51 protein-coding genes and 3 CRISPR repeat arrays (2 of these 54 only partly in view) are annotated in these 56,167 nt (G+C 71.1%); of the genes, 16 read left to right on the forward strand and 35 right to left on the reverse strand.

Annotation, left to right across the window (positions count from 1 at the left end):
- On the reverse strand, positions 1-448 hold the beginning of the coding sequence (locus AB0M95_RS13955) for a DMT family transporter (RefSeq protein ID WP_363763651.1). The gene continues 563 nt to the left of window position 1, outside the view; the window shows 448 of its 1,011 coding nt (coding positions 1-448); its start codon is at positions 446-448; the stop codon falls past the left edge of the window.
- 182 nt (positions 449-630) lie between these two features.
- Between AB0M95_RS13955 and AB0M95_RS13960 the strand changes: the two genes are divergently transcribed.
- A complete protein-coding gene (locus AB0M95_RS13960; RefSeq protein WP_363763654.1) occupies positions 631-1,905 on the forward strand; it encodes a CBS domain-containing protein in 1,275 nt (424 codons plus the stop codon).
- Positions 1,895-2,401: a DUF1003 domain-containing protein gene (locus tag AB0M95_RS13965; RefSeq protein ID WP_358519600.1), complete on the forward strand. Its 507-nt coding sequence runs from the start codon at positions 1,895-1,897 to the stop codon at positions 2,399-2,401. Before AB0M95_RS13960 ends, AB0M95_RS13965 begins: the two co-directional genes overlap by 11 nt.
- 13 nt (positions 2,402-2,414) lie before the next feature.
- Here the strand turns inward: AB0M95_RS13965 and AB0M95_RS13970 are convergent, their stop codons facing one another.
- The gene (locus AB0M95_RS13970) at positions 2,415-2,873 is read right to left on the reverse strand and encodes a MarR family transcriptional regulator (RefSeq protein WP_363763440.1); all 459 of its coding nucleotides are present in this window, start codon (positions 2,871-2,873) and stop codon (positions 2,415-2,417) included.
- Between the two features lie 112 nt (positions 2,874-2,985).
- Here AB0M95_RS13970 and AB0M95_RS13975 point away from each other — a divergent pair, with 112 nt between their 5' ends.
- The gene (locus tag AB0M95_RS13975; protein ID WP_363763443.1) at positions 2,986-4,125 is read left to right on the forward strand and encodes an Mrp/NBP35 family ATP-binding protein; all 1,140 of its coding nucleotides are present in this window, start codon (positions 2,986-2,988) and stop codon (positions 4,123-4,125) included.
- Between the two features lie 141 nt (positions 4,126-4,266).
- On the opposite strand, the gene AB0M95_RS13980 is transcribed toward AB0M95_RS13975, so the two are convergent.
- The 4 genes from AB0M95_RS13980 to sigE form a co-directional block, all read right to left on the reverse strand.
- Positions 4,267-4,641 (reverse strand): sec-independent translocase, encoded by a 375-nt coding sequence (locus AB0M95_RS13980; protein WP_363763446.1) that lies wholly within the window; start codon positions 4,639-4,641, stop codon positions 4,267-4,269.
- A gap of 123 nt (positions 4,642-4,764) precedes the next feature.
- A complete protein-coding gene (locus AB0M95_RS13985; protein ID WP_363763448.1) occupies positions 4,765-6,417 on the reverse strand; it encodes a trypsin-like peptidase domain-containing protein in 1,653 nt (550 codons plus the stop codon).
- A gap of 190 nt (positions 6,418-6,607) precedes the next feature.
- A complete protein-coding gene (locus AB0M95_RS13990; RefSeq protein WP_363763451.1) occupies positions 6,608-7,138 on the reverse strand; it encodes a zf-HC2 domain-containing protein in 531 nt (176 codons plus the stop codon).
- Positions 7,135-7,794, reverse strand: coding sequence for an RNA polymerase sigma factor SigE (sigE, locus tag AB0M95_RS13995; RefSeq protein ID WP_363763454.1), 660 nt, complete (start codon positions 7,792-7,794; stop codon positions 7,135-7,137). Before sigE ends, AB0M95_RS13990 begins: the two co-directional genes overlap by 4 nt.
- Positions 7,795-8,062: 268 nt before the next feature.
- On the opposite strand from sigE, the gene AB0M95_RS14000 reads away from it, so the two are divergent.
- Positions 8,063-8,713, forward strand: coding sequence for an O-methyltransferase (locus AB0M95_RS14000; RefSeq protein WP_363763457.1), 651 nt, complete (start codon positions 8,063-8,065; stop codon positions 8,711-8,713).
- 37 nt (positions 8,714-8,750) lie between these two features.
- Here AB0M95_RS14000 and AB0M95_RS14005 read toward each other — a convergent pair whose 3' ends face one another.
- Both AB0M95_RS14005 and AB0M95_RS14010 read right to left on the reverse strand, forming a co-directional pair.
- A complete protein-coding gene (locus tag AB0M95_RS14005) occupies positions 8,751-10,226 on the reverse strand; it encodes a leucyl aminopeptidase (protein WP_358519581.1) in 1,476 nt (491 codons plus the stop codon).
- A 125-nt stretch (positions 10,227-10,351) separates the two neighbouring features.
- Positions 10,352-10,519, reverse strand: coding sequence for a DUF3117 domain-containing protein (locus AB0M95_RS14010; RefSeq protein WP_114033903.1), 168 nt, complete (start codon positions 10,517-10,519; stop codon positions 10,352-10,354).
- A 179-nt stretch (positions 10,520-10,698) separates the two neighbouring features.
- Here AB0M95_RS14010 and AB0M95_RS14015 point away from each other — a divergent pair, with 179 nt between their 5' ends.
- Together AB0M95_RS14015 and AB0M95_RS14020 are read left to right on the forward strand one after the other, a co-directional pair.
- Complete coding sequence (locus AB0M95_RS14015) at positions 10,699-11,487, forward strand: PaaX family transcriptional regulator C-terminal domain-containing protein (RefSeq protein ID WP_363763462.1); 789 nt, start codon at positions 10,699-10,701, stop codon at positions 11,485-11,487.
- Positions 11,487-12,362 (forward strand): enoyl-CoA hydratase-related protein, encoded by an 876-nt coding sequence (locus AB0M95_RS14020; RefSeq protein ID WP_363763465.1) that lies wholly within the window; start codon positions 11,487-11,489, stop codon positions 12,360-12,362. The genes AB0M95_RS14015 and AB0M95_RS14020 overlap by 1 nt, the downstream gene beginning before the upstream one ends.
- 2 nt (positions 12,363-12,364) lie before the next feature.
- Here the strand turns inward: AB0M95_RS14020 and AB0M95_RS14025 are convergent, their stop codons facing one another.
- Complete coding sequence (locus AB0M95_RS14025; RefSeq protein WP_363763468.1) at positions 12,365-12,922, reverse strand: DNA-3-methyladenine glycosylase I; 558 nt, start codon at positions 12,920-12,922, stop codon at positions 12,365-12,367.
- A gap of 103 nt (positions 12,923-13,025) precedes the next feature.
- Positions 13,026-13,733 (reverse strand): hypothetical protein, encoded by a 708-nt coding sequence (locus AB0M95_RS14030; RefSeq protein WP_363763471.1) that lies wholly within the window; start codon positions 13,731-13,733, stop codon positions 13,026-13,028.
- A gap of 90 nt (positions 13,734-13,823) precedes the next feature.
- On the opposite strand from AB0M95_RS14030, the gene AB0M95_RS14035 reads away from it, so the two are divergent.
- A complete protein-coding gene (locus AB0M95_RS14035) occupies positions 13,824-14,108 on the forward strand; it encodes a hypothetical protein (protein WP_363763474.1) in 285 nt (94 codons plus the stop codon).
- A 1,000-nt stretch (positions 14,109-15,108) separates the two neighbouring features.
- On the opposite strand, the gene AB0M95_RS14040 is transcribed toward AB0M95_RS14035, so the two are convergent.
- The 3 genes from AB0M95_RS14040 to AB0M95_RS14050 form a co-directional block, all read right to left on the reverse strand.
- Complete coding sequence (locus tag AB0M95_RS14040; protein WP_363763477.1) at positions 15,109-15,906, reverse strand: TIGR00730 family Rossman fold protein; 798 nt, start codon at positions 15,904-15,906, stop codon at positions 15,109-15,111.
- A 261-nt stretch (positions 15,907-16,167) separates the two neighbouring features.
- Positions 16,168-17,247, reverse strand: coding sequence for a succinyl-diaminopimelate desuccinylase (gene dapE, locus AB0M95_RS14045; protein WP_363763480.1), 1,080 nt, complete (start codon positions 17,245-17,247; stop codon positions 16,168-16,170).
- Positions 17,248-17,263: 16 nt separating this feature from the next.
- Positions 17,264-18,100: a 2,3,4,5-tetrahydropyridine-2,6-dicarboxylate N-succinyltransferase gene (locus AB0M95_RS14050; RefSeq protein ID WP_363763483.1), complete on the reverse strand. Its 837-nt coding sequence runs from the start codon at positions 18,098-18,100 to the stop codon at positions 17,264-17,266.
- Positions 18,101-18,155: 55 nt separating this feature from the next.
- On the opposite strand from AB0M95_RS14050, the gene AB0M95_RS14055 reads away from it, so the two are divergent.
- Positions 18,156-19,004 carry a hypothetical protein gene (locus AB0M95_RS14055; RefSeq protein WP_363763486.1) on the forward strand — a complete coding sequence of 283 codons (849 nt, stop codon included), beginning with the start codon at positions 18,156-18,158 and terminating at the stop codon, positions 19,002-19,004.
- Between the two features lie 19 nt (positions 19,005-19,023).
- Here the strand turns inward: AB0M95_RS14055 and AB0M95_RS14060 are convergent, their stop codons facing one another.
- The 3 genes from AB0M95_RS14060 to fdxA all read right to left on the reverse strand — a co-directional run bounded on the left by AB0M95_RS14060 (position 19,024) and on the right by fdxA (position 21,214).
- Positions 19,024-19,686, reverse strand: a complete 663-nt coding sequence (locus tag AB0M95_RS14060) for a DUF4178 domain-containing protein (protein WP_363763488.1) — start codon at positions 19,684-19,686, stop codon at positions 19,024-19,026.
- A gap of 11 nt (positions 19,687-19,697) precedes the next feature.
- Complete coding sequence (gene dapC / locus AB0M95_RS14065) at positions 19,698-20,777, reverse strand: succinyldiaminopimelate transaminase (protein ID WP_363763491.1); 1,080 nt, start codon at positions 20,775-20,777, stop codon at positions 19,698-19,700.
- Positions 20,778-20,887: 110 nt separating this feature from the next.
- Positions 20,888-21,214 (reverse strand): ferredoxin, encoded by a 327-nt coding sequence (gene fdxA, locus AB0M95_RS14070; protein WP_114028798.1) that lies wholly within the window; start codon positions 21,212-21,214, stop codon positions 20,888-20,890.
- Between the two features lie 105 nt (positions 21,215-21,319).
- On the opposite strand from fdxA, the gene AB0M95_RS14075 reads away from it, so the two are divergent.
- The 6 genes from AB0M95_RS14075 (at position 21,320) to AB0M95_RS14100 (ending at position 30,239) form a co-directional block, all read left to right on the forward strand.
- Positions 21,320-21,571, forward strand: coding sequence for a hypothetical protein (locus tag AB0M95_RS14075; protein ID WP_358519524.1), 252 nt, complete (start codon positions 21,320-21,322; stop codon positions 21,569-21,571).
- 175 nt (positions 21,572-21,746) lie between these two features.
- Positions 21,747-22,829: an extracellular solute-binding protein gene (locus AB0M95_RS14080; RefSeq protein ID WP_363763496.1), complete on the forward strand. Its 1,083-nt coding sequence runs from the start codon at positions 21,747-21,749 to the stop codon at positions 22,827-22,829.
- A 170-nt stretch (positions 22,830-22,999) separates the two neighbouring features.
- Positions 23,000-23,752 carry a class I SAM-dependent methyltransferase gene (locus AB0M95_RS14085; RefSeq protein ID WP_363763499.1) on the forward strand — a complete coding sequence of 251 codons (753 nt, stop codon included), beginning with the start codon at positions 23,000-23,002 and terminating at the stop codon, positions 23,750-23,752.
- Between the two features lie 69 nt (positions 23,753-23,821).
- Complete coding sequence (locus AB0M95_RS14090) at positions 23,822-26,230, forward strand: hypothetical protein (protein ID WP_363763502.1); 2,409 nt, start codon at positions 23,822-23,824, stop codon at positions 26,228-26,230.
- An 11-nt stretch (positions 26,231-26,241) separates the two neighbouring features.
- Positions 26,242-28,311 carry a UvrD-helicase domain-containing protein gene (locus tag AB0M95_RS14095; RefSeq protein WP_363763505.1) on the forward strand — a complete coding sequence of 690 codons (2,070 nt, stop codon included), beginning with the start codon at positions 26,242-26,244 and terminating at the stop codon, positions 28,309-28,311.
- A 68-nt stretch (positions 28,312-28,379) separates the two neighbouring features.
- The gene (locus tag AB0M95_RS14100) at positions 28,380-30,239 is read left to right on the forward strand and encodes a sigma factor-like helix-turn-helix DNA-binding protein (RefSeq protein ID WP_363763508.1); all 1,860 of its coding nucleotides are present in this window, start codon (positions 28,380-28,382) and stop codon (positions 30,237-30,239) included.
- A gap of 30 nt (positions 30,240-30,269) precedes the next feature.
- Positions 30,270-31,214: a CRISPR direct-repeat array (repeat unit 28 nt; unit sequence GGAACATCCCCGCGGGCGCGGGGGCGAC).
- An 18-nt stretch (positions 31,215-31,232) separates the two neighbouring features.
- On the opposite strand, the gene cas2e (AB0M95_RS14105) is transcribed toward AB0M95_RS14100, so the two are convergent.
- The 9 genes from cas2e (AB0M95_RS14105) to cas3 form a co-directional block, all read right to left on the reverse strand.
- Positions 31,233-31,628, reverse strand: coding sequence for a type I-E CRISPR-associated endoribonuclease Cas2e (gene cas2e / locus AB0M95_RS14105; RefSeq protein WP_363763511.1), 396 nt, complete (start codon positions 31,626-31,628; stop codon positions 31,233-31,235).
- A gap of 160 nt (positions 31,629-31,788) precedes the next feature.
- Positions 31,789-32,240: a CRISPR direct-repeat array (repeat unit 28 nt; unit sequence GGAACATCCCCACGGGCGCGGGGGCGAC).
- Between the two features lie 18 nt (positions 32,241-32,258).
- Positions 32,259-32,567, reverse strand: coding sequence for a type I-E CRISPR-associated endoribonuclease Cas2e (gene cas2e, locus AB0M95_RS14110; protein ID WP_363763514.1), 309 nt, complete (start codon positions 32,565-32,567; stop codon positions 32,259-32,261).
- Entirely contained in the window at positions 32,564-33,595 is a 1,032-nt protein-coding gene (cas1e, locus tag AB0M95_RS14115; protein ID WP_363763517.1) for a type I-E CRISPR-associated endonuclease Cas1e, read from the reverse strand. The genes cas2e (AB0M95_RS14110) and cas1e overlap by 4 nt, the downstream gene beginning before the upstream one ends.
- An 8-nt stretch (positions 33,596-33,603) precedes the next feature.
- The gene (gene cas6e, locus AB0M95_RS14120; RefSeq protein WP_363763520.1) at positions 33,604-34,362 is read right to left on the reverse strand and encodes a type I-E CRISPR-associated protein Cas6/Cse3/CasE; all 759 of its coding nucleotides are present in this window, start codon (positions 34,360-34,362) and stop codon (positions 33,604-33,606) included.
- A 5-nt stretch (positions 34,363-34,367) separates the two neighbouring features.
- Positions 34,368-35,150 (reverse strand): type I-E CRISPR-associated protein Cas5/CasD, encoded by a 783-nt coding sequence (gene cas5e, locus AB0M95_RS14125; protein ID WP_363763523.1) that lies wholly within the window; start codon positions 35,148-35,150, stop codon positions 34,368-34,370.
- Positions 35,147-36,298 carry a type I-E CRISPR-associated protein Cas7/Cse4/CasC gene (gene cas7e / locus AB0M95_RS14130; protein ID WP_363763526.1) on the reverse strand — a complete coding sequence of 384 codons (1,152 nt, stop codon included), beginning with the start codon at positions 36,296-36,298 and terminating at the stop codon, positions 35,147-35,149. The genes cas5e and cas7e overlap by 4 nt, the downstream gene beginning before the upstream one ends.
- Positions 36,299-36,352: 54 nt before the next feature.
- Positions 36,353-36,967 carry a type I-E CRISPR-associated protein Cse2/CasB gene (gene casB, locus AB0M95_RS14135; protein WP_363763529.1) on the reverse strand — a complete coding sequence of 205 codons (615 nt, stop codon included), beginning with the start codon at positions 36,965-36,967 and terminating at the stop codon, positions 36,353-36,355.
- A gap of 21 nt (positions 36,968-36,988) precedes the next feature.
- Positions 36,989-38,650, reverse strand: a complete 1,662-nt coding sequence (casA, locus tag AB0M95_RS14140; RefSeq protein ID WP_363763532.1) for a type I-E CRISPR-associated protein Cse1/CasA — start codon at positions 38,648-38,650, stop codon at positions 36,989-36,991.
- Positions 38,651-38,909: 259 nt separating this feature from the next.
- Positions 38,910-41,792 carry a CRISPR-associated helicase Cas3' gene (cas3, locus tag AB0M95_RS14145; RefSeq protein WP_363763535.1) on the reverse strand — a complete coding sequence of 961 codons (2,883 nt, stop codon included), beginning with the start codon at positions 41,790-41,792 and terminating at the stop codon, positions 38,910-38,912.
- 195 nt (positions 41,793-41,987) lie between these two features.
- Positions 41,988-43,175: direct repeats of the CRISPR family, unit length 28 nt; unit sequence GTCGGCCCCGCGCCCGCGGGGATGGTCC.
- A gap of 80 nt (positions 43,176-43,255) precedes the next feature.
- Between cas3 and cysS the strand changes: the two genes are divergently transcribed.
- On the forward strand, positions 43,256-44,644 hold the full coding sequence (gene cysS, locus AB0M95_RS14150; RefSeq protein ID WP_363763538.1) for a cysteine--tRNA ligase: 1,389 nt from the start codon (positions 43,256-43,258) through the stop codon (positions 44,642-44,644).
- A 63-nt stretch (positions 44,645-44,707) separates the two neighbouring features.
- On the opposite strand, the gene AB0M95_RS14155 is transcribed toward cysS, so the two are convergent.
- From AB0M95_RS14155 to mshB, 8 genes are all read right to left on the reverse strand, one after another.
- Complete coding sequence (locus tag AB0M95_RS14155; protein WP_363763540.1) at positions 44,708-45,106, reverse strand: PIN domain-containing protein; 399 nt, start codon at positions 45,104-45,106, stop codon at positions 44,708-44,710.
- Positions 45,091-45,339 carry a type II toxin-antitoxin system prevent-host-death family antitoxin gene (locus AB0M95_RS14160; protein ID WP_363763543.1) on the reverse strand — a complete coding sequence of 83 codons (249 nt, stop codon included), beginning with the start codon at positions 45,337-45,339 and terminating at the stop codon, positions 45,091-45,093. Before AB0M95_RS14160 ends, AB0M95_RS14155 begins: the two co-directional genes overlap by 16 nt.
- A 29-nt stretch (positions 45,340-45,368) precedes the next feature.
- A complete protein-coding gene (locus AB0M95_RS14165) occupies positions 45,369-45,689 on the reverse strand; it encodes a hypothetical protein (protein WP_363763546.1) in 321 nt (106 codons plus the stop codon).
- A gap of 289 nt (positions 45,690-45,978) precedes the next feature.
- Entirely contained in the window at positions 45,979-47,253 is a 1,275-nt protein-coding gene (locus AB0M95_RS14170; RefSeq protein ID WP_363763549.1) for a hypothetical protein, read from the reverse strand.
- A gap of 475 nt (positions 47,254-47,728) precedes the next feature.
- On the reverse strand, positions 47,729-48,703 hold the full coding sequence (locus AB0M95_RS14175; RefSeq protein WP_363763552.1) for an MBL fold metallo-hydrolase: 975 nt from the start codon (positions 48,701-48,703) through the stop codon (positions 47,729-47,731).
- Positions 48,704-48,976: 273 nt separating this feature from the next.
- On the reverse strand, positions 48,977-49,399 hold the full coding sequence (locus AB0M95_RS14180; RefSeq protein ID WP_358519479.1) for a hypothetical protein: 423 nt from the start codon (positions 49,397-49,399) through the stop codon (positions 48,977-48,979).
- Between the two features lie 75 nt (positions 49,400-49,474).
- Positions 49,475-49,942, reverse strand: coding sequence for a DUF6113 family protein (locus tag AB0M95_RS14185; RefSeq protein WP_363763556.1), 468 nt, complete (start codon positions 49,940-49,942; stop codon positions 49,475-49,477).
- An 11-nt stretch (positions 49,943-49,953) separates the two neighbouring features.
- Complete coding sequence (mshB, locus tag AB0M95_RS14190; RefSeq protein WP_363763559.1) at positions 49,954-50,862, reverse strand: N-acetyl-1-D-myo-inositol-2-amino-2-deoxy-alpha-D-glucopyranoside deacetylase; 909 nt, start codon at positions 50,860-50,862, stop codon at positions 49,954-49,956.
- Between the two features lie 70 nt (positions 50,863-50,932).
- On the opposite strand from mshB, the gene AB0M95_RS14195 reads away from it, so the two are divergent.
- Positions 50,933-53,011, forward strand: coding sequence for a prolyl oligopeptidase family serine peptidase (locus tag AB0M95_RS14195; RefSeq protein WP_363763562.1), 2,079 nt, complete (start codon positions 50,933-50,935; stop codon positions 53,009-53,011).
- 7 nt (positions 53,012-53,018) lie between these two features.
- On the opposite strand, the gene AB0M95_RS14200 is transcribed toward AB0M95_RS14195, so the two are convergent.
- Together AB0M95_RS14200 and AB0M95_RS14205 are read right to left on the reverse strand one after the other, a co-directional pair.
- A complete protein-coding gene (locus AB0M95_RS14200; RefSeq protein ID WP_363763565.1) occupies positions 53,019-54,779 on the reverse strand; it encodes an ABC transporter ATP-binding protein in 1,761 nt (586 codons plus the stop codon).
- Between the two features lie 8 nt (positions 54,780-54,787).
- Positions 54,788-56,167 carry the 3' portion of an ABC transporter ATP-binding protein gene (locus tag AB0M95_RS14205; protein ID WP_363763568.1) on the reverse strand. The gene runs 315 nt beyond the window's last position, so 1,380 of the gene's 1,695 nt are visible here — the last part of the coding sequence; its start codon lies off the right edge, out of view; its stop codon occupies positions 54,788-54,790.

Below are 56,167 nucleotides of genomic sequence, written 5' to 3' on the forward strand. Positions count from 1 at the left end.
CGAGCCCGAGGCCGTCCAGCGCCATCCCGTGCCAGACCTCCACGACCACGCACAGGCCCAGCAGGACGATCAACGACCCCGCGTACGCCGAGCGCGGCAGCCGCACCCCGCGGACGAACCGCACCCAGAGCACGACCAGCACCGGCGCGGTGTACTCCAGCAGCAGCGCCACGCCGACCGGCAGCCGCGTGAGGATCACGAAGAACAGCGCCTGCACCCCGGCCACGGCGACCAGCGCGTACGCGGCGTAGAAGCCGATCCTGCCCCGGGGGACGCGCAGGGACCCGCGCCGGAACACGGCGAGGATCGCGAAAAGCAGGATCGCGGCGCCCACCATGCGCACCCAGACGGCCTGCATCGGGGTGAGACCGGCCGCGCCGACGAACTTGGCCATGGGGCCGGAGAATCCGAAACACCAGGCGGACAGGACCGCAACTCCCAGCGCCATGCCCTTCACGACCCGCTCCGTCTCTGTAATGAGTGTTAAACGGTTTTGATCCTGTCATGTGGTCTTTGGCGGGATCAAGCGGGATCAAGGAGGTGTCCCGCATGCCGAGACCGGTTGAGAGGGCTTTTACGGGGGCCCGGCGTGGAACATCCCCTCTGACCTCGTACGCTGCGGTAGTGAGGATCTTCGTCGCCCGGCTCGCCGGAACCCCGGTGTTCGACCCGGCGGGTGACCAGATCGGGCGGATACGCGACGTCGTGGTCGCCATGCGGCCCAACGATCCTCCGCGCGTGCACGGGCTCGTCGTCGAGGTCCAGCCGCGCCGGCGGGTGTTCCTGCCGATCACGCGCGTCCGCAGCATCGAGGCCAACGCCGTGATCTTCACCGGCGCCATCAACCTGCGGCGCTTCGAGAAGCACGCGACCGAGTCCCTGGTGATCGGCGAGCTGCTCGACCTGGCCGTGGAGGTGAACGGCGAGCCGGCGACCGTCCTCGACCTCGCCATGGAGCAGGCCAGGGGCGGCGAGTGGCTGGTCACCAAGGTGGCCGTCCTGCGCGGGGCCGGGCGCGGCCTGCGCCGCCGCCGCGGCGAGACGCTGATCGTGAACTGGGCGGACGTCGCCGGGGTCGGCGCCGTGCAGACCGACCAGGCCGCGGCAGGCCTGCTCGCCGCCTTCGAGGAGACCCGCCCCGCCGACCTCGCCAACGCCCTGCGCGACCTGCCCGACAAGCGCCGCGCCGAAGTGGCCGCCGCGCTGGACGACGATCGCCTCGCCGACGTCCTGGAGGAACTGCCCGAACGCGACCAGATCGGCATCCTCGGCCGGCTCGACGCCGAGCGGGCCTCCGACGTGCTCGCGGCCATGGACCCCGACGACGCCGCCGACCTGCTCCAGGACCTGCCCCCCGCGCAGGCCGAGGCGCTGATCGCCCGCATGGAGCCCCGCGAGGCGGCGCCCGTCCTGCGCCTGCTGCCGTACGAGGAGAACACCGCGGGCGGCATGATGACCAGCCGGCCCATCGTCCTGCCGCCACACGCCACGGTCGCGGAGGCGCTGGCCGAGATCCGCCGCCAGGACATCACCCCGGCGGTCGCCGCCCAGGCGTACGTCGCGCGGCCGCCCGTCGAGACGCCCACCGGCAAGTACCTGGGCGTGGCGCACTTCCAGCGACTGCTGCGCGAGCCGCCGTCCTCGCTGCTCGGCGCGGCGATCGACAACAGCGTCGACCCGATCCGGCCCGACCTGCCGCTGCGCGAGGTGACGTCCTACCTGGCCATCTACAACCTGGTGGCCGTCGCGGTGGTGGACGAGCTCGGGCGGCTCGTCGGCGCCGTGACCGTGGACGACGTGCTGGACCACCTGCTGCCCGCCGACTGGCGCGAGCGGGACGGGCACGCCGCGGGCACGCCGCCGCTCGGCACCGCCGGGCCACCGGAGGTCAGCGGTGGCGACTGACCGGCTCGACCAGCCGCGCGAGCTCCGGCGCACCTTTCGCCCGCACTACGACCCCGAGGCGTTTGGACGGCTTTCCGAGCGGTTCGCCCGGTTCCTGGGCACGGCCTGGTTCCTGGTGTACATGACGGGGTTCATCGCCGTCTGGGTGCTCTGGAATGCCCTCGCCCCGGAAGGCCTGGTCTTCGACCCCTACCCGTTCATCTTCCTGACCCTGATGCTCTCGCTCCAGGCCTCCTACGCCGCGCCGCTGATCCTGCTCGCACAGAACCGCCAGGCCGACCGCGACCGCGTCCAGGGCGAGCAGGACCGGATGGCGGGCGAGCGCAACCAGGCCGAGGTCGAGTACCTCACCCGCGAGCTGGCCGGGCTCCGGCTGGCCATCGGCGAGCTCGCCACCCGCGACTACCTCAGGGGCGAGCTGGAGCGCCTGCTGGAGGAGGTCCAGGCCTCGCCGGACGGCCGGGGACGGCCCGGGATCGAGGCCCGGGACACCTGAGCGCGCCCGGGGCTCAGTCGGAGGCCGGGGGGAAGAGCTTGACCAGCGTGGCGGCGCACTGCCGCAGTTCCTCGTCGTCCAGCGGACCGAGGAAGCGCCCGTGGACGGCGCGCAGGTAGGTGGGGGTGGCCTCCGACAGTCGCGCCTCGCCCGCCGCGGTGAGCACCGCGTACAGCCCGCGCGCGTCGCTCGGGCAGGCCTCGCGCTCCACCAGCCCGTCCCGCTGGAGGCGGTCGATCAGCCGCGTCAGCCCGCTGCGCGACAGCAGCACGCGGTCGGCGAGGTCGTTCATGCGCAGCCGCCGCCCAGGACTTTCGGAGAGCCGGGCGAGCACGTCGTAGGCGGCGGGCGCCAGATCGTGCCGGCTGATCAGCGCGACCTCCAGGCTCCGGGTGATCTGGACCTGGGCCCGCTGCAGAATGCGCCAGACGATGAGCTGCTGGGGGGTGATCTCCGCCGTCGTGGACGTCACGCGGTCATCCTAGAAGGTCGCATGACGACACACACCTCACTGTGGCCGTCTCTTGCCCTTACGGCAAGGGGCGTGATTCGTAGGATCGGCGCTGGGTTCGTAGCATGGATCCATGGCACCAACCCCAGAAGTGGTGACGGCTGCGCTCGCCACGGTCAACGACCCGGAGATCCGCAGGCCGATCACCGACCTTGACATGGTCAAGAGCGTCGATATCTCCCCGGACGGGGTGGTGCGGGTCGGCGTCTACCTCACGGTCGCGGGCTGCCCGTTGCGTGACACGATCACGCGGGACGTCACCGCCGCCGTCTCCAAGCTCGACGGCGTCACCCGCGTCCACGTCGACCTGGACGTCATGAGCACCGACCAGCGCAAGGCGCTCCAGACCAAGCTGCGCGGTCACCGCGGCCCCGAGAAGGAGATCCCCTTCGCCAAGCCCGGCTCGCTGACCCGCGTGTTCGCCGTCGCGAGCGGCAAGGGCGGTGTGGGCAAGTCGTCCGTCACCGTCAACCTGGCCGCGGCGATGGCCGCCTCGGGGCTGAAGGTCGGCGTGCTCGACGCCGACATCTACGGCCACTCCGTGCCGCGCATGCTGGGCGTGAGCGACCGCCCCACCAAGGTCGAGGACATGATCATGCCGCCGGTGGCGCATGACATCAAGGTCATCTCGGTCGGCATGTTCAAGCCGCCGGGCAACTCCCCCGTCGTGTGGCGCGGGCCGATGCTCGACCGCGCGCTCCACCAGTTCCTCGCCGACGTCTACTGGGGCGACCTGGACGTCCTGCTCATGGACCTGCCCCCGGGCACCGGCGACATCGCGATCTCGGTGGCCCAGCGCATGCCCGGCGCCGAGATCCTCGTCGTGACCACCCCGCAGCAGGCCGCCGCCGAGGTCGCCGAGCGCGCCGGGTCGATCGCCACCCAGACCCACCAGCAGATCGCCGGCGTCATCGAGAACATGGCCTGGCTGCCCTGCCCGCACTGCGACGAGCGCATCGCGGTGTTCGGCGAGGGCGGCGGGCAGAGCGTCGCCGACGGCCTCACCCGCACCCTCGGCGCCCGCGTCCCCCTGCTCGGCCAGGTCCCGATCGACCTGCGCCTGCGCGAGGGCGGCGACAACGGCAAGCCGCTGGTGCTCACCGACCCCGACAGCCCCGCCGCCACCGAGCTGCGGCGCATCGCCGAGGGCCTCGGAAAGAGGTCGAGCAGCCTGAAGGGCCTCCAGCTCGGGCTGTCGCCCGCGGGGCGCTGAGACACCGCTCCAGGCCCGCCTGGAGCCCTGTACACGAGAGAAGGGGACCCGCCCTCGCGGCAGGTCCCCTTCTACGCGTCTTCGGTGGCGTACGACCGGCGTGCCCGATTGCGTATGGCGGCCCCGGTTGCGCACGGCCCGTCAGGTGGCCTCGGAGTCGTACGGCGGGATCTCGCCGAACTTGAGCTCGCCGCCGGCCCCCGCCATCGCGTACGGCTCGTCGTAGAGGGACGAAGGGTCGTCGACCTTCGCGGCCGGCCGGTTCCAGTCGTCCTCGAGATCCGACAGGAGGTGCTTCCTGACGAAGTTCTTCGGGTGCAGGTCGGCCGGGTCGAAGTTCTTGAACTCCGGACCCAGGTTGTCCTGCAGGTCGTTCCTCGCGTTGTTCGCCATCTGCCGGACCTGCCGCAGCATGCGGCCCGCCTGGGCAGCCGCGCCGGGAAGCTTGTCAGGCCCGAAGACCAGCAGGGCGATCACCACGAGCGCCAACATCTCCGGCCACCCGAGTCCGAACACTGTGATCTCCTAGGCTCTCCCACGCCGCTGCCTGCCGCCCGGCCCGGAGCAGCCGACGGCGACCTCGGCTAACCCCAGACTAATGCCACGGTCCGGCAAGAGGCACCATACGGGAGGCGTATATCACGACGGCTGGGGGGTCGGCACCGGAATGGCGTCGATCGTCACACTGGCGGTCATGTCCCGTCCATCGCGGCGGAACTTGAGCGTCACCGTGGTGCCGGGCGCCTTGCTGCGGATCGCGACGATCAGCTCGGACTGGTCGCTCACCGGGTTGCCGTCGATCGCCAGGATCACGTCCCCGGGCTTCATCCCCGCCTTGTCCGCCGGGCCGCCCGGGACCACCGGCGGCTGGCCCTGCTCGGCGGTCGTGGCGATGCGCACGCCCTCGCCCTGGTAGTCCGGGTCGAGCTGGACGCCGATGCGGGACTTCTTGGCCGAGCCGGTGGTGATCAGCTCTTCCGCCACCCGCCGCACATGGTTGATCGGGATCGAGAAGCCGAGCCCGATGCTGCCGCTCTGCGAGCCGAAGGAGCTGTTGCCGAGCGTGGCGATGGCCGAGTTGACGCCGATGACCTCGCCGGCCCCGTTGACCAGCGGGCCGCCCGAGTTGCCGGGGTTGATCGCCGCGTCGGTCTGGATCGCGTTGATGAACGACGACTCGGAGCCGCTCTCGCCGCCGGCCGTCACCGGGCGGTTGAGCGAGCTGACGATGCCCGTGGTGACCGTGCCGGTGAGCCCGAGCGGCGAGCCGATCGCGATGACCGGGTCGCCGACGACCACGCGGTCGGAGTTGCCGATGGTGATCTCCGGGGCTCCGAAGGTGTCGTCGGGCTTGACCACCGCGATGTCGGAGCTCGGGTCCCGCCCGACGATCTTCGCCGCGGTGGACTTCTTGTCGTTGAAGGTGATCTTGATGTTGCCGGTCAGCGCCGCCGCGGCCACGACGTGGTTGTTCGTGACGACGTACCCGCCCTTGATCACGAAGCCCGAGCCCGTGCCGGCCTCGCTGTTGCCCCGGACCTCCAGCGACACCACGCTCGGCAGGACCTTGGAGGCCACGCCCGCCACGGAGTCCGGGGCGCGGTTGACGATCGCCCCCGTGGGCGTGCCGAGGCTGTACGACGGGTCGACGCCGCCGTTCGAGCGGGTGAGCAGGTAAGTGCCGACGCTGCCCGCGGTCGAGGCCACCAGGGCGATCACGACGGCGAGCGTGGCCAGCACGCCCGTCCTCGGCCCGCGCGAACCGGCGGCGCCGGTCTCGACGCGCGGCGCGCCGGGCGGCGGCGCCCAGCCTGGGCCCATGCCGTACGGGTTGCGCGGCGGGGGCGGGCCGTACGGACCGCCGAGGCCGCCGGGGCCGCCGGAGTACGCGGACGGGCCGGCGTACGGGCCCTGCGGCGACGGCGGGACCGGGCCGGACGGATTGCCCCAGCCGGCCGACGCCTCGCCCCCCTGCCGCCGCCCGGCGTCGTCGCCGGACTCGGAGGCGAAGGGCACCAGCGTGTCGGTCATGGCGTCGCGCGGCGCGTAGGGGTCGGGGGCGAACGGGTCGGCGCCCTCGGGACCCGGCCGGCTCGCGGCGAACGGGTTCGGGCCGGTGAAGGCGTCCGGGCCCGACACGGGCGCGGACCCCGGGAAACCGTCGGAGGCGGGGAGGAACTCGGGGCGGACTCGCATCACGCCGCCCGGCTCCGCCGGCGACGAGCCCTCACCGGAGCGCTGGGATGAAGCGGCCACGTCCCCTGCGTCGTAGGCACGTGTCTCGTCGGTCATCGAACGCTCATCTCCCAGGCTGTCGGCGTCGGCTACGTCAGATTGTCCCTCCGACCGCATACGAACGCCGTAAACGCCGCCCGTCAAGGGTCCACCCGATCGTATGCCCGCCCGCGCGTGAACGGCACGGACGGGCGCCGGCCCGTCCGGCCTGCGGCCCTGTTCCCGAAGGTCCCGAAGTTTCCGAAGGTCAGGGCTGCCGCGAGATGGTGCCCCCGCGCCCCGGCACGAGCCCGCCGACCGGCGGGGACGTGGACGTGCGGTGCTGGTTGGCGAACATCTCGACCGGCGGGGACGCCGGCCGGTCGCCGGTGCCGCCCACCATGAACAGCGTGCCGAGCGCCACGGCCGCCGAGGCGACGCCGACGGCGACGTAACCCGCCCGGCGGCCTCCCTGCGCGCGCCCGGGGCCCGAGAAGCCGCCGCCGCGCCTCGGCCTGTTGTCCGACGGCGAAGTCATCGCATAGGTCGTACTGGGAAAGGGGCGCACCCGCGGCGGGATCGGCCCGCCCGGCTCGGCCATGCGCAGCAGCGACATCGTGAGGTCCGCCGGGACCGCCGGCGGGTCGAGCGACCGCAGGCGGCTCTTCAGCGCCCGGATCGAGTCGAGCTCCGCGCGGCAGTCCGCGCAGAAGGTCAGATGCGCCAGGGCCCGTTCACGCTCGGCGTGACCGAGCTCACCGTCCATGAGCGCTGAGGCGCGCTCTCCGAGATGGCTCATGCTCCCTCCCTGGTTACGGTCGGGGGGAGTTCGTCGCGGCGGGGCGCCCGGTGCTCGAGGGCCTCACGCAACTGGCTGCGACCGCGGTGGATACGGCTGCGGACGGTGCCCAGCTTCACGCCGAGCGTCGCCGCGATCTCCTCGTACGACAGCCCCTCGATGTCGCACAGCACGACGGCCGCGCGGAACTCCGGCTGGAGCGAGTCGAGCGCCGCCTGGATGTCAGGTTCGAGCTGGGCATCGTCGAGCACCTGGGCCGGCGACGGCTCGCGCCCGCGCAGGCGCTCGGCGGCGTCGTCACCGAGCCCTTCGAACCGGATGCGCTGGCGACGCCGCGCCATGTCCAGGAAGAGGTTGGTCGTGATGCGGTGCAGCCAGCCCTCGAAGGTGCCCGGGGTGTAGCTGGACAACGACCGGAACACCCGGACGAAGACCTCCTGCGTGAGGTCCTCGGCGTCGTGAACGTTTCCGGTCAGTCTGTAGGCCAGCCGATAGACGCGCGCGGAATGCGCGCGGACGACTTCCTCCCAGGTGGGAGGCGTCCATGCTCCGTCGGCCGACCGGGGGTCGCCCCCCGCCAACGCGTCATCTGGAGTTTCAGCCTGGTGGTAGTCGTCCACCAGCACTCCTCTCTCCGGGACCACCGCTACAGCCATAGTGCCTGCTTTCGTCCCTTCCTGCGTACCCGCGGCCCAACCTGGTCGCGCCGTGGGCTCCCCGCGTGCGCGTCGCACACGACCTTCATAACGTTCATGAGCGTTCGCGAACTTCCCCGAACTCGAGTGAACCTGCTTCAACAAAGGTCGTTCAAAGCGTGCAACGTACCCGTTGTGGCGTGAGTTCCCGTTCGGCCCCGACTCCCCTAGGCTGCGACCAATACGTGGACCAATACGTGCGTCCGGCGAAAGCGGGGAGGAGAGGCCGATGGCCCCGACGCCGACGAGTCCGGTGGAGGCCACCCTGGCCTACGCGGAGGAGTTCCATTACGAGGACGAGGTGCTACAGGCCGCGAGACGGCGCGGGCTGGAGGTCGGGGCCGTCCCGATCCTGCCCGGCGGCGGCGCGGCGCTGAGCTTCCTCGCCACGGCGATCAACGCCAGGGCCGTGGTCGAGGTCGGCACGGGCTGCGGCGTCTCCGGCCTGTGGCTGCTGCGCGGCATGCGCGCGGACGGCACGCTGACCAGCGTCGACGTCGAGCCGGAGCACCAGCGGCTGGCCCGCCAGACCTTCGCCGAGGCCGGGTTCTCGGGCAGCAGGGTGCGCCTCATCGCGGGCCGCGCCCTCGACGTCCTGCCCCGCCTGGCCGACGGAGGGTACGACCTGGTCTTCTGCGACGCGGCCAAGCAGGAGTACGGCGACTACCTCGCCGAGGCGATCCGCCTGCTGCGACCCGGCGGCATCGTCGCCTTCGACAACGCGCTCTGGCGCAACCGGGTGGCCGACCCTGCCCAGCGCGACCCGGAGACCGTCGCGATCCGCGAGCTGGGCAGGCTGGTGAGGGGCGACGAGCGGCTGCGCGCGCTGATGATGCCGCTCGGCGACGGCCTGCTGGCCGCGGTGAAGACCGCCAACTGACCCGGCGGGGCCCCGCGGCTACGCGGTCAGCAGCAGGCTACGCGGTCAGCCACTCCAGCAGCAGCCGGGTGCCGAAGCCGGTGGCGCCCTTGCTGAAGATGCCGTCGTCGGCCGCGCTGCGGGCGACCCCGGCGATGTCCAGGTGGGCCCAGCGGCGGTCGCCGGTGAACTCGCGCAGGAACAGCGCCGCCGTGATCGCGCCGCCGCCGTAGGTGCCGTCGGCGTCGATGTTCGTCAGGTCGGCCACGGGCGAGTCGAGCGCCGGGCGGTATTCGTCGATGAGGGGCATCCGCCACAGGGGATCACCGGAGGAGGTGCCGGCCTCCACGAGCTCCTTGACCAGGTCGTCGCTCGGGGAGAACACCGCGCCGATGTCGCGCCCGAGGGCGATGCCGATGGCCCCGGTGAGGGTGGCGATGTCGATCACGGTGTCGGGCCGCAGGACGTCATCGGCGTACGCGAGGGCGTCGGCCAGCACCAGCCTGCCCTCGGCGTCGGTGTTGAGCACCTCCACCGTGCGGCCGCCGTAGTGGGTGATCACGTCGCCCGGGCGCTGCGCCGAGCCGGACGGCATGTTCTCGGCCGCGGCGACCAGGCCCGTCACGCGGGTGCGCGCGCCGAGCGCACCCAGCGACGCCAGCACGGAGATCACCACCGCGCCGCCCGCCATGTCGGTCTTCATGAACTTCATGCCGTCGGTGGGCTTGAGGGACAGACCGCCGCTGTCGAAGGTGATGCCCTTGCCGACCAGCACGACGTGCGTGCCGTCCGGGTCGGCGGGCTCGTAGGCGAGCTGGATCAGCCGGGGCGGGCTGACCGAGCCCTGCCCCACCGCGAGGATGCCCCCGAAGCCGCCGGCGGCCAGATCGTCCGGCTCCCACACCTTGGCCTGGAGGCCGGAGCGCCCGGCGATCTCCTCGGCGCGAGCGGCGAGCCAGGCGGGGTTCTTCTCCGAGGACGGCGTGTTGGCGAGATCGCGGGTGAGGGCCACGGCGCGGGCGATGACCTCGCCGCGCTCCACCGCCGGGCGGGCCTCCCCGGGCCCGGTCAGGACGATCTCCTGGACGGCCTTGCCGCGGCTCGCACCGATGCGCAGGCCGTAGCAGGCCAGAAGGGCGCCCTCGGCCAGCGCCGACCACGCGCGCTCGCCGGCGTGCTCCGGCAGGCGGACCTCCAGCGACCCGCGTCCCTTGGCCTTGCGCGCCAGGACGGCTCCGGCCCTGCGCAGCGCGGACGGCGAGGCGTCCCCCACGCCGTACAGCAGCACGCGCCGCACACCCTGCGCGCCCGCGTCGCCGTCCTCGCCGCCTTCGGCGCGGTAGGCGACCGGCGCCTCGACGACCTCGCCGGCCTCGCCCTTGACCTCGTGGTGGGCGAGCAGGGCGTGGACGGGCACGGGAAGCTCGACGTCGGCGGTGAGATCACTGCCGAAGGGCACCGCGAGCAGGTCGGCGTCGCCGCCGGGAGACATGGCGCGGGCCTCGGTGAATCGCAGCGAGGTCTCGATTGGCATGGTGGTCCTCCCCGGGCCTGGGCGGAATGGCCGGCCTGGATGTGCGACAGCCCCGGCGTGGGGCGCGCGGCCCGGCCGCCGGGGCCGTCAAGTCGCCTGTGTCGATGGGTCGGGTCAGGGGTATGTCAGCCGACGACGTTCTTCAGAGCGTCGCCAAGGGCTCTGGCCTCGTCCGGTGAGAGTTCGACGACAAGCCGGCCGCCACCCTCCAGAGGGACCCGCATGACAATGCCCCGTCCTTCCTTGGTGACCTCCAGCGGACCGTCGCCGGTCCGCGGCTTCATCGCCGCCATGCGTGTATCCCTTCCTGCCTCGGCCTGCGCGATTCCGGGGCACGCGCTCCGCGCCCGGCCGCCCGCCGCTTTCACGTCTTCTGTGACGTCCCATTATCCCGCCTCGCGAGCGCACATGGGTAACGATCTCCTCCCAGAATGCGTTGTCCGGGGCCCTTGCGCCGACCAAACTGGTCTCTGTGAACGCCCGTGCCGCGCTTTTCGATCTCTACGGAGATCACTTGCGCATTCGTGCCGGACGCGCGTCCGTGGCCGCGTTGGTCCGGCTGGTGGCCCCGCTCGACATCGCCGCGCCGGCCGTACGGACCGCGATTTCACGGATGGTCCGGCAGGAGTGGCTCAGGCCCGTCCGGCTCCCGCAGGGCCCGGGGTACGCGCTGACGCCGAAGAGCGTCCTGCGCATGGACGAGAGCGCCGCGCGCATCTACCGCACCGGCGCCACCGCCTGGTCCGGCCGCTGGCACGTCCTGGTCTTCGAGCCAGTCCGCGACCGCGCGAGGCGCGAGCGGCTGCGCGCCGACCTGACCTTTCTCGGGTACGCCTGCCTGTCGGAGACCACGTGGATCGGCCCGCGGGCCTCCCCGGAGCTCGCCGGGCTGCTGGAGGAGCAGCAGGTGCGCGCCGACCGGTTCGAGAGCACCCTGGACGGCGACCCGCAGGAACTGGTCGCCCGCGCCTGGGACCTGGGCGCGCTGGCGAGGGCCTATGACGCGTGGACGATCCAGGCCGTCGACCTGGTCGGGGCGCTGCCGTGCGACGCCCCCGACGACCGCGTCTTCGCCGCGCGTAGCAGACTGGTCCACGGATGGCGCAACTTCCTGTTCCGGGATCCTGGCCTCCCGCCGGAGCTGCTGCCACCGGCCTGGCCGGGCGAGAAGGCCCGCGCCTACTTCGAGCAGGAGGCCGCGCGGCTGCTGCCGGCGGCGGCCGCCTTCGTCGATCGCAATCTGGACAAGGGGGTCCACTGATGGATCAGCCGGACAAGCAGCCGGACGCAAAGGCGGGCACCGCCTCCTCCGCCGCCGCGCCGCAGGCGTCCCCGACGGCCGACGCGCACGGCCACGACCACGTCCTCTACGCGGTGGAGGACGGCGTCGCCGTCGTGACGCTCAACCGGCCGGAGGCGATGAACGCGCTGACCGTCCAGATGAAGGCCAGCCTGCTGGAGGCCCTCGAACGGGCGCGGGACGACGCCGCGGCGCGGGCCGTGCTGCTCACCGGGGCCGGGCGCGCCTTCTGCGCCGGGCAGGACCTGCAGGAGCACACGGCGAACCTCGCGGCGGGCGTCGGCCTCGACAACACCGTGCGGGCGCACTACAACCCGATCATCCTCACCGTCACCGGCATGGGAAAGCCGGTCGTCGCGGCCGTCAACGGCGTCGCCGCGGGCGCGGGCGCCTCGCTGGCCTTCGCCTGCGACTTCCGGGTCGCCGCGGACACCGCGAAGTTCGCGATGGCCTTCGGCGCCATCGGCCTCGCACCCGACTCCGGCGCGTCCTGGACGCTGCCGCGGCTGGTCGGCCCCGCCAAGGCGCGCGAGTTGCTGCTGCTCGGCGACACCGTCGGCGCCAAGGATGCGCTGGAACTGGGGCTGGTCACCTCGGTCGTTCCGGGCGCCGAACTGGGCGAGCGGGCCCGTGAGCTGGCCGTACGGCTCGCGCAGGGCCCCACCCTGGCCTACGGCGCGATCAAGCAGGCCCTGGACTTCTCGGCGGCGCACACCTTGGAGGACTCCCTGGAGGTCGAGGCCGACCTGCAGGACTTCTGCGCCAAGACCGAGGACCACGCCTCCGCGACCCGCGCGTTCCTGGCCAAGCGGAAGCCGACCTTCGAAGGACGCTGAGCTCAGACCTGCCGGGCGCGCACCCAGCAGTCGGCGACGTGGTCGTTCACCAGGCCGATCGCCTGCATCAGCGCGTACGCCGTGGTCGGGCCGACGAACCGGAAGCCGTGACGCTTGAGCTCCTTGGCCAGCGCCTTGGAGCCGGGCGTCACCGCGGGCACGTCCGCAAGCGTCTTCGGCGTCGGCGCGGCGGGCTCGGCGTACCGCCAGACCAGGTCCGACACCCCGCCCGGGATCTCGGCCGCGACGCGGGCGTTGGCGATGGCCGCCTCGATCTTCGCGCGGTTGCGGATGATGCCCGCGTCGGCGAGCAGGCGCTCGACGTCCGCCTCGCCGAACGCGGCCACCGCGCCGATGGAGAACCCGGCGAAGGCCACGCGGAAGTTCTCGCGCTTGCGCAGGATGGTCAGCCAGGACAGGCCGGACTGGAAGGCCTCCAGGGTCAGCCGCTCGAACACCAGGTCGTCGCCCCGGACGGGACGGCCCCACTCTTCGTCGTGGTACCGGATGTAGTCGGGCGCGGAGGTCACCCAGCCGCAGCGCACAAGCTCAGGGGTCACGAAGTCCGAGGTTACAAGCTTTCCGCCGCCGCCCGGACCCGCGGCGGACTCCCTACCCGGGCGCCGCTCCGGCCGGTCCGCTCCGGCCGGTCCGAGCCGGCCGTCACGCGTCCTCGGGATCGGGACGCTCACCCGCCGTACCACCGCCTCCGGCCGCGTGCCTGCCGGAGGCCCCGCCGGGCGTCTCGAACGCGCCGCGCTCCTTGGGCTGCTCCTTGGGCTCGAACGCGTCGCGGTCGCCGACGGGAGCGGCGGACAGGGCGCGCTTCGGGGGAGGCTCGGTGGCGGGCTCGAACGGGCCGCGCTCCTCGGCCGGAGGGTCGGCCGAGAGCCCCCGGCCGCCGGTCCCGGGCTCGGCAGGAGACGTCGTGGACACGCCGTGCACCGGCGTGACCTGGCCGATCGCGCCGAACAGGGCCTCGGCCGACTCGTGCTCGGCGATCGGCGGCCCGGGCTCGGGGGTGGCGATCGGCGCCCAGGACGGCCGCGCGTACGACTCCTGGCGCGCCTGGATGCGCCCGGCGAGCAACTCTTCGAGGCGCTGCTCCAGCACGGCGATGTGCGTGTCACGCCGGCCGATGGCCGCCGCGGCGCGCTGCAGGGTCTCGTCCACCGTCTGGGTGTGGTAGCCGACCAGGCTCACCGGCAGGTGCAGATCCATGAAGTCGGCGGCGGTGAGCTGCCCGGACGCGGGAAGCTCCACCGGCGGCACATCGGGCGCGAACTCCACGAGCTCCCCGCCACGCCCCTGCGAGACCATCACCACGCAGTAGAGAACGGCGAGCGCGGCGACGGCGAGTAGGACCAGCACATACGAATCGTGCCACATGGGCGCCTTTGAGCGCTCATGGTTGCGGGGGACGATGGCGGGCCAGGCCCCCCGGCATGTGACAATCACGGCATGGCTGCAGTGCTCGTGATCGGCCCGGACGAACCGCTCGACCCCTCCTGGACCGAGGCCCGCTCGGCCGCCGAGGTCGAGCGCGAGGTCGCCGCGGGCCGTACGGTCGCGGTGACGCTGGCCGGGGACGAGACCGCGCAGATCGCCGCCGCGGCCGTCTACGCGTGGCTGGGGGCCCGCGTCTTCCGCACGCCCCACGTGACGGGCGTCCGCCAGGCGGTCGACATGGCCGACTCCCTGTCCGGCAGGCGCCCGCCGGCCCTCACCCGCCGCGGCCTCGCCTAGCCCTAGCGCTGTTCAGTTGCGATCCTCGGTCGCCCGCGAAGGCGACCGCCACCCGGGGGCCTCGTCGGTGAACCGCAGCTCGTACCCTTCTTGCGATCCTCGGTCGCCCGCGAAGGCGTTGCGACCCTCGGTCGCCCGGAGGGGCGACCGCCACCGGCTACGTCAGCGGACGCCTGTTCGCCGTACTGGTTGCGACCCTCGGTCGCCCGGAGGGGCGACCGCCACGGCATCTGAACAGCCCATACTCCTGAGCAGACCCAGCAAACACCGTTGTTCAATTTACTTATCAAGGAACATATACGGCGATAACTCCTTCGGAACGCCTGGCGTGTCGCATGAGCATTCCAGGTTCCGAAGCGCGACAGGTAACGACCAAGGATCGCCAGATGAGCGTACAAGCGCAACAACGATCAAGCGACCTTTCCCCCCACAGCTGCGATACCAGTGCGCAGGTCGCACACAACCATGGTCGCCGTGCCGGCGACGAGCCGGGCAATGCGCGCCGTCCACCCCTTCCGGGCGCCGCCAGGCGGTCGAACGAGACGGCCAACTTGACGGTGGCCACCGACAAAGATTGCATGCCCGGACATGATCTGGCCGATCACAGTGAGCACATGAGTTTCGTCCTTGGCGTCCAACCCAATGTTCGTCTCTGTAACGCCGCTTGAGACCGCGTGGGCATCGCTGCAACTTTGACCGCCGGCGTCGCCCTGAGGCGACCCGAGAGCCGCTTAGCGCCTGCTGTCGCGGGGCCAGCAGGCTGGAGACCAAGCCCCGTACTCACGGTCGCGCCCGAGGCCTTCGGCGGCGATCACGAACAGACCGAAGGCTTTGTCCATAAGCCCTCATGGAGTGCCGACCGCCAGGCACGGATACGCACGAACCGATCCGAATCGATCACGCTCCACCTGTCCCGAGCAGGCTGCACAGGGTCTTCACCTCTCGCAGGTTTCTAAATTTTTCTAACATTGTTAGAAAGTGAGAGAAGCGAACCGTAGAGTCACGTTTCCTCGGCCTCTGCGGTGGCGGCGCGGACGCGGGACTCGACGGCCGCCTGCCCGGCCCGGCGGTGGCCTTCGACGATGTAGCGGACGGCCTCGTCCGGGTCGTCGGTGAGGTGGAGGAGTTTGGGGTCGTCTGGGGAGATCATGCCGTTGGCCAGCAGGGTTTCGTTGATCCAGTCGAGGAGGGGCTGCCAGTACGCGGTTCCCAGGAGGACGATCGGGAACATAGTGATCTTGCCGGTCTGCACCAGCGTGACGGCCTCGAACAGCTCGTCGAGGGTGCCGAAGCCGCCGGGGAGGACCACGAAGGCCTGCGAGTACTTGACGAACATGGTCTTGCGGACGAAGAAGTAGCGGAACTCGATGCCGAGGTCGACGTAGTCGTTCAGCTTCTGCTCGAAGGGCAGCTCGATGCCGAGCCCCACCGAGATGCCCCCGGCCTCGCGGGCGCCCTTGTTGGCGGCCTCCATGCAGCCGGGGCCACCGCCGGTGATCACCGCGTACCCGGCCTGGGCCAGGGCCTTGCCGAGGTGCTCGCCGAGCTCGTAGACGGGGCTGCTCGCGGGGGTGCGGGCGGAGCCGAAGACCGTGACGGCGGGTGGCAGTTCGGCGAGTTGCCCGAAACCCTCCACGAACTCGGCCTGGATGCGCAGCACCCGCCAGGGGTCCTGGTGCAGCCAGTCGGCCGGCTCGCGGCGGTCGAGGAGCCGCTCGTCATAGGTGGACTTGGGCACCATCTTGCCCCGGACCAGGGAGGGGCCCTGACGGCGTTCCTCGCGTGAGTTTCTGTGCATGCGGGCCACGCTAACCGTCCGCGAGAGCAGACATGCCCTCCCGCATCGGGACGGTCCCGGCAGTGTGTAAAGAATCTTGGAAAATCTGTCCGGAGCAGCGGAACCGTTTCTCCGGGAGCCCCCGTCTAAGAGACGAGGGTGCTGCTCGGGACTGAAAGTGGCTTTCCCCGCCGAATGGCCGGCGAGGAAAGCCACTTTCTTTTGTGCCGTGAGCCGGTGGGCGCGCCGCGGACGTCGCAGGCCCTGACGATCAGGAGCCGATCAGGCGGCTCCGAGCCAGTCCAGCATCCGCCGCTCGCACTCGACGATCTTGGTGAGCGAGACGTACTCCCCCTGCTGGTGCGCGAGCGCCGGGTCGCCGGGGCCGTAGTTCACGGCCGGCACGCCGAGGCCCGCGAACAGCGCGACGTCCGTCCAGCCGAGCTTCGCCCGCGGGGTGCCGCCGACGGCCCGCGTGAACGCGGCGGCCACCGGGTGGGTCAGCCCGGGGCGGGCGCCGGGGGCCTCGTCGGTGAACCGCAGCTCGTACCCTTCGAAGACCTCGTGGACGTGCCGCCGTGCGTCCTCCGGCGACCGGTCGGGGGCGAAGCGGTAGTTGACCGTGACCACGCACTCGTCGGGGATCACATTGCCCGCCACGCCGCCCGCGATGCCGACCGCGTTCAGGCCCTCGTGGTAGGCGAGGCCGTCCACGACCGGCTCGCGCGCCTGGTAGGCGTTGAGGCGCTCGAGGATCGGCGCGGCGGCGTGGACGGCGTTCACTCCGCGCCAGGAACGGGCGCTGTGGGCGCGTTTGCCCCGGGTGATGACGTCGGCGCGCAGCGTGCCCTGGCAGCCGCCCTCGATCTCGCCGTCGGTGGGCTCCATGAGGACGGCGAAGTCGGCGGCGAGCAGGTCGGGCCGGGTGCGGGCGAGGCGGCCCAGCCCGTTGCGGGCCGCCTCGATCTCCTCGCAGTCGTAGAAGACGTACGTGACGTCCCTGGCGGGGCTCGGCGCCCCGGCGGCCAGCTTGAGCGCGACGGCCACGCCGCTCTTCATGTCCGAGGTGCCGCAGCCGTACAGCAGGTCGCCCTCGACGCGAGACGGGAGGTTGCCCGCGAGGGGCACGGTGTCGATGTGCCCGGCGATCACGACGCGCTCGGCGAGGCCCTGCTCGGTGCGCGCGACGACCGCCTCGCCGTCGCGGACGACGGTGAGGTGCGCGAGCGGCGCGAGGGCCGCCTCGATCGCGTCGGCCAGGACCTTCTCGCCGCCGCTGACCGACTCGACGTCCACGAGCGCGGCCGTCAGCGCCCGGACGTCGCCCGTGAGGTCGAGCGGCCTCACCTGCGGCGCCGTCATCGTCCCTCTCCCCGGTTCAGGCGTTGACGCCGTGCTGGCGCAGCACGGCGTTCAGCTCGGCCTTGTCGTGGCGCTGCCCGGGGGCGAGCCGCTTGAGCACGAGCACGCAGGGGAGCCCGAAGGTGCCGCCGGGGAACTCCTTGGCGCGGGTGCCACCGACCGCGACGCACCAGTCGGGGATGCGTCCCCGGCTGATCTCCTCACCGGTCTCGACGTCGATGACCGGCATGGAGGCCGACAGGATCGTCCCGGCGCCGACCACGGCGCCCTTGCCGACCCGCGCGCCCTCGACGATCATCGAGCGGCTGCCGATCAGCGCGTCGTCCTCGATCACGACCGGCACGGCGTTCGGGGGCTCCAGGACGCCACCGATGCCCACGCCGCCGGACAGGTGCACGTTGCTGCCGATCTGAGCGCAGGAGCCGACCGTGGCCCACGTGTCCACCATGGTGCCGCTGTCGACGTAGGCGCCGATGTTGGTGTACGACGGCATCAGGACCACGCCGGAGGCGAGGTAGGCGCCCCAGCGGGCGATCGCGCCCGGGACCACGCGCACGCCTTCCAGGGAGGTCTTCAGCGGGATGCGGTCGTTGTGATGAAAGTCACCGACCTGGCTCCTGACCATGCCGAGCACGCGGAAGCTCAGCAGGATGGCCCGCTTGGCGCGCTCGTCGACGATCACGTCGCCGGAGGTGTGGTCCACGAAGGCGACCCGGGCCTTGCCGGTGTCCAGCATGTCCACCGCGCCGACGATCACGCCGCGCGCCTCGCCGTCCTCGGGCGACAGCTCTGCGCGGTTCTCCCACAACTCGTCCACGGTGGCGGGCAATGGGCTTTCGAAGGTCTCGCTCATGGTCTGCGAGCTTAGTCCCGCAACGCCATGTCGGCGGGACCGGTAGGTTCTTGCCGTGGCACGGGGATTCTCAAAAGCGGTCCTGACGATCATCAGCATCGTCGTCGTGCTCACAGGCGCCCTGTTTTACGGCGTCTATCACCTTCTGAACAAGGCGAAGCCGCTCGGCGAGTTCTGCCAGGTGAAGGGCACGTCCGGGGTCCTCAACCTGGAGATCGAGCAGGCGCAGATCGCCGCCACGATCGCCGCCGTCGCCACGCGCCGCAAGCTGCCCGACCGCGCGGTCGAGATCGCCTACGTGACCGCGATCCAGGAGTCCAAGCTGCTGAACCTGCCGTACGGCGACCGCGACTCGGTGGGCGTCTTCCAGCAGCGGCCCTCCCAGGGGTGGGGTACGGTCAAGCAGCTCCAGGACCCTGTGTACGCCACGCAGAAGTTCTTCGCGGCGCTGGTCAAGGTCAAGCGCTACCAGAAGCTGCCGCTGCACGAGGCCGCCCAGGCGGTGCAGCGGTCGGCCGACGGCTCGGCGTACGCCGCGCACGAGGCGGACGCCAAGATCCTCGCGGCGGGGTTCCTCGGCCGGGTGCCGAAGGGCGTCCACTGCTGGTACCCGGTCGCCGACGAGCCGCCGGCCCCGCAGCCCGCCAAGGCGCGCAAGGAGCTCACGCGGGCGCTCGGCGACCTCGGCGAGGCCGGCGCCGGCCAGGCCGCCGGGGACGGCACGCGGATCGACGCGAGCTCGGAACGCCGGGGCTGGCTGATCGCCGCCTGGTCCGTCGCCAACGCCCGCGAGTACTCCCTGCGCCAGGTGAGCTACGCCGGGGTCACGTGGAAGTCGGCCTCGGGCAACGACGGCTGGCTCACGGACGGCAAGGCCGTGGCGGGCCGGGTGGACCTGGCCTGAGAAGGCTCCCCAGGGGGCGTCAGAGCATCCGCTCGACGTAGAGGGACCCCGGGGCCAGCGGCTGTGCGTACGCGGCCGTCCAGGACTGTCCCTGCACGCGGTTGAAGCTCAGCAGGCGCCCGTCGGCGGCCCGGTAGTCGGCGAAGTCGACCAGGCCGCGCTCGGGATAGCCGGTGGTGCCCTCGGAGCGGAAGGCGGCGGTCCCGCGCTCGATCGGGTAGAACTCGACGCCTTCCATGATCAGCATGCTCTTGGCGGGCACCATGCCCTGGGTGGGCACCGGCGTCCAGAGGTAGACCTCGAGGTGCGGCGGGTCGTCGGGCGTGGCGCCCTCGTGCTCCTCGACGGAGAGCCACTGGTAGACGCGCGCGCCGTCTTCCAGGAGGTACTCGGTCCACTGGTCGCCCTGCCACGACAGGTGGAGGGCGCCGATGACGCGGGCCCGCACCCCCTGCCGGTCGACGGTGTCGCCGACCTTGATGGTGCGCGGGTCGAGGGATTCCGGGTCGATGACGATCGGGCGGGCGAACGCCGGGTGCGACGGCATGGGCTCGCGTGCCGGCTCAGGAGGTCTGGGAGCCGGACGAGCCTTCCGTTCGGGGCGTCGTCGCGTACCCAGGTAGACGCCCAGTACGACGACGATGACGGCTGCGCCCACTGCGAGCACGACCACAACGGTCATGCCGCGGGATACTACTGGAGCCGAAGCAGCGCCGCATTGACCCGCTCATCACTGGCCGTCATGGCGATTCGGATATGCGAGGAACCGGCCTGCCCGTAAAAGTCGCCCGGCGCAACCAAAATGCCCATTTCGGCTAGCGCCTGGACCTGCTCCCAGCACCCGCGCTCATCGGCCGCCCACAGATAGAGCCCGGCCGTGGAGTGGTCGACCCGCCAGCCCGCCTTCTCCAGCGCCGGACGCAGCAGGGCGCGCCGCGCGGCGTACCGCTCGCGCTGCTCGTCGGCGTGCCGGTCGTCGGCGAGGACGGCCGCCGTCGCCGTCTGGACGGGGGCCGGCATCATCATGCCGGCGTGCTTGCGGACCTCCAGCAGCCGCTTGACCAGCGCGGGATCGCCGGTGACGAACCCCGCGCGGTACCCGGCGAGGTTCGAGCGCTTCGACAGCGAGTGCACCGCGAGCAGCCCCTCGTGGGAGCCCTCGCAGACGTCGGGGTGCAGGATCGAGACCGGCCGTTCCTCCCAGCCCAGCTCGATGTAGCACTCGTCGGAGGCCACCACCGCGCCGCGCTCGCGCGCCCAGGACACGACCTTGCGCAGGTGCTCGGCGGGCAGCACGCGGCCGGTCGGGTTCGACGGCGAGTTCACCCACACCAGCGGCACCCGCTCGGGCCCGAGCCCCAGCAGACCGTCGGAGGCGTACGGCGTGGCGCCCGCGAGCCGCGCGCCGACGTCGTAGGTCGGATAGGCCAGGGCCGGGATGACCACGTGGTCCCCCGCGCCCACGCCGAGCAGGGTCGGCAGCCAGGCGACCAGCTCCTTGGAGCCGATCGTCGGCAGGACGTCGGCGGGGTCGACGCTCACGCCGTGGCGGCGCGCCAGCCAGCCGGCGGCGGCCCGGCGCAGCTCCTCCGTACCGTGGGTGAGCGGGTACCCGGGGCTGTCGGACGCGCCCGCGAGCGCCTCCTGGGCCACGGCCGGGACCGGGTCCACGGGCGTGCCCACGGACAGGTCGACGATGCCGCCCGGATGGGCGAGCGCCAGTTGCTTGTACGGCGCCAGCCTGTCCCACGGAAAATCGGGCAGAGCGATCACCGAATCACCCCCGGTAGTTCAAAACGCAGGACGAGCTCACGACACCGGCTGGTACCGCGACCGAATGTCACGGTACCCAGCGGCACCTCGTGATCACGGACTGGCCGGGCTCAGTGCTCCTCGGCCTGCGGCGGCAGCGCCGCCACGATGGGGTGATCCTTGTTGATCTTGCCGACCTTGGACGCGCCGCCGGGCGAGCCCAGGTCCTCGAAGAACTCGACGTTCGCCTTGTAGAAATCCTTCCACTGGTCGGGCGTGTCGTCCTCATAGAAAATCGCCTCGACCGGGCAGACCGGCTCGCACGCGCCGCAGTCCACACACTCGTCTGGGTGAATGTAGAGCATGCGGTTGCCCTCGTAGATGCAATCGACGGGGCACTCTTCTATGCACGCCTTGTCCAGGACATCCACGCAAGGCTGCGCGATGACGTAGGTCACCTCGGACTCCTTCTTCTCCGCGCCTTCGCACGACTCGACCGCGGGTTGCAGAACCTAGTATTGCCGTGTCCGGCACTTGGCTGGAACGGGAGGGGGGCAAACCGCGTGACGTCCGGTTTCGGCGGCAGGCTGGTCATCTCGATATCTCCCTCGGACGTCGGTCACAGGATCACCGTCCGCCGCCGCGATCCCGAAGGGTTCCGCGACACCGTAGGGGTGCTCGAATCCTGGGCTGAGGGGGTGCTCCGGGTGCGCAAACGGGACGGCACGCTGGTCGAGATCCCCGAGCGCCTGGTCGTCGCCGCCAAGGTCGTGCCGGCCGGCCCGCCCGGCACGAGCGGACCCAAGCGGGCATAGGCCGATATAAGGCGCTATAGGCCGACATTGGCGGGCACAGGCGGACGGACACGGCGGAACGCGGCGCGAACCGGCGGGGGCCGTAACACCCGTCCCGCCCAATGCACCCCCAATGCCGGGCCAAACACCGCGTGCCTCCTCGACGCGAGCCGATCTCACACCGAGTATGCGATTCGTGACTCCACGTCGTACCGCCGCCATAACGCTCCTCGCCACCGCCGTCGCCGGGTGCTCCTCGGCGACCACCACCGAGAAGAAGCTCCCCCCGGTCAACCCCCGGGCCGCGAGCCTGGCCGAGGGCTTCGGCACCCTGGACAGGCTCGTCGAGGCGGCGCGCAAGGAGGGTGCGCTCACCCTCGTCGGCGTCCCGCGCGAGTGGGTCAACTACGGCGCGATCATGGACCGCTTCTCCGGCGAGTACGGGGTGCGCGTCACCGTCGTGGAGCCCGGCGCGAGCAGCCAGCGCGAGATCGACGTCGCCAAGGCCGCGCCCGCCGGGCAGGCTCCGGACGTGTTCGACCTCGGCATGGACGTCGCCATCGCCAACGCCCAGCGGTTCGCCCCGTACAAGGTGGCCGCCTGGCAGGACATCCCCGACACCGTCAAGGACCTCAAGGGCCACTGGTACGCGGGGTACGGCGGCTACATGTCGATCGGGTACGACCCGCGCAAGGTCCCGGCCCCGAAGAGCTTCGCCGACCTGCTCAAGCCCGGGTACGCCGTGGCGCTTCCCGGCGACCCGCTGCGGACGGCGGCGGCGTTCAACGGCGTCATGGCCGCCTCGCTCCAGGGAGGCAGGCCGGAGGCCAGGCGGGGGCTGGAGTTCTTCGGCAAGCTGAAGCAGGGTGGCGGCTTCCGCCTGCCGTCCCAGGCCAACACGCTCGTCGACTGGGACTACGTGAACGCGGCCAAGGCGGCGGAGACCGCGGGCGACGACAAACCGGCCTGGAAGGTCGTCATCCCCTCCGGGGCGGTGCTCGCGTCCTACTACGTCCAGGCGATCAACAAGAAGGCGCCGCACCCGGCCGCCGCGCGGCTCTGGCAGGAGTTCCTCTACACCGACGAGGTCCAGAACATGTTCCTCAAGGGCTTCGCCCGCCCGGCGCGCATGGAGGCGCTGGAGATGAAGGGCACGCTGGACCGGAAGGCCGCCGCCAGGCTGCCCGTGGTGCCCGGCGCCCCGGTCGTGCTCTCCGTCCCGCAGACGGACGAGGCCAAGACCTTCCTGAAGGAGAACTGGGCCAAGACCATGAAGTGAGCGGCCCGCCCATCGCCGTCGCAGGGCCTGTACGCGAGGGAGTGCGGGGAAGCTTCCGGACGGATGTGTCCCCAGCACAACAAGGCTCTAAAGTGTCTTTACTCACGACACGGAAAGCGATGGCGGAGAATGCGAGCTGATCGGCCTTGCGATACGACACACCGAGCTTGATGCGGTGGAACGCTCGCGCCTATGACAGCTCCTTCGGCTACGTCTCGGCGCACGGCGCGCCACTGATCGAACTCCTGGACCCCCAGCCCGGTGAGAACATTCTCGACCTCGGGTGCGGCACCGGGGTGCTCACCGCCGACATCGCCGCCCGCGGCACCCGCGTCCTCGGCATGGACGGCTCCTCCTCGATGATCGAGGTCGCCACCCTCCAGCACCCGGGCGTCGACTTCGTGGTCGGGGACGGCGCGAACTTCCGCGTCAGCGAGGCGTACGACGCGGTGTTCTCCAACGCCGCCCTGCACTGGATGGGCCGCGACCCGGACGCGGTGATCCGCTGCGTCCGCATGGCGCTCACGCCGGGCGGCCGGTTCGTCGCCGAGATGGGCGGCGCCGGGAACTGCGCGGCGCTGACCTCGGCGATGCTCACCGCCTGGCGGGAGTACGGACTGCCCGAGCCGGACCTGCCCTGGTACTTCCCCACCCCCGCCGAGTACGCCGTCCGCCTGGAGCAGGGCGGGTTCACCGTGCGGCTGCTGGAGTACTTCGACCGGCCCACCCCACTCGACGAGTGCCCGGGCGGCGCCGCCGACTGGGTGCGCATGTTCGCCGGCTCGCTGCTGGACGGAGTGCCGCCCGCGACGGTCGAACCCTTGCTGAGAAGAGTGAACGAGCTGGCCGCACCCGCGCTGCGCCGCGAATCGGGCTGGATGGCGGACTATGTGAGGCTGCGATTCGCCGCCGTAAGAGCCTAACCGCCGTCCAAGCCCGAGCGATTTGCCAGACTATGGTCTCGTCAACGGAAGCACCGGAGAGGAAACGGGATGAACTTCGGTCTGAGTGATCTCGTGCCTCCGCTGCGCTGGAGCGACGCCGCGGGGTTCCCACGGCTTCGCGACCAGCCCGGCCTGCCGGACGCGTGGTGGCGCTCGGTCCCCATGAGCCGGGTGTTCGCCGTGCTCGGCCCCGAGGCGCTCGGCGACCTGCTCACCGAGCTGGCCCTGGAACACTGGCCGGCCGCAGCCGTCGGGGACGTCCTGCCCGCCCTGCACGTCATGGACCCCGACGAGGCGGACGACCCCCAGGTCTCGATCGCGCTCGACCGCGTCGGCTCCTGGTTCGGCCTGCTGGCGCTGACCGGCCGCGAGCTGGCCGACCAGCCGTTCATCCGGGCCCGCCCGGTGCTGACCGCCCTGTTCAGCGCGGTCTTCGCGCGGCTGACCTCGGCCGACCGCCCGGACGCCGTCACCGGCGACCAGACGCCGCCCCTTCCCCCGGCCGCCCAGGCCGCGAACGGGCACGCCCCGGCCCCCCAGGTCCAGACTGCCCAGGTCCAGACCCCGCAGCCCGAGAGCGAGCCGGCGCGGCGCGCCGAGCCGGAGCCGCCCGCCGCCCCTCCCCTGCCCAAGCTTCCCAAGCGGCAGCCGGCCTCGACGAAGAGCAGCGACCCGCTCGGCCTCGCGGCGGCGCGCATGGCCGAGGCCGCGCTGGAGCAGCACGCGTCCAGGGACGCCACCGGCGCGCGGGCGGGCGCCTCGATGTTCACCCCGCCACCGCGCACCGAGCGTCCGGCGCCTCCGCCGCCCATCGCCACGGGGTTCGGCGTGGAGCCCCCGCCGCCGATCCCCGTGCCCGGGTTCGAGCCCCCGCCGCCCCTGCCCGCGTTCGAGCCACCGGCCGCATTTGAGCCGCCGGCCGCGTTCGAGGCGCCGCCCGCGTACGGCCCAGACCCGCTCGGCGGGTTCGGCGGTGAGGAACCCGCATACGGCCCGGCGCCGCGCCCGTTCGTGCCCGAGCCCGAGCCGTTCGACCCGGACCCCTTCGGCCCGCGGCCCGCGCCGGGGACACAACCGGCCCCTCAGGCCGCCGAGACCGCGGAGCCCGTCGAGCAATCCGGCTCCGAGGCCGCGCCGGACGCGGCGGACCCGGCGGACGAGGCGGAGAACGAGCCGACGCACTCCCAGGAGGCCGCCGAGGGCGCCGAGGCCGCGCCGGACGGCGAGGAGGCGGACGCGCCGCCGCAGGCCCGTACCGGCACGAGCACCGACGAGATCGCCGTCGGGGAGCCGGACATGATCTCGCTGATCGACTCGGTGTTCGCCGATCTGGACGACCAGACGTGGACGGTGGCGCAGATCCAGGTCTTCAGCGACGAGCCCGCGGCCCCCGAGGAGCTCGCGAAGCTGTTCGCCGTAGCGGCCGAGGACATCGTGGCGCGCGAGGAGGCCCTGCGGGAGCGGCTCGCCGCGTGGCTGGACAGCCCGGCCGCGGCCCCGTACACCCAGTACCTGGAGAAGCTGCCCGGCGCGCTCGGCCTCGCCGCCCCGAAGGCGCGCCTGGTGGGCGCCGCCCCGTGGCACACCAGGGAGCTGCGGTCGCTGGACATCCCGGCGTGGCAGTTCGTGCTGGCGACGCTGCCCGGCTACACCGTGCAGGAGGACTGGCTGGTCGCCGGGGACATCGCGGACCTGCGCGAACGCACGTGCTCGCTGATCTTGAACGCCGAGCGGCCGCCGACGGTGGCGCGGGCGCTGGAGCTGGTCTCGACGCTGGGCATCCACCCCGAGGTCGCGAAGGAGTGGCTGGAGGACGTCCCCCAGCTCCGCATCCAAAGCGCGAAAAAGCCGGATAAATCCGCTAATTCCGCTGGCGCGGAGCAGCCCCCCGCCGAGGCCGCCGCCCCCGAGCAGGAGGGCACGCCTCCCACCGGGCAGCTCAAGGACGTCTCGATGACCCGCAAGTGTTTCCGGCACCCGGACGGCCTGTGGTGGCTGCGCATCGACGTCGGCCCCGAGCAGATCAGCGGCGCCGAATGCCCGATCCCCAGCGGATTCGCCGCCTATCTGGGCATGTCGCCCGGCGACAACCACACCGTCATGAGCGCCGCGGGCGAGATCACCCTGACCTGGCAGGCCCGCCCGGTCATCGACTCGCTCGCCCCGCTGCTCGGCGAGCTGGACGCCCAGCCCGGGTCCAGCCTGTTCGTCACGGTCGCCGAGGAGGACCAGGTCCTGCGGGCCGGGCTGGTCCCGCCGCCACCCGCCGACGCCGACAAGAACACGCAGGCCCTGCGACTCGCCGGGTACACCGTCAACGGCGCGCCCGAGACCCTGGAGGAGACGATCCGCGTCCTCGCCACCCGCATCGGCATGACCGGACCGGTGGGGCTGCCCGATCTGATGAACCGGCTGCGCGAGCGCGGGGACCGCGACCTGCTGTCCCTGATGGTCTGACGGGAACACCGGTGCCCCGGCTGGCGATCGCCCCCGACGTCCCCCGGGACCTCGACGCCCTGGACCGGTCCGCGCGCCGGGACGCCGTCGTCGCGCTGCGCCGGTTCCTGCTGAACACCGCCTCCGCGCCGCATCCGGAACGCGTCCGCAACACCCGCGACGCGCGCGTGGCGACGCTGAGGCTGGCAGACCGGCTGCGCGGGGTGGTCGTGCGCCAGCGCGACTTGTACTGGCTGCTGACGGTGCTGCCCGACGCCGAGGCGTGGTCGTTCGCCCAGCGGCACCGCTTCGCCGTGAACACGGCCATCGGCGTGGCCGAGGTGTGGGACGCCGAGGCGCTGGACCGCGTGGAGCCGGCCATGCGCCGCTCCGCCGACTCGACCGAGCTGCGGCTGTTCGCGCACGTCTGCGACAGCGACCTGCTCGGGCTGGGCATCGACCCGCAGGTCATCCCGCTGGTCCGGCTGATCACGACGGACGCGAACCTGGAAGCCCTGGAACCCTTCCTGCCCGAGAGCCAGTACGCCCCGCTGCTCGCCCTCGGCTGCGGCGGCTCGGTCGCCGACGCCCGGCAGGCCCTCGACACGCGCGTCGCCGTGCCCGTGACCTCCGTCGACGTCACCGACCTGCCCGCCGCCCTGGAACGCACCCCCGACCGGGCCGTGTTCGTGCCCGACCCCGGGACGCTCGACCGCATCCTCGCCACCCCGCACTGGGCGACGTTCCTGTACCCCACGCAGTACCGGCTCGCCCACCAGGAGCTCTACGAGGGCCCGGTGCTCGTCACGGGCGGCGCGGGGACCGGCAAGACGCTCATGGCCCTGCACCGCGCCAGGCACCTCGCCCGCGCCGGCGCCGGGCGCGTCCTGTTCCTCACCTTCTCCCAGAACGTCGCCGGGGACGCCTCCGCCAAGCTGGACGTGCTGGTCGACGACCCGGAGGTCCGCGCGCGCATCGAGGTCGGCAACGTCGACCGCCTGGCCCACCGCATCGTCGCCGAGGCCGAGGGCCGTCCCCCGCTGCTGGTCGGCGGGCCTGACCTGGCCGCGCTGTGGCAGGAGGCCGCGCGCATCACGGGCGACGAGCACAGCGCGGCGTTCCTGCTGCGCGAGTGGGAGCAGGTCATCCTGGCGCAGAACCTGTGCACCGTGCAGGAGTACCTGGGGGCGGCCCGCGACGGCCGCAGCGTCGAGTTGGACCACGAGCAGCGCACCGCCGTGTGGAAGGCCATCGAGCACGTCACCGAGCGCCTGCGCGCCTCGGGCAGGCGCACGCTGCTCCAGCTCGCCGCCGAGGCCTCCACGCTGCTCGGCAGGACCACCGGGGACCTCCTGGACGACCAGGGGCCCGCCCGCGAGCCGTACCGGCACATCGTGGTGGACGAGGCGCAGGACCTGCACCCGGCGCAGTGGCGGCTGCTGCGGGCCGCCGTACCGCCCGCGGCCAACGACCTGTTCATCGTCGGCGACCCCCACCAGCGCGTGTTCGACACCCGCGTGGCGCTCAGCACGCTGGGCATCAAGGCGGAGATCCACCACCTCACCATCTGCCACCGGCTGCCGCAGGAGATCCTGTCCTGGGGCATCCGGCTGCGCGGCGGGAACGCGGCGGACGGCCTGGTCGACGGGGTGGTGCACCTGTACGGCTTCCGCTCCACCCACCCCGGCGCGCGCCCGGCCGTGCGCGAGTACGCCTCGCACGAGGCCGAGCTTGCCGGGCTGGTCAACCATCTGCGCGAGTGGATCAACGACGGCGTCCCGACCGAGGAGATCGCCGTCGCGGCGCGCACGGGCGAGATCGTGCGGGGCGCCAAGGCGGCGCTCACCGAGGCCCGGCTGTCCGTGCGGGTGAGCACGATGCACGGGCTGAAGGGGCTGGAGTTCCGCCGGGTCGCGCTGGTCGGCGTCGCCGAAGGCGTGGTCCCCGCGCCCGAGACCCTGACCCCGGCGAGCGAGGACCCGACGGCCCGCGCCCACGACGTGCAGCGCGAACGCGGGCTGCTCTACATGGCCTGCATGCGGGCCACCGAGAGGCTATACCTGTCCTATTCGGGCCGAGCAAGTCCCTTTCTGCCGCCATGACCCAATAACCTGAACCGCGGATAAGACTCCGTCTCGTCCCGCCCAAGCCCCGTTCCGGTTGGACCCCCATGAATTTGAGCCTTAGCGACATCGTGCCTCCCCTGCGCTGGACCGCACCTGGCCAGGTCGAGCCGATCGCGAGCGACCCCCGCCTACCGGAGGCGTGGTGGCAGGCGCTCCCGATCGACCGGGCCTGCCTGGTCATCGGAACCGCCCAGGTGGCGGCCCGGCTCGCCGACCTCGCCACGGCCTGCTGGGGACACCTGCCGCTCGGCGACATCCTCCCCCTCGTCCGCATGACCGACCCCGACAAGGGGCTGCGCGTCGCCGACGACCGCGAGCTGGCGCTCACCGTGTTCACCGGTGTTCTGGAGCGCCTGCTGGCCTCCGACAATGCCTCCGCCGCGCGCGACGCCGCCACCGCCGCCGCGCCCGCCAAGGGCGACCGGCCGATCCCCGAGCTGATCGACGAGATCTTCGCCGTCCTCGACGACCGGCAGCGCGCCATCGCCCGCGACCGCGTCTACGCCGAGCGCCGCGCCACGCTGGACGAGCTGGCGCAGCGCTTCTCGGTCACCCGCGAGCGCATCCGCCAGATCGAGCGCGACCTGCGCGACCACGTCCAGGGCCGGCTGGCCACGCCCGAGGCCACCCCGCTGGCCGCCCACCTCACCTGGCTGCGCGGCCGCCTAGGCTCTGCCGTCCCTGCGGACGACCTCGCGGCGGCGGCGCCCTGGCACCGCACGGACCTGGCGACGCTCGGCGTGCCCGCCTGGCGGTTCATCCGCACCCTGCTCACCGGGTACGACCAGGTGGACGGCTGGCTGGTCGCCGGCGGCGCCGACGAGCTCAAGGAGAAGACGCGTCAGCTCTTCACCGGCGGCCCGGTGAAGCTGCCCGAGGCGGTGTCGATGGTGGCCCAGCTCGGCGTCCGCGAGGACGTCGCCGAGCGGTGGCTCGCCTCGGTCCCGCAGCTGCGCATCCTGGAGGGCCACGTCGTCCCCTGGCCGCGCAGCGTCAACGAGAAGGCCGAGGCCGTGCTGGCCGTCGCCGAGGCGCCGCTCAGCCCCGAGGAGATCCAGGCGCGCATCGGCGAGGACTACAGCCTGGTCGGCATCCGCAACCAGCTCACCGCCGACGACCGCTTCCTGCGCGTCGACAGGAACCGGTACGGGCTGTCGCGCTGGGGCGGCGAGGAGTACATCGGCATCCGCGAGATGATCGTCCGCGAGATCGAGCGCGCGGGCGGCGAGGCCTCGGTGAACAGCATCGTCGCCAACCTCACCGCGCGGTACGAGGTCAGCGAGAGCTCCGTGCGCGCCTACGCGGGCGGCCCGGGCTTCGAGCGCACCCAGCGGGGGTGGATCCGCGTCGCCGCCCCCGAGCAGGCCGAGCCGTACCACCCGCGCCGCGACGTGTCGATGACCCGCCGCTCGTTCCGCAGCAGAGACGGCCGCTGGTGGCACCGCGTGGACGTGAACGCCGAGCACCTGCGCGGCTCGGGCTCCCCGCTGCCGACCGGCTTCGCCGCCCACCTCGGCATGGCCCCGGGCGGCTCGCTCACCACCTCGACCCCGTCCGGCGACGTCGTGATCGGCTGGCATAACCAGCCCACGATGGGCTCCATCAGGGCCGTCCTCGCCGACTACAACGCCGGTGAGGGCGACTCGATCTTCCTCACCGTCTCCGACGGCGGCGAGCTGCTGACCCGCTACCTCCCCCAGGCCGCCCCCGGCCTCCCCCCGATCAACATGGCCCTGCACCTCATCGGCTACACCGCCCCCGTCGCCTCGGAGGCCGAAGCCCTCCGCCTGATCGGCGCCCGCATCGGCCTCCCTGACGGCGCCACCCGCGACGAGGTCCTCACCCGCCTTCGCGACCGCGGCGACAGAGACATCCTCGCCTTCCTCGACCCCGAGGCCCCGTAAGCCGGCCCCAGCGTGGGAAGAAGACCTCTGGGAACATGCCCGCGGGCGCGGGGGCGACCCGAGCGCGTGCTGGTGGACGTGCGGATAGGTCGGAACATCCCCGCGGGCGCAAGGGCCGACGACGAGCTGGCCGACGAGGCGCTGAGCGGCCGGGGAACATCCCCGCGGGCGCGGGGGCGACGACCTGGCCAAGAAGCTGCGCGACGCCAGCTAGGGAACATCCCCGCGGGCGCGGGGGCGACCGCGCATCGTGATCAGCGCTGGGGCCTTCGCGAGGAACATCCCCGCGGGCGCGGGGGCGACATCCACGCGCGTATGAGGTCCACGGTGGACACCGGAACATCCCCGCGGGCGCGGGGGCGACCTCAGGAGCTCACCCGCACGACCGGCGAGCGCATGGAACATCCCCGCGGGCGCGGGGGCGACGGGCCGGGGCATGCCCGTAGCCGAACGACTCGAGGAACATCCCCGCGGGCGCGGGGGCGACGTCCTACTGGCCGCCGCCTGTACCGCCGAGTGCGGAACATCCCCGCGGGCGCGGGGGCGACATCAGCGGGTCCGGGCAGCCGATGAGGAAACTGGGAACATCCCCGCGGGCGCGGGGGCGACGCCACAGCAGGGGCGCGGCTGGCGGAGGGCGTGGGAACATCCCCGCGGGCGCGGGGGCGACTGACGCCATCACCACAGGCAAGCCTGACGGAAAGGAACATCCCCGCGGGCGCGGGGGCGACTCCCGTCCTGGTGTTCAGGTAAAGGGCCTCGTGGGAACATCCCCGCGGGCGCGGGGGCGACACAGACGGAACCGAAATCTGCCGCTAGGCAGAGGGAACATCCCCGCGGGCGCGGGGGCGACGACAACCGCACGTTCGTCGGGTTCCTCGTCGTCGGAACATCCCCGCGGGCGCGGGGGCGACCCACCACCGCCAGGGCCATCAGCAGGACGGCGCGGAACATCCCCGCGGGCGCGGGGGCGACACTTGCTGACCTGGGCGATTAGCCGGCGGGGAGGCGGTTTTCATTTGGTTGGGTTCGATGGCGGGCTGAGAGGATGAGGCCGTCGTAGTCGGTGGGGTGCCAGCGGTCTTTGCCAGCGGTGCGGACGGTCCAGCCTTGTTCGTTGCCGGCGGGTTCGACCATGATCGCTTGGCCGTCGCCGATGCGGGTGGCGAGCAGGTCCCATAGGCGGTCGCGGATCCGGCGACTGGGATTGCCGACGAAGACTCCGGCGTCACCAGACCGCCGGATGGACCCGGTAAGACGGTCTGGGCCCGCTGGCGATTCACCACCCACAACGCGGAAGCCGTCCGCCTTCCCACCGCAGAGTCGATTTCGCGACTGGATACGCCGCGAGTCCGATCCTGTCGCGACCGGATGACACTGACGTGCCATAGCGGCACGCGCCGTGACCTCACTCCATGCAGACCTCGGCAAATGAACATCACCGCCCGAGAGGGGCAATGGGTGGGGACGTACGTTCGACGCCTTCGCGGGACACCCCCGCGGGCGCGCGACCGACAAGTCGCTCGGCAGGGTGATCGTGAACGTGGCGGGAACATCCCCGCGCGGGGGGCAACGGTGGTGACGTCCGCCGCCGCAAGTGCGACGTGGGAACATCCCCGCTGGCGCGGGGGCGACGGGCGATCGCGCAGGACGAGGCGGTGGTGTGGCGGAACATCCCCGCGGGCGCGGGGGCGACCTGCGGGCCGGTCAGCTCGGCGACCTTGTCCTCGGAACATCCCCACGGGCGCGGGGGCGACGACGGCTCGACCAGCAGATGCAGCTTCTTGGGGGGAACATCCCCACGGGCGCGGGGGCGACGTCGCCGAGCTCGCGGTCACCGTGGCGTACCCGGGAACATCCCCACGGGCGCGGGGGCGACTTCAGAGTCACCGGCCCCGAAGGTGAGCCCCCGGGAACATCCCCACGGGCGCGGGGGCGACGACCTCTTCGAGATCCGTGCGGGGCGGGGCACCGGAACATCCCCACGGGCGCGGGGGCGACACTTGCTGACCTGCGACATTAGCTGGCTGCGAGGCGTTTGTCGTTCGGTTGGGTTCGGCGGCGGGCTGAGAGGATGAGGCCGTCGTAGTCGGTGGGGTGCCAGCGGTCTTTGCCGGCGGTGCGGACGGTCCAGCCTTGTTCGTTGGCGGCGGGTTCGACCATGATCGCTTGGCCGTCGCCGATGCGGGTGGCGAGCAGGTCCCAGAGTCGGTCGCGGATACGGCGACTGGGGTTTCCGACGAAGACTCCGGCGTTGACTTCGACCATCCAGCGGGTGAGGTGGCCGCGGAGGCCTTCGGCGGCGGCGATGAGGACGATGACGGTCATGAGGCGGCGGTGGGAGTGTCGAATTCGGGGCCGATGATGGCGATGTGGTCCTCCCCCATTGTCGGCTGGACCAGGTCGAGGCCGAGGTTGATGGCCAGGTCGGAGTCGTCGGCCCAGTTGACGCCGCCTGCGACGGTGCCGAGTTTGTCGTCCCAGAGTTGGTTGAGGTCCTCGTCGGGGAGGTCCGATCCTTCGGGTGCCAGGAGGGTTTTGATATCGGTGACGATGCGATCCAGAAGTCGTGTTTGGGCGATGCGGTCGCGCAGGCCGATGCGGGCGTCGCGTTCTTCGGTGAGGCCTTTGGCGGCCAGGTCAAAGGCCAGGGGGATGGTGTAATCGGCTTTGTAGAGGTCGGCGATGTCCAGGACGAACGAGATCGCCGAGCCGGTGTGGACGAATCCGAGGCCGGGGCTGGTTCCGATGCCGACGATGACGGCGTGGCAGATGCCGTAGAGGGCGGCATTGGCGGCCGACAGCAGCCGGTTGAGGTCGTCGCCCGCGGCGTGGGCGTCGCCGGCTCGGTATTCGCGGCGGTTCCAGGCGACGCCGGTGCGCTGGGAGTGGGCCTGGTAGAGCTTGCGGATGCGTGATCCCTCGCGTCCGCGGAGTTGCTGCATGGTGGCGGCGGAGACGTCCTCGCCGGGGAAACGCATCGCGTACATGGCACGGGCGACGCTCAGGCGTTCTTTGGGGCGGGTGACCAGCCAGGCCTGCCGATGGAGGAGCCCGGCGCCGCGTGCGGGGCCCAGTCCGGCAGCGTACATGCGCACCCCTTGTTCGCCGACCCAGCAGACGGTGGTGCCGGAGTCGGCGAGCAGGCGGATCGCGCCGTGGGTGACGCGGGTGCCGGGGCCCATCAGCATGACGGCGACCATCGCGGCGGGGACACGCACGGTCTCGCGCTTGTTGATGATGACCACGGCGTTCTCGTCGCGGTCGATGTGGCTGCGCTCGACATAGACGCTGGAGACGCGGTCGGAGACGCGGTGCAGGTCGTGGGGGTGGGCTTTCCACCAGATGTCAGCCAAATCTCGCCTCACCGGCCGGTCGGAAGCGGGGCGAGGGTGAGCAGGCCGCACCCGTAGGACTTGGCCGGGCCGATGCCGCCGAGCAGCTTTTCGGTGAACACGGCCGGATCGGTGATGCGCAGGGCCCCTTGGAAGGTCACGATATGGAGGACGACGGGTTTGCTGTTGCCCTGCTTCTTGAACGATCGCTGGCTCCGTGCGGTGATCCGGAGTTCGCGGGGCGGCGTGCAGGTGCCTTCGTAGGGCTCGATGCCTGGGGCGGGCGCATCGGTGCGCGCTTGAGGGATCTCGAAGCCCCAGCGCTGGGTTCTGCTGAGAAACCAGTCGAGTTGGTGGGTGGCGGTGCGGTGGCTGATGCGGAAGGAGCGTTGTCTGCCGTCTGCGATTTGTTCGGCCTGCGTGGTGGTGGGCTTGATCGGTTTTGAGGTGTTCTGCACAGGGTTGGCGGTGAGACGGAAGGCGAATTCTCTGCCGGTGGCGATCTGGGCGAGTAGCGGTGCGTAGTCGCGTACGGCCGCGTGTTCCCCGTCGGCTTCGGGCCATCCTGCCTGTTCGACCAGGTGCGTCCAGTCGGGCCTGGTCTTAGTGAGCACGAACAGGAAGGGGCGGTGGGGGTTGTCGGCGTCCAGTCGCCACAGGATGCGCTCACCGGTCGGGTCATCGGGAATGGCGTGCATGACGGCGCCGTGCATGGCGTGCGGGCTGGCCAGGAAGAGCCGACTCCTTTCGCGCAGCGGGTTGATGCGGATGCGGGATAGGTAGGTCATGGGGGTCACCAGCCCAGCAGGGCGAATGGGTCGTGGCCGTTGGCGGCGGTGTCGGGTTGGGGGAAGCCGGTTGGCAGGGTCACCCAGGTGTGGCGAATCCGGCGGCTGGAAAAGCGCCGGTCGCGCGGGGCGAAGGATTGCGGCACGTCGTTGAGGGAGTCTTGGCCCTCGGGGTCGTCCACGGTGGCGGAAAGGTCCACGGTGGCCGGACGTGCCCGTCCGCGGCGGGAGTAGAGGGCTTTGGCCTGCTCGGTGGCCTGCCAGGGTTCGGCGTGCAGGACCTCCTCCAGGGGGGCGTCGCGGACGGCGATTAGGAGCGGCTGGGTCGGGACGCAGGAGCGGCGTCCGAGAGCCAAGGGGAAGGCTGGGCGCTTGATCGCGTCAGCGAGGGTTCGCACGAGCGGTGCAGGGCCTTCCAGCACGGCGAGGAAGACCGCGTCCTGAAGGTAGAACCGCTGGGTGATGTGGGTGTACTTGGCGGGCGAGGTGAGTTTCTGCACGCCCTTGGCCGAGACGCCGGCCTGTGGGAGAGGTCGTCCGCGGTAGTCGCTGACGGTGTGGTAGTCCCGCAGCAGTGTGCCGGGTTGGTCAACGCGCACGCCCATGCGCAGGTCCAGCAGTTCCCCCGGGGGTTGTTCTCGAGGTCTGCCGGCTGCGGCGGCGAGCAGTCCAAGGACTCCCGACTTGGTGGGCTCGGGGCGGGTGTCGCGGCGGTTGAACACGCTGCGGTCACCCCAGGATTGCAAGGGGCCACCCAGGCGAAGCACCAACGTCGAACAGGGGGTCATTTTGCCTGCTTGATGGACTCGACCAGCGCGCCGTGCAGTCCGGCGAGAAGTTCCGGAAAGGTCTGTGGGGTCCCGAAGGCCGATTCCAGTCGCGTGCTGGTGCCGGAGTCGGCGGCGAAGGTGTGGCAGATGCCGGTGTGGACGGGGGTGTCGCCCCATTGGTGGATGGCCCGCTGGTATTCGGAGGCGAGGCGAAGGGCCGAGAGCTCGGCCACTCCTTCGTCGTGATCAGCGATCGAGGTGACGGGCCTTTCGAAGGCGGAGACGAGGTTGACCGGCTGATCATCTCGGACGACGACCGCGACAAGGCTGGGCAGGGTGCGGTGGGCGAAGGAATTCTGGTGGCCGGAGGGGATCGATCGGGAGAAGTGCTGGAGGAATGCCTGGACCGCGTCCAGCGCGGCGTCCGTGTCGCCGAGGTTGCTGGTCAGTTGGTGCATGCCGATGGTGGCGTAGCGGTACAGGGTGGCGGAGTTGAAGCCGATGGTGCCGATCATCCCGGCGCCGGTCTCTTCTTTGAGGTTCTCATCGTCGACCGCGGTGTAGTAGTCGAACTCCAGCTCCACCGCGTGGGTGGACAGCGCGTGCGCCACTTGGGTGGCGGCGTCGACGTTCAACGAGGGGATGTCGGCGACCATCCGCCCGAACAGCGCCACCTCCATCGGGTGGCCGGTTTGCAGCTTCTGGGCGACCGGCACGTCCTTGATGGCGGCGGCGAGCTGGTCGTCCTCCAGGTCCGCCAGGTCGTGTGCGTGGCCGGCCACCAGGTCGACGATGTCTTCCAGTTGCCGGTAGCCGAAGAACAGCAGGTAGGCGGTGTTCCCGGCCTTCTTGCCTTCTTTGATGCCGAGCGGTTCCAGGAGCTTGGCCGCCACTCGGGTGGCCTGCTCGGCCTCCAGGCCAGTGCGGGTGGCCAGGCGTTTGGCCAGTTCGGCGAGAATGCGCTTGGTGCGGGTGGCGTGGTCTTGCTCGGGGGCGTGTGCGGCGAAGGCCGTGCGGGTGGCGCGCTTCCAGGCTTGGGAGGACACGCGGGCGCGGCGGACGCCGCCGAAGTAAGCCTCCTTGGGGTTGCCCTGGTCGTCACGGTTGAGGTTGGCCGGGGGGACGGTCTGCACGATGTGGACGTCGATGTAGAGGGGCTTGTCCATGAGTGGCTCCAGAACGGAAAAGGGGAAGACGGCCGACTGTCGGAGAACCGGCGGTCAGGGCAGGTCGGGGGCGGTGGCGGGTTGCGGGTCGGGGGTGGCCTGGTCGGAGGTTGACCAGCCGTAGTAGTCCAAGCCCCAGCGGCGGCGCGCGCGTTGGCGGGTCTCCGGGCGCTGCCATGCGCGGATGTCGTCCAGCAGCAGGTCGTAGTCGAGTGGCTGGCCGATCGTACGCAGCTGGGTGATCAGGCCGCGTAGGTGGGTGAGCAGGGCGGAGACCTGGGTGGCGGATGCCGCGGCGTTCACTCGGCGGTTGACCGCGTCCTGGGTGAACTTGCCGCTTTGGTGGAGTCGGCGCAGTGCCTGTCCCAGGCGTACCTTGGGCCGGTGCATGGGTTCGGACCGTGACTGCTGATGCAAGCCATACAGCGCCAGAGCCGCGTGCTCGGCTTTCTGCTCTTCTGAGACCCGGCTGCGGCGAGCGAGCTGGTCATCGACGCGGGAGCGGTAGTGCGGCCACAGCGCCGGCACGGTTCCCGGCTCGCGGCCAAGCCCGGCGCGCAGGGCGGCCAGTTCTTCGCCGGGGGGGCTGCCTTCGCTTCTGCGCCAGGTTCCCTCGGTGGTGATGTACCGGGTCCAGTAGCGTGCGGGCCGGTCGTTGGGCACGGCCATGTGCGTCCTCACCTTCATGGGTCAGTGCGGTAGAGGTTCGGCAACCGGTGTGATGTCTTGAACGGCCAGGTCATCGGCGGGCTCGGCGTAGCGGGTCAGGATGGCCTTGAGTCGACGCCGGAAGTTCTGCTCGGCGGTCGCCAGCCGGTAGATCACCTCGCGGCCGTTCTTGTCGACCGCGCGCCCGACGAACTCGCCGTGCGTCGCGGTCGCCAGAACCTTCTCCGCGACGTCCCACATGCGGCCGTGGGCGGCCTTCTCCCACGCGACACGTCCACGCTCCAGCAGGTCAGGATCGTCCGCGGCTTGTACTCCGGCGAGCAGCCGCCGCACGAGCGGGTCGAGCGCGTGCAGGACGTACTGGCCGGGGCGTTGCCCCTTGTCCCATGGGATCGGGTCGGCGCCGGCGGCTCGGCGAAGGTCTGCCGACAGGTTGTTGACGGCGCTGGCGAGATCTTCGGCTTGCTGGGCCACCTCCAGCAACACCGTGTACAGCTCGTCGTCCGCGCGCAGCGCCGCCACCGGCAGCGGGATGGCGTCGAATTGGATATCCTCCACCACTGCCGATTGGGTGCCGTAGGTGATGCCGATCGTCTGAACCATGAGCGGGTAGTCGTAGTCCAGAAGCTCTTGGGCCTGAAGACCGGCAAGCTGACGCAGGAGTACCGAGGTCTCAAAGCGTCCGTCGCCGTCTTGCCGCTCTGAGGCAAGAAGCGCCTCCAAGCCGCGCCACGCGGCCTTGCCCGGGAAGTGCCGCTGAGGTCGCCGTAACGTTCCAGGAGCGCTCTTGGCCGCTGGCTGAAATGTCCAGGCGGTGTGGGGTTCCCATTCGGGCACCGCCTGCAGGCGGTCTCCCGCGCACAGCACGACGCGCGAGACACGGATGCCGTCCTCTGTCTCCTCGGGGATCAGCCGGATGCGACGTGACTGCCATGTCCACAGGTCGAGCAGACCTGTGGGGGCGTACGTACGCCATTCCGGCCCGAAGGGATCGTTGCGCCATTGCGGCCGGTCATCGACGGGTTGGACGCCGAACGGCAGGTTGAGCAGCAATGTCTCGTACAACGTGCGTCCGACCGGTATCACCGCGCCGAGCGCACCGAGCGGACCGGTCGGATTTCCCATCGTCTTACCGGCTTTGGCCTTCGGGTCTCCCGCTGCGCCGGACTTGATGGCGGCGGTGTCCCAGCAGTGGGTGTGCAGCAGCCATCTGGCCGCCTGTGCCGGGGTGAGCGGGAGCGGATCGCCCTCGGTACGGCTGGCGAACAGCGGGACGTTGTTTCCCGACGCGGCCGTGGCGACCAGCAGCGCCGATCCCTTGGTCTCGTTCTTGTCGGTCCTCAGTCCCCCTGCTTGCGCGAAGGGTGCCTGGGGATGGAACAGGTCAAAGCGCGGCTGATGCTCGTCCAGGTAGGAGCCGAGGTTGTCTCGCTCCGCATCGGAAAAGCGGCCTGCGTGGAACCTGCGTGCCCACTCGGCCTCATCACGCGGGCGCCCCAGAGCGTCCATGACCACTGGCAAAAGGACCTGCCGAAGCAGGGATGGGATGTGGGTGGGGAGATCGACCACCAGGGAGTCGAACTCGTGTGCGTCGAGCAGCGCCCGGCGAAGTGGGTACTCTTCAGCGGTTATGCTGCCTTTTGGCCGCAAAGGTAACCATGGTGAATCGATCAGCTCGTACACGGGCATGAGAAATCCTCGAATTAGCCATGTCTAGAAACTTCTCGGGAACCAGCGTGCCAGACGACCGGCCTCTTCGGTCGGGAAATGCTTAGAGTGGTCCTGCCTCACTATTTCCGGGCCGGTTCCGGAAGGCGCGGGGATGGCTCCTAGCCATGTCTTGAGTCACGATTGGCCCCGCTTCGCGGGGATTTCACGGGTATGCGCCTTTAGCGCTCAGCGCCTGAACCGAATCGCTGGCCAGAAAGGATGCGAATCACTCTCACTTTTGTGATCCGCCTAGCCGTCGCGGGCCCCCGTCCACCACAAACCCCAGCTGCTTGTCATATCGGACGCTGTATTCGCCGAGGCTTCGAACGTCCAACTCGTCCACGACCAGCGCGCGCGTGCGCTTGAGCCAGGGGTGATCTCGCCAGCCGTCCAGCGGTGCGAGCTCGTCTTCGGCCGGTTTGGTGAGCGTAGGAGGCAGCCGGACGGTGGCGCCCAGGACCTCCTCCAGCAGGTCGTCCGACCGTGCCTCGCCGTTCACCCCGAGCCACCTGCCGCCCAGCGTCCGGTATCCACGGCCGTCATGGCGTACCAACACGACCTCCACGCTGGGATCACCGTCACGTACAACCGCCTGTAGCTTCTCCTCGGTCACGCTGCCGTAGGCCGCTCCGTAATGCAGACCGTCCAGCGTGGGACTGGCGTGCTCGCCCCGCCGAGTGAGCAGGAAGTGTTCCGCGCTTTTCGCTCGTTCCTGCTGGTCGGCCTGCCACTCGGCGTTGGCCTTGTGCTCAGCGCCCGCCCAGCGGAGTGGGACGAGCTCATCCGAAGCGGTGTAGACGCGTCGCACCAATCGCGGCACGTCGCCTGGGATGGACCATTGCCCGTCCGCGGCCTGACAAACGACAGCGGCGGTGCGCAGCAGCAGGTACCGGCCGTAGATCTTCTCGCTGGCCGGAAGGATCCACGGAGGTTGCCCGTCTCTGGGAGCAAATCCGGTGATGACGACTTCCGGACAGCTGACGCGTGCAGCCCGGGTGACACCCGTATGGCGATGCGTGCGCCCCAGGCGTTGGAGCAGAAGGTCGATGGTCGTCAGGTCGGTGACCAGCAGGTCGGCGTCCACGTCGAAGGACTGCTCAGCGAGCTGAGTCGCCACCAGGATCAACCGCCCTGGGCGACCAGGTCCTTCGGGGGTGGGGGGACCGAGCAGGTTCAGGCACTCCTCGGTCTTCTCAGCTCGGTCCGCCGCGGTCATCCGCCCATGGAGCAGCCGCACCTCATCGCCAAAACGACCACGCAGCACCTCGTAGGTGGCCTGGGCGCGCGGGACGGTGTTGCGAATCACCAGTGCGCAGCCCCCATCGGTGAGCCGCTTTGCCAAGAGATCAGCGACTTGATCGGCAGCCGCGCGGTCCTGTTCGCCTTCTGTCGCGGACGGCTCTGCCAGAACGGTGACCGAGACTTTCAGGTCGTCGCGCCACTGCCCAACATGCCCCACCTCATAGGCGGCCCGGCCATCGGCCAGGCAGGCGGTCGTGATATTGGGATACCCCTGAGGCTTGGGCAGCCCTTGCACGTCGAACTCCTCTTGAGAGGAGGCCCCGGCAAGGTAGGCGGCAACCAGCTCCTGGCGCTGCGCCGGGGGCAATGTGGCCGACAGCAGAATCACGGGCACCTGGGCCTGGCCCAGCCAGCGCAGGCCCTCCTTGAGGAACTGCGACATATAGACATCCGCCGCATGCACCTCATCCAGGATCACCACCTTGCCCATGAGCCCGGCGGCGCGCAGCATCACATGCTTGGTGCGGGTGGCCGCATACAGAAGCTGATCGATGGTGCCGACCACGAACGGACTCAACAGCCCGCGCATCCGGCCAAGGAACCAGGCGGCCGGCGCTTTGCGTTCCGGCTCGTCATCCTCACAAAGGGACCATTCGGCCATGCCGAACTCGTCCTCACCGACACTGTCGAAGTGGGAATCTGGCTCGCCCTCGGCTTCGCCCAAGAGCGCGCGCCACTCCTTGTTGAATCTCCGTTTGCCGTGCAACAAGGCCACCTGATCGGCCAAGTCGGTATCGATGCCGGCGAGCCAGGCACGTACCTGGCTGAACATCGGGTCGCTGGTCGCCTGCGTTGGCATCCCGACGTACACGCCATCCGCCCCGAACCGGGCCGCAAGGACTTCCGCTCCAAGGAACGCCGCTTTGGTCTTGCCCTCCCCCATCGGTGCTTCCACGATCATCAGGCCCGGCCCAGGCATCCGCCGAGCCGCCTGCATGACCAGTTCCTGCGAGGTGCGCGCCGCATGCCCGAACCGCTGCTGAAAGGCCTCCGAAGACGGGAGCTCTAATGCTCCCCATCCTCCTCTGAGTCCCAGCGCCTCCCATGCCGCGACCGCACGCACCCTGGCCTGCTGAAGACTCACGCGACCGAGATCGTCAATGCCTTTGAAGTGACGCTCATCGCTGGCGACCCAGTCGGCCATGACCACAAAGCCGCTGAGCTGAAGCTGGACCGCCCGGCTGGGAAGCTTCTTCGGCTCAACGTCTGCGAGGTGCGCATACCCCAGCAGGCGAGTGAAGGCCTCGACGATCGCGTGCTGAGCCCTGGCCCACCCCGGCCCCTTGCCCTGCGGCTCTCCGCGCGCTGTCAGACGTCCGGCGAACACCCCCACGGACGGAAACGACCCATGATGCCCCGCCACCAAAGGCCACACCCACGCGATCTGCTCAGCACCCCAACCGGCCCCGCGCAGGACGGTGCGAAGGATCATGCCTCCGGCCTTGTCATGCCGCCATGGATTGCGCTTCACCGCGTGGTCGTTCCACGTCAGCCCGGCCCTCCGCACCGCCGCGGCGCCCTCATCGTCCACGCATTGAAACGCAGGTGTCGCCTTGCCACAGTCGTGCACCCCGCACAGCCACGCGAAGAACAGCCGCCCACTACCTCCCGAGATCTCATCCAACCGCTCCTTCGTCGACGGAGCCAGATAGGAATCCCAGATCTGCTCCGCAACCGCTGCAGTGTCCAGCAAATGCGACAAAAGAAGATTAGTCGTACCACCCGCCTTCTTTCCCGATTTACCCCACAACACCCCTAGATGTCGGATAACATCCGAATCGTAGCCGAAATCATCACGCCAATCGGCCGACATGCACACCTCCGATCTCGGATGCGGAGCGTATAGAAGCCCACCGACAAAACCCCGTGCCCGACGCCAGTACGGTGAAGGCGTAGGCTCGCCAGCATGCGAGTCATCAACTGGCACCTGCTCAGAGCGAGGCCCCAGCCCACAATGCAACTGAAGTATTTCGCCGCCTTCCGCTAGTAAAGCCCCAGCTCAGCAAGTGTCGGCCCCGCGCCCGCGGGGATGGTCCCCTGGCGTCCGGCGCGCAGACGGTGAAACTCCCGTCGGCCCCGCGCCCGCGGGGATGGTCCCGGCCCGGCCACCAGATCCACCAGCGGCCCGGCGTCGGCCCCGCGCCCGCGGGGATGGTCCCCCGGGGTTGGGCGTCGCGGGGATCGTGCGGAGGTCGGCCCCGCGCCCGCGGGGATGGTCCGTCGTTTCACCTCAGCGCGCCAGGGCCTCGCCGGTCGGCCCCGCGCCCGCGGGGATGGTCCCGCCGTCGCCGGGGGCAGCGGGCCGTACCCCCCGTCGGCCCCGCGCCCGCGGGGATGGTCCCACGCTCATGCGCGAGCTGATCGGATCCCCTGAGTCGGCCCCGCGCCCGCGGGGATGGTCCGACTCTCATGCAGCGGTACAACGAGCCGCCTCGGTCGGCCCCGCGCCCGCGGGGATGGTCCCTCCGGCCACTCCGAGCATGGATGAGAACGCGTGTCGGCCCCGCGCCCGCGGGGATGGTCCCCCCGGGGGACGCCCCCCGGGGTTCTCTTTGTGGTCGGCCCCGCGCCCGCGGGGATGGTCCGGTGACGGTCGCGTTCGGATGCCGAGGGGGGCGGTCGGCCCCGCGCCCGCGGGGATGGTCCGACGTGCGGGGCGCGCATCCCGATCGCGGTGATGTCGGCCCCGCGCCCGCGGGGATGGTCCTGTCCGCGATGTCCTTGCTGAAGTTCAGGGCCGGTCGGCCCCGCGCCCGCGGGGATGGTCCCTGTGGGGCGTCATCGGCGACCTGCTGTGGGACCGTCGGCCCCGCGCCCGCGGGGATGGTCCTGCTCGTCGCCGCCCTTGAGTACGACGCGGATCGTCGGCCCCGCGCCCGCGGGGATGGTCCGCAGGTCGGCGGCCGCACCCCGAAGGTCGGCGGGTCGGCCCCGCGCCCGCGGGGATGGTCCCCGCGGTCACCTCCGGGGCTGGCAACGGCGGCCGTCGGCCCCGCGCCCGCGGGGATGGTCCGAGGCGGGAGGTGGTGGGCGGTGCCGCCGAGAAGTCGGCCCCGCGCCCGCGGGGATGGTCCTCTCGGCCGTGTTCCCTGGCAAATGCGCCGTCAGTCGGCCCCGCGCCCGCGGGGATGGTCCCACCAGCGCCACCGTGGTCTATGGTGCGGGGTTGTCGGCCCCGCGCCCGCGGGGATGGTCCTTCAGCCTCGATAAGGTGGACCCTGCGAGCGGGACAGTAGATCTGTGCCGCTCGACCTCACATGACCTAGGCTCGGTCCCATGTTGTGGCTGTATGACACCCGGTCCAGGCAGCTTGAACCCGTCGTCTCGCCAGGGACGCGTGTCGTGCGTGTTTACACCTGTGGGCCGACTGTCTATCGCTATGCCCACGTGGGCAACCTGCGGTCGTATCTGTTGCCGGATCTGATTCGGCGGGTGCTCGAACGGCACCGGGTGGGGACGGTTCTCTGTCAGAACATCACCGACGTCGGGCATCTCGTCGATGACGACGAGATCGACGCCTCCGGCGAGGACAAGGTGCTCCAGCAGGCGCGCCGCGAGGGGCGCTCGGCGCTGGAGATCGCCCGGTTCTACGAGGACGCCTTCCGCCGTGACACGGCCGCACTCAACCTCCGGCCGCCCGAGTACACGCCCCGGGCCACCGAGACGATCGACCTCATGATCGAGATGATCGAGGGGCTCATCGAGAAGGGGCACGCCTACGCGCTGGACGACGGGTCGGTGTACTTCGACGCGCGCAGCTTCCCGACGTACGGCGAGATTTCGGGAAATCGGCTGGACGCGCTGAAGCCCGCCCACCGTCTGGAGGCCGTCGACCCGCGCAAGCGCTTCCACGCCGACTGGGCCCTGTGGAAGGGGTCCGACCGCGACATGACGTGGGAGACGCCGTGGGGCCGCGGCTTCCCGGGCTGGCACATCGAGTGCTCGGCCATGTCGCTGCGCTTCCTCGGTGAGCACATCGACGTCCACACCGGCGGCAAGGACCTGCGCTTCCCCCACCACGAGGACGAGCGTGCCCAGTCCAACGCCTCCGTAGGCCACGACGTCGTCAAGCACTGGGTGCACGGCGAGCACCTGCTGTTCGACGGCCGCAAGATGGCCAAGTCCACGGGCAACGTCGTGCTGCTGTCCGATGTCGAGGCAGCCGGGCTCGACCCGCTGGCCGTACGGCTGTCGCTGCTCGAACACCGCTACCGCCAGCAGATGAATCTCACCTGGGACACGCTGCAGGCGGCCGATCGCACGCTACGCCGGTGGCGGCAGCGGGTCGCCGAGTGGGCCGAGTCGCCGAGCGCCCCGATCGCGGAAGACTACCGCGACCGCGCGCAGACCGCCCTGGACGACGATCTGGACACGCCCACGACGCTGCGTGTGCTGCGCGAGCTGGAGCGGGACGAGTCGGTGCCGCCGGGCTCGCGGTTCGAGACGTTCCTGTACCTGGACAACGTGCTCGGCCTCGACCTGTCGATCGACATCGGCAAGCCGCGGGTCGCGCCCGTCCTGCCGCCCGGCGCGGCGGAGCTACTGGAAGCCCGCGCCCAGGCCCGCGAGGCCAAGGACTGGCCGGCCTCCGACCGCCTCCGCGACGAACTGGCCGCCCTCGGCGTGAAGGTCACCGACACCCCCGAAGGCCAGACCTGGTCCTGAGCCATTCCGCATCCCTGGTCACGGAGCTTCGGAGACCGGCGCGTGAGAGAAAGATCCGGGAGGTCAGAGCGCCATCGCGTCAACGCCAGGGAGATCATCGAAGCGTGCCTTGGCGTCACGACTCACGACGGTACGTCCGCTCTCCAGGGCGTGCGCCGCGATGATGAGGTCGTGCGGACCGCGTGGCCTGCCGTTCCGGCGCACATATGCGATCAGGCGGGCGTGATGGGCCGCGGTGACCGTCGTGTAGTCGAGCACGTCAACAGCGGACGTGATCGCGGCCAGAGCACGAGAACGCTGAGCGGCACGTTCCACCGAGTCGGCGAGCTCGATGCCCACCCGGTATTCGGCGACGGTCACCGCCGCGATCGCGAGGTCATCGGCGTCCAGGGCACTGCGATCTATGGAACCGCGCTCATAAGCGATCAGGACGTTCGTGTCCAGAATCAGGCGTCGGCCCATGGGTCGCCCTCCTCGCCATGGAGCAGGGTCAGGGCGCTGGTGATGTCCTCCTCGAAGCCGTCATCCGGGGGCGGGATGTCGGCCAATGCCGCGCGGAGATCAGCTCCGGTACGCCGGCGGGCGGGTCTGATCTCCGCGACCGGGTGGTTTCCGCGCGTGATGGTGACCGTCTCACCACGCTCGATTGCATCCAGCAAATCGGAGAACCGTCGCGACGCCTCAGTGGCGGTCATGGTTCGCATGCTCCAAGCCTATCTGATTATCAGATTCCGAGCGCGGGTTCCCCGGTCAGCGGACGCGTGGCGTCCGGATCGTCGCGAAGGCTCACCGACGAAATTTCGGGAAATCGGCTGGACGCGCTGAAGCCCGCCCACCGCCTGGAGGCCGTCGACCCGCGCAAGCGCTTCCACGCCGACTGGGCCTCGACCTGTCGATCGACATCGGCAAGCCGCGGGTCGCGCCCGTCCTGCCGCCCGGCGCGGCGGAGCTGCTGGAAGCCCGCGCCCAGGCCCGCGAGGCCAAGGACTGGCCGGCCTCCGACCGCCTCCGCGACGAACTGGCCGCCCTCGGCGTGAAGGGTCACCGACACCCCCGAGGGGCAGACCTGGAGCTGAGGGCGCACATCCGATCGGGCGCCGCGTCGTTCATAGGACGAAAAAGCGGGTGGCGCGTTATTGATCGGAAACGTAACCGGTGTTCGCATTCCGTTTTCCGATGATCCGATTATCGCGCCATCCGGATGGATCACTTTGATTTCTCCGCGCCGGTGAGATGGAAACGGGGCCGGTGCTGCGGCACCGGCCCCTACTGATTTCCCGAATCCGATCGGGACGACGACCGCCGTGGGAGACCTCGTCCGATCAGCCGGGTCGTCAGCCCAAGATGACGGAGATTCCGGGGAACGCGGTGGTGGCGTTGGCCCACGGCGCGTAGTACATCCGCCAGGCGCAGGTGCGGCCACTGGTGACGTAGCCGGTGCAGGGCACGGCGGTCGAAGTGTCGATGGCGGTGTTGACGCCCGCCGCGTACACCTGGCTGGTGTTGGCGGAGTTGACGACCTGCACCGCGCCGCCGCTGTCACCCTGGCCGACCGCGTTGGTGCGCGCGGAGTGCTCGGCCCGGACGGTGTTGAAGATCAGGTAGCCCACGTTGATCGTGACGCCGACCTGCTGCACCTGGACGCTGCAGTTGGTGCCCGAGTACGCGCCGGAGGTGCACACCCAGAGGCCGACGTAGGAGCTGGAGGTGCCGATCACGGGGTTGCTGAACTCCGGCGAGGTGGAGCCCGCGTTGTTGTTGAAGACGCGGCCGCCGGCAGAGGTGCCGATCAGCGCGACGTCGTAGGAGTTGTTGTCGCCCGAGACCGGGCCGATGACCTCGCCCGTCGGGTCGGTCGCGGTCTGGCCGATGTCGCCGCAGTGGCCCGCGGTCAGGATGCGGGTGGTCCCGCCGTAGACGACGCCGAAGCCGGTCGAGCAGCCGCCGCCGGTGTTGGCGTTTCGCCAGGCCGCGCCGCCCCACCAGGGCGGGGAGTCGTCCCAGCGGGACGCCAGCGCGGGCTTGACGCCGGTCTCGACGGTGACCGCCACCGTCGCGTCGGCGACCGCCGAGCGGGTCAGGCCCGCGTCGGCGCCCGAGACGGTGAGCCCGGAGCCGTCGGCGTTCGGCGCGATCGAGGTGATCGCGTTCCCGGCCTTGTGGGTCAGGCGGGACATCTCCCGCTCCAGCTCACGGGCCGAGTACGCCGCGGGAAGGACGCTGACGGCGACGTCCTTGCGCAGCTCGCCGACCAGGTCGCCGATGCGGTCGGGGGTGTTCCCCTTCCAGTAGACGCGCAACTCGTGGTTCTCCGGAGCGGCGATGATGCCGGCGTACCCGGCGCCGCCCTGCGTCTTGGCGGCGGTGGTGATCCGGTCGGCGGCCTTGACCAGCTTCTCCTGGGTGGCCAGGAGGTCCGTCCAGGACGCGAAGCCGCCAGGGACCTTGCCGGTCTGCTGGACGGCCTGGGTCGTGGTGTCCTTGACGGGGGTGGGGGCCGCGTTCGCCTGGGCGGCGCCCATGCCGATCGTGACGAGGGCGACTCCTAGTGCGACCGCCAGACGGCGGGTGGAACGTGGTGCTCTTTGGGGGCTCGGGGGGGTTTTCACCTGAATACTCCTCTGCGCCTTTACTGCGGTGATACATCCGATATTCCATGCATTTAACGGATAATCAACGCCTTGACTGCGCTTGAGGAAACTGGTAAAGCCCCATAGTTGCCGTCCGCATGCGGGGATTCCGGCTTCGCGAATACGGCGGCGAGATCGCGGATATCAGCCGCCCACCAGGGGACGCGATTCATCCCGCACCGGAATCGCTAAAAAGGACCGGACCTGAGCGATGTCCACTTCCGGACATGATGATCCGCGGGCCGAATAAGATCGCTATAACCGATCGCATATCGGTGCGGAGCGTATGGCCACCGTATTCGATCTCGTGTACGCGATCCGATATTCCACCGGCCGTCACGGCCGGGGTGCGCGGAGAACGAGACGAGGACTCAACGCGGACGCGCGTGCGTGGACGCGACGCGGCTCGCGTCCGGGGGACGCGAGCCGCGTGAAAGGGGACGGCGGAGGGCCGTCAGCCGGTGAGGGTGCGGGTTTCGCCTATGGCAAGGTCCCACAGGTCGGCGCGGTCGTGGCCGGAGGCGATCCAGGCCGCGCGGGCCTCCTGGACGGGGGCCATGAGGGGCTCGCGCGACAGCACGAACGTCCCCCAGTGCATGGTCGCCATGCGCTGCGCGCCGACGTCCGCGCAGGCCTGTACGGCCTCGGCCGGGTCGACGTGCGAGACGTGCATGAACCAGCGCGGCTCGTACGCGCCGACGGGCATGAGCGCCACGTCGATGCCCGGGTACCGCCTGCCGATGAGCTTGAACCGGTCGCCGTAGGCGGTGTCCCCGGCGAAGTAGATCCGCTGGTCCCGCGACGTCAGCACCCAGCCGCCCCACAGCGTCCTGCACGTGTCGAACAGCGTCCTGCGGCTCCAGTGGTGGGCGGGCACGAAGTCGAAGGTCACCTCGCCGATGCGGGCGCTCTCCCACCAGTCGAGCTCGGTGACGTTGGTGAACCCCTTCTTGGCGAACCAGCCGCCGAGGTTGGCGGGGACGAACATGGGAGTGCGCTTCGGCAGGCGGCGCAGGGTCGGGGCGTCAAGATGGTCGTAGTGGTTGTGGCTGATCACGACGGCGTCCACGGGCGGCAGGTCGCTCCACGCCACGCCGGGCGGGGTCAGCCGCTGCCGCACCCCCGGGATCTTGCGCGACCACACCGGGTCGGTCAGCACCGTCAGGCCGCCGATGCGCAGCACGTAGGTCGCGTGGCCCACCCACGTCACCCCGGCCTCCTTGGGGCCCACGGGCGGCAGCCCGGCGCGCAGCACGGGAATCTGGTCCGCGTCCCCGGTGTCGGCGCGGAACCCGCCGTACCAGGCGACGCTCACGATCTCGCGGAAGTCAGGCAACGGGCAGGTCAGGCGGTCCTTGAAGCTGGAGGGCCAGGTCCGCCGACGGGGCGGGGTGGCCGGGGTGATCTCAGGGCTGACGGTTTGCGACATTCGACCCTCCTGTTCATCGCCGAGTGGGAGGTGCGCTCGATCCACAACGAGATCTTTAACCACTCTGACGCGATGATCCCCCTTGGGCGAGATTCATGCCTCAGTCCCGCGGGGTATCGTCACGTCCTCCCAGATGCGTAGCCGGGTGGCCTCGGATGCCGGGCCCTGCGCCGTCGTCGCCTCCGTTCCGGGCCGCTCGACGCTCCAGCCCGCAAGCGTCCATCGTGAGCGGCTCCACTCTCCATATCGGGGCCCGCATGCTGGGGCCCCTATTCAAGGGTTCCCTCTGCGCCAGCGCGAGGACCCTCGCGGGTAGCCTCCCTCCTCCAGATCGGCAAGGCGTTCGAACGGGTTCCACGACGCCGGGTGCCCGCACAGGGCGAACGAGACGGCCACGGCGAGGAGGTACAGCGGCAGCAGGGGCAGGCCCGCGCAGAAGGCGTACTGGGTCGCGTGCCGGGCCTCGTGCCGCAGGAGCGGGCCGGTCAGGTACCCCTCGCCGTGGGCCGTGAGGATGACGTTCCCCACCGTGAAGGCCCCGGCGACGGGGAAGGGGATGCGGTAGCCGTGGGCGTACAGCAGGCCGTGCTCGCCGCGGCGCACGCCGGCCCGGCCGGCCAGCGCGATCAGCAACCCCAGCGGCGTGGACAGGTTGGCCCAGTTGAGCACCTGCCTGGCCCTGTGACGTGCCCGCATGTCTCGATTGTCACCCGGGGCCGCGGCGGGCGGTACCCCTCGCGACCGATGGGACGTCCCACCATTTATGCCTGTTTACGCGGACATTTCACCCGAGACATTGACGTGCCCTGTTCTGCCGTACGGCTGACGCAGCAGCCACGACCCCGATGAGGGGATGAGCAAGACGGCCGCCACCAGCGCCACGGCCCCGGCCCCCAGGTAGTAGTACCCGGGGACGTTGGCCGCGATGATCAGATCGCCCTCGGGCCGCTTCATCGAGAACACCAGCGCGGCGAACATCCACCCCATGCCGGGCACGAAGGCGCCCAGCTTGGAGTTCATCAGCCGACCGGCGCCGTACAGCAGGCCGAAGAGCACCAGCGCCAGGACGATCGGGATGGGCGGCACCGTCTCGCCCACGGGCCAGGAGTGCTCCAGGCCCGCCACCACCCCGTAGACGACGCCGAACACGAAGAGCAGGCCGTAGACGACGCCCGTCACGAGCGCGGACAGCGCTCCGCCAACCGGCGGCGTCCCGGCCTCGACCTGCTCTTCCTCCATGGTTCGCAAGGCTAGCCGATGCCCGCGAAGAGATCGTCCTCGCGGTCGTGGGGCGCGCCGAGCCCCCCGGCCTCCTGGGGGATCCCGCGTCCGGCCGGGCCGCGCTCCCCCGCCGTGAGGATGTAGTACTCGACGCCCATCGCGCCCTCACCCATGATCTCGGACATCTTGAACCACGGGTCTTCGAGGTTCACCTGGGAACGGTGGGCGCGCAGCGCGTCCAGCTTCGCGGACACGTGGGCGCGGGCGTCGATCTCGGTGGTGATCGCCTCGTCGCGGGCGCCGAACGGCAGTTCGTCGACGTTCCCCTCGGTGAAGAACTCGACGCCGGCCTCGCGCATGGCCTCGGCGGCGCGCCGCATCGACGACTTCGCCATGGTGGTGAAGTAGAACTTCGCGATCTTCCAGGGCTCGCCCTCGCCGAAGGACGGGTCGGCCGCGAGCTCGAAGGCCCGCCAGGCGACCCGGTACGCCTGGATGTGGTCGGGGTGGCCGTAGAAGCCGTTCTCGTCGTAGGTGACCAGCACCTGGGGGCGGACCTCACGGATGATCTCTACGAGCTCGCCGGCGGCCTCGTCCAGGTCGGCGCGCCAGAAGCACCGGGGGTTCTCGTTCGTGGGGGTGTCCATCATGCCCGAGTCGCGCCAGCGGCCGGGGCCACCGAGGAAACGGTGGTCCTCGACGCCGAGCGCCTTGCAGGCGGCCTCCAGCTCGCCGACGCGGTGCTCGCCGAGCCGGTCCTCGCGGTCGGAGGCGAGGTGGGCCAGGTCCGGCACCACGATCTCGCCCTCTTCCCCCAAAGTGCAGGTCACGAGCGTGACCTGCGCGCCTTCTGCCGCATATTTCGCCATCGTGGCCCCCGTGCCACTGCTCTCATCGTCGGGGTGCGCGTGTACCAACATCAAACGACGATCGGTCATGTCCCGAGGTTATCCACAGCTCAAAGCGCGGGTCATCTCGGTTCCACGCCCGCCTGGCAGGATGAGGGGCATGAGTGAGAGCTTCCCGCGCCTTTACGCAAGGACCCGCCGGTTCAGCCTCGGTGTTCCCCGAGGCTTCACGATCGCGCCCGGCGGCGGACGCGTCGTCTTCCTGCGCAGCCGGTCCGGCACCGACCCGGTGACGTGCCTGTGGGAGCTCGACATCTCCTCGGGCGCCGAGCGCCTGCTGGTCGACCCTGCCGATCTCAACCCGGCCGATCTCGGTGCGGCCGACGAAGACCTCCCCGCCGAGGAGCGCGCCCGCCGTGAGCGCGCCCGCGAGCAGGCCGGCGGCGTGGTCGCGTACTCCTCCGACTCGGCGCTCTCCTCAGCCGTCTTCGCGCTCTCCGGCGGTCTCTACCTCGCCGACCTCGCCTCGGGCGCGGTGCGCCGGCTCGACACCGAGGGCGCCGTGATCGACCCGCGCCTCTCCCCCGACGGCGCCCACGTCGCGTACGTCAGCGGCGGCGCGCTGCGGGTGCGCGACGTTGCCACCGGCGAGGACCGCGCGCTCGCCACCCCCGAGTCCGGCGGGGTGACGTACGGTCTGGCCGAGTTCATCGCCGCCGAAGAGCTCGACCGCATGCGCGGCCACTGGTGGTCCCCGGACGGCGCCGCGCTGCTCGCCGAGCGGGCCGACGACTCGCCCGTGCGGCGGTGGCACATCGCCGACCCGGCCAACCCGTCCAGCCCTCCGGTCACGGTGGGCTATCCCGCCGCCGGCACGCCCAACGCCGTCGTCGAGCTGGTGATCCTCGGGCTCGACGGCTCGCGCGTGGAGGTCCCGTTCGAGGACGAGTACCTGGTGTCCGCGAGCTGGGACCGGCACGGCCCCCTGATCGTCACCATGCCGCGCGACCAGAAGGCCCTGCGGGTGTTCGCCGTCGACGCCGCGACCGGTGCCACGACCCTGCTGCGCGAGGACGCCGACGACGCATGGGTGGACGTCGTGCCCGGCGTCCCGGCGCGCCTGTCCGACGGCACTCTGGTGTGGACGGCCGACGCGGACGGCGGCCGGCGCCTGGTCATCGGCGACGCGCCCGTCACCCCGCGGGCCCTGCAGGTCCTCAACGTGCTCGGCCTGGACGGCGACACCGTGCTGTTCCGGGCGAGCGCCGAGCCCACCGAGGCCCACCTGTGGACGTGGTCCGCCGGGACGATCTCGCCGCTGACCAGTGAGCCGGGTGTCCACACCGGCCACCTCACCGGCGGCACCCTGCTCGTCGCGAGCCAGACCCTCGACGTCCCCGGCACCACCGTCTGGGTGACCTCCGGCGACCGCAGGCTCGCCCTCGCCTCCGTCGCCGAGCGCCCGAAGCTGGAGCCCCGGGTGTCGCTGATCCGCGCGGGCGAGCGCGAGCTGCGCACGGCCGTGCTGTTCCCGACCGGCCACGTGCCCGGCTCCCGCCGCCTGCCCGTCCTCATGGACCCCTACGGCGGCCCGCACGCGCAGCGCGTGCTGTCGGCCGCCCGCGCCTACCTGGAGCCCCAGTGGTTCGCCGACCAGGGCTTCGCCGTGGTCATCGCCGACGGCCGCGGCACGCCCGGGCGGGGTCCCGCCTTCGAGCGGGCGGTGCTGCACGACCTGGCCACCCCCGTCCTGGACGACCAGGTCGACGCGCTGCGGGCGGCCGCCCAGCTCCACCCCGACGACCTCGACCTGTCCCGCGTGGCCATCAAGGGCTGGTCGTTCGGCGGGTTCCTCGCCGCCCTGGCCGTCCTGCGCAGGCCCGACGTCTTCCACGCCGCCATCGCCGGGGCGCCGGTCACCGACTGGCGGCTCTACGACACCGGGTACACCGAGCGCTACCTCGGTCACCCCGACGAACTGCCCGACGTGTACGACCGGTCCTCGCTGATGGCCGACGCCGAGAAGCTGGAGCGCCCGCTGCTGCTGATCCACGGCCTCGCCGACGACAACGTGGTCGCCGCGCACACGCTGCGCCTGTCCTCGGCGTTGCTCGCGGCGGGCCGGCCGCACACCGTGCTGCCCCTGTCGGGGGTCACCCACATGACGCCTCAGGAGGTCGTCGCCGAGAACCTGCTGCTGCTCCAGGTCGAGTTCCTGCGCAGGTCGCTGGGCTCGTGACCGGCCGCTACCGGCGCGGGGCGCCGTGCCAGCTCTCCCACAGCGCGGCATAGGCGCCCCCCGCGGCGACCAGTTCGTCGTGCGCGCCCAGCTCGCTGATGCGCCCGTTCTCCACGACGGCCACGCGGTCGGCGTCGTGCGCGGTGTAGAGCCGGTGGGCGATGGCTATCACCGTGCGCCCGTCCAGCACGGCCGCGAGCGACCGCTCCAGGTGGCGCGCGGCGCGGGGGTCGATCAGCGAGGTCGCCTCGTCCAGCACGAGCGTGTGCGGGTCGGCGAGCACGAGCCGGGCCAGGGCGACCTGCTGGGCCTGCGCGGGCGAGACCGCGAGCCCGCCCGAGCCGACCACCGTGTCCAGCCCGGCGGGCAGCGCCTCCACCCACTCCCAGGCGTCGACGGCGGCGAGCGCCTCCTTGACCTCGCTGTCGCCGGCGTCGGGACGGCCGATCAGCACGTTGTCGCGCAGCGTGCCCCGGAACACGTGGTGTTCCTGGGTGACGAGGGCGACGTGGCCGCGCAGCTCGTCCAGCGGCAGCTCGACGAGCGGGACGCCGCCGACGGTGACGGTGCCGGTGCGCGGGCCGTGGATGCCCGCGAGCAGCCGTCCGAGCGTCGACTTGCCGGCGCCCGACGGGCCGACCATCGCCAGCCGCTCGCCGGGCGCGACCCGCAGCGAGACGCCGCGCAGGACGTCGTGGCCCTCGCGGTAGGCGTAGCGGACGCCGTCGGCGACCATCTCCTCGCCCTCCGGCCGCCTGGTGCCCGCGCTGCGGTCGTCGGGGACGTTGGCCACGCCGAGCAGCCGCGCCAGCGACGCCGCGCCGACCTGGAGCTCGTCCACCCAGGACAGCAGCCGGTCGAGCGGGTCGACGAGCTGCTGGGCGTACAGGGTGGCCGTGGCGACCTGGGCCAGGCCGACCCAGCCGTTGACGTAGAACAGGCCGCCGATCAGGATCGTCGCCGTGACCGGGATGACGTAGCCCATCTCGACCGCCGGGAACCACACCGTGCGCAGGCCCAGGGTGTACCGCTCGGCCACCCACGACCGCGCGATGTCGCCGTCGGTGCGGGCGTGGCGGCGGCGCTGCAGGCCGAACGCCTCGACGGTGCGCGCGCCCTCGACGGTCTCGGCCAGCCCCTCGGTCATCTCGGCGTAGGCGGCGTTCTCGCGCAGGTAGCCATCCCTGGCCCGCTTGAGGTACCACCGGGTGGCCACCCACAGCAGCGGAACGGCGATGAGCGAGGGCAGCAGCAGCAACGGGCCGGTCAGGGCCAGCGCGCCCAGCACGAACGCCCCCGCCACCAAGGCGATCAGCGTCTCGGGGACGGCATGACGCACGGTGCGCGACAGCGCGTCGACGTCGCGGGAGGTGCGGGTCACCAGGTCGCCGGACCCGGCCCGTTCGACGGTCGAGAGCGGCAGGGCGAGGACGCGGTCGACGAAGTCCTCGCGCAGCTCGGCCAGCACCCTCTCGCCGAGCTTGGCCGAGGCGTACACCGCCGCGCGGATCAGCACGGCCTGCGCGACGATGAACGCGGCGATGGTCAGGGCGACGGTGTCGACGGAGACGCCCGTGCCGTCGCGCACGTGCTCGACCAGCTCGCCGAGCATGCGCGGCGCGACCAGCCCCGTGGCGGCGGCCAGCCCGTGCAGGCCGAGGGCCAGCGAGAGCTGCCGGGGGTACTTCAGCGCCAGCCGCCGGGCGTACGCGCGTACCTGCCGCCGGTCGGCGACCGGCAGGATGCGTTTACTACGGTCGCTGCTCATGGTTCTCATCACTCGGACCGGGTCACGGTCGCGGCGTAGTCGGGGCTGGTGGCGAGGAGGGTGCGGTGGTCGCCTTCGGCGCGGGCCACCCCGTCGTCCATGAAGATCACGTGGTCGGCGCGGTCGAGCATGAGCGGGCTGGTGGTGCACACCAGCGTCGTGCGGCCCTGTCGCGCCCTGCCGAGCCGCTCGGCGACGCGCGCCTCGGTGTGGGCGTCCACGGCGCTGGTGGGCTCGACGAGGATCAGCACCTCCGGGTCGGCGACCAGCGCCCGGGCCAGCCGCAGGCGCTGCTGCTGGCCGCCGGAGAACTCGCGCCCGGCCTCGGCGATGTGCGAGTCCAGGCCCTCCGGTAACGCCTCGACGATGTCCTCGGCGCACGCGGCGCTCAGCGCCCGCCGCAGGTCGTCGTCGGAGGCCGCGCCGGTGACGTCGAGCTGGTCGCGCAGCCGCCCGCTGAACAGCCGGGCGCCGTTGTCGGCGACGAGGACGCGCCGCCGCGCCTCCTCCAGCGGCAGGTCCGCGAGCGGCACGCCGCCGAAGGTGACGTCACCCGCGGGCACGTACAGGCCGAGGCGGTCGGCGACGGCGATGGCGTCCTCGGGCACCGCGCCGGCGAGGGCCGTGAACGTGCCCCGCCGGACGGTGACGCCCGACGCGGCGTCGGCGAGGTCGCCCCCGGGCGCCCCCGCGGCGGTGCCCGTGCCGCTGACCTCGGGGTCCAGGGACAGGATACGGACGACCCTGCGCGCCGCGACGTGGCCCTTGGTGAGCTTGTCTGCCATCTCGGTGAGCGTGCGCAGCGGACCGACCAGGAACAGCGCGTACGCGTAGAACGAGACGAGCTCGCCGGGCGAGATCATGTGGTCCAGGGCGAGGTGGGCGCCGCGCCAGGTGACGAAGGCGATGAGCAGGCCGGGCAGCAGGAGCTGCGCGCCCTCCAGGGTGGCGTCCACGGCGGCCACGCGCACGCCCGCGGCCCGCACGCGCTGGGACTCCTCGCGGTAGCGGTCGGCGAACACCTGCTCGCCGCCGATGCCGCGCAGCACCCGCAGGCCGGCGACGATGTCGGACGCGCGGGTGGCGAGCTCGCCCTGAAGGTCGCGCTGGGCGTGCTGGCGGCGGTGCAGCGGGCGCAGCAGCGGGACGACGGCGAGGGCCATCAGCGGGACGCCGATCAGGACGATCACGCCGAGCTGGGGCGAGGTGGTGAGCAGGATCACCGTGACCGCCACGATGGCGACCAGCGAGCCGGTGCCGCGCAGCAGGATGTCCAGGGAGTTGCCGATGTGGGCGATGTCGGAGTTGCCCACACTGATCACCTCGCCGGTGGACAGCAGTTTCGGCAGCGTCGCACCGAGCCGGGTGGCCTGACGGGCGGTCACCTG

The organism is Sphaerisporangium sp. NPDC051017, assembly GCF_040683095.1.
In the GTDB taxonomy this organism is placed as follows: Bacteria; Actinomycetota; Actinomycetes; order Streptosporangiales; family Streptosporangiaceae; genus Sphaerisporangium.

Excerpts from the sequence above, each read along its gene's own strand:
- AB0M95_RS14195 (WP_363763562.1), top strand. The coding sequence starts at position 50,933 with ATGAGTGAGAGCTTCCCGCGCCTTTACGCAAGGACCCGCCGGTTCAGC.
- AB0M95_RS14085 (WP_363763499.1), top strand. The coding sequence starts at position 23,000 with ATGCGGTGGAACGCTCGCGCCTATGACAGCTCCTTCGGCTACGTCTCG.
- AB0M95_RS14200 (WP_363763565.1), bottom strand. The coding sequence starts at position 54,779 with ATGAGCAGCGACCGTAGTAAACGCATCCTGCCGGTCGCCGACCGGCGG.
- cas5e (WP_363763523.1), bottom strand. The coding sequence starts at position 35,150 with ATGACCCCCTGTTCGACGTTGGTGCTTCGCCTGGGTGGCCCCTTGCAA.
- AB0M95_RS14060 (WP_363763488.1), bottom strand. The coding sequence starts at position 19,686 with ATGACCGTTGTGGTCGTGCTCGCAGTGGGCGCAGCCGTCATCGTCGTC.
- AB0M95_RS14090 (WP_363763502.1), top strand. The coding sequence starts at position 23,822 with ATGAACTTCGGTCTGAGTGATCTCGTGCCTCCGCTGCGCTGGAGCGAC.
- cysS (WP_363763538.1), top strand. The coding sequence starts at position 43,256 with ATGTTGTGGCTGTATGACACCCGGTCCAGGCAGCTTGAACCCGTCGTC.
- cas2e (WP_363763514.1), bottom strand. The coding sequence starts at position 32,567 with ATGACCGTCATCGTCCTCATCGCCGCCGCCGAAGGCCTCCGCGGCCAC.
- AB0M95_RS14005 (WP_358519581.1), bottom strand. The coding sequence starts at position 10,226 with ATGCCAATCGAGACCTCGCTGCGATTCACCGAGGCCCGCGCCATGTCT.
- dapE (WP_363763480.1), bottom strand. The coding sequence starts at position 17,247 with ATGACGGCGCCGCAGGTGAGGCCGCTCGACCTCACGGGCGACGTCCGG.
- AB0M95_RS14040 (WP_363763477.1), bottom strand. The coding sequence starts at position 15,906 with ATGCACAGAAACTCACGCGAGGAACGCCGTCAGGGCCCCTCCCTGGTC.
- AB0M95_RS14050 (WP_363763483.1), bottom strand. The coding sequence starts at position 18,100 with ATGAGCGAGACCTTCGAAAGCCCATTGCCCGCCACCGTGGACGAGTTG.
- AB0M95_RS14010 (WP_114033903.1), bottom strand. The coding sequence starts at position 10,519 with ATGGCGGCGATGAAGCCGCGGACCGGCGACGGTCCGCTGGAGGTCACC.
- AB0M95_RS13985 (WP_363763448.1), bottom strand. The coding sequence starts at position 6,417 with ATGACCGACGAGACACGTGCCTACGACGCAGGGGACGTGGCCGCTTCA.
- cas6e (WP_363763520.1), bottom strand. The coding sequence starts at position 34,362 with ATGACCTACCTATCCCGCATCCGCATCAACCCGCTGCGCGAAAGGAGT.
- cas2e (WP_363763511.1), bottom strand. The coding sequence starts at position 31,628 with ATGGCACGTCAGTGTCATCCGGTCGCGACAGGATCGGACTCGCGGCGT.
- casB (WP_363763529.1), bottom strand. The coding sequence starts at position 36,967 with ATGGCCGTGCCCAACGACCGGCCCGCACGCTACTGGACCCGGTACATC.
- AB0M95_RS14180 (WP_358519479.1), bottom strand. The coding sequence starts at position 49,399 with ATGCGGGCACGTCACAGGGCCAGGCAGGTGCTCAACTGGGCCAACCTG.
- cas3 (WP_363763535.1), bottom strand. The coding sequence starts at position 41,792 with ATGTCGGCCGATTGGCGTGATGATTTCGGCTACGATTCGGATGTTATC.
- AB0M95_RS14035 (WP_363763474.1), top strand. The coding sequence starts at position 13,824 with ATGGCTGCAGTGCTCGTGATCGGCCCGGACGAACCGCTCGACCCCTCC.
- AB0M95_RS14100 (WP_363763508.1), top strand. The coding sequence starts at position 28,380 with ATGAATTTGAGCCTTAGCGACATCGTGCCTCCCCTGCGCTGGACCGCA.
- AB0M95_RS13975 (WP_363763443.1), top strand. The coding sequence starts at position 2,986 with ATGGCACCAACCCCAGAAGTGGTGACGGCTGCGCTCGCCACGGTCAAC.
- cas7e (WP_363763526.1), bottom strand. The coding sequence starts at position 36,298 with ATGGACAAGCCCCTCTACATCGACGTCCACATCGTGCAGACCGTCCCC.
- AB0M95_RS14185 (WP_363763556.1), bottom strand. The coding sequence starts at position 49,942 with ATGGAGGAAGAGCAGGTCGAGGCCGGGACGCCGCCGGTTGGCGGAGCG.
- mshB (WP_363763559.1), bottom strand. The coding sequence starts at position 50,862 with ATGACCGATCGTCGTTTGATGTTGGTACACGCGCACCCCGACGATGAG.
- sigE (WP_363763454.1), bottom strand. The coding sequence starts at position 7,794 with ATGGCTGTAGCGGTGGTCCCGGAGAGAGGAGTGCTGGTGGACGACTAC.
- AB0M95_RS14155 (WP_363763540.1), bottom strand. The coding sequence starts at position 45,106 with ATGGGCCGACGCCTGATTCTGGACACGAACGTCCTGATCGCTTATGAG.
- AB0M95_RS14000 (WP_363763457.1), top strand. The coding sequence starts at position 8,063 with ATGGCCCCGACGCCGACGAGTCCGGTGGAGGCCACCCTGGCCTACGCG.
- AB0M95_RS13990 (WP_363763451.1), bottom strand. The coding sequence starts at position 7,138 with ATGAGCCATCTCGGAGAGCGCGCCTCAGCGCTCATGGACGGTGAGCTC.
- AB0M95_RS14020 (WP_363763465.1), top strand. The coding sequence starts at position 11,487 with ATGGATCAGCCGGACAAGCAGCCGGACGCAAAGGCGGGCACCGCCTCC.
- AB0M95_RS14175 (WP_363763552.1), bottom strand. The coding sequence starts at position 48,703 with ATGTCGCAAACCGTCAGCCCTGAGATCACCCCGGCCACCCCGCCCCGT.
- AB0M95_RS14160 (WP_363763543.1), bottom strand. The coding sequence starts at position 45,339 with ATGACCGCCACTGAGGCGTCGCGACGGTTCTCCGATTTGCTGGATGCA.